Source organism: Acinetobacter sp. CFCC 10889 (assembly GCF_003268395.1).
Taxonomy (GTDB): Bacteria; Pseudomonadota; Gammaproteobacteria; order Pseudomonadales; family Moraxellaceae; genus Acinetobacter.
In genome coordinates, this window is sequence record NZ_LQXQ01000006.1 from 57,672 (window position 1) to 106,800 (window position 49,129).

Consider the following 49,129-nt stretch of genomic DNA (forward strand, 5'->3'; position numbering starts at 1 on the left):
CAGAAATCGGCAGTTTGATCCAGAGAAAAAAACCACTCGCATAAGAAAAAATTTGGCATTGTTCAGGTAAATTTTGTTCGAGATAATGAAAAATTTGTTTCTTATTGCGTTCTAAATTGCGTCTGAGTTGACGTAAGTGCTTTTCATAATGGTGATGTTGTAAAAACTCAACTAAGGCATTTTGTAAAAGCGCATTGGTTGAAATAGTGCTCATGAGTTGTAAATGTTGAATTTTATTTGAAAATTTTCCAGCATGTACCCAGCCAACTCGAAAGTTAGCACCTAAAGTTTTAGAAAAAGAAGAACAATGTAAAACCCAATTGTGTTGATCAAAGTGTTTGACAGATAGTGGCTTTTTTTGACCAAAATACAATTCTTCATAGACGTCATCTTCAATCAAATACACTTGATATTGATGTAAAAGTTCAGCAATTTTTTGTTTGGTATCATTGCTTGCAGTAAAGCCAATGGGATTGTGGCTATTGAGCATCAACCAACATACTTTGATGGGATAATTTTTTAAAATGTGCTCAAAGGCATCTAAATCAATACCTAAACGAGGATGTTCAGGCACAGTAATGACTTTCAGCCCCAATCTTTCAGCAGCCTGCCAAGCACCGTAAAAAATCGTTTCTTGTAAAACAATATAATCACCCGCTTGTGCGACTGAAGCCAAAGCAAGATTGAGTGCATCTAAACATCCTGACGTAATCACAAGATCATCGGCTTGAGTCGCAATGCCATGTAGACTGTAGCGCTGTGCAATGATATTTCGCAGTTCAATATTTCCGGGTGGAAAACTGTCCACATGCAAATAACTATTTTTAGAGCGAGAAAGTTGCCCCATGATTTGGGTCAGTTTTTGCGAATAGACCAATTCTGATGATGGAAATGCTGAACCTAAGCCCAAATTGCTTAAAGGTTGAATCGATTTGAGGTATTTAAAAATCAGCGAATTAATTTCAACTTGCGCATTGATTGATACGATAGTTTGAGAATTTTGTGATTTTTCATTTAAATAATCATTTACAAAATAACCTGATTTTTCTTTTGAATAAATTAAACCTTGTGCTTCTAGTGCTTGATAGGCATTCATCACTGTCATGAGGCTAAAACCCGAACGTTGCACCTGATCCCGCAAAGAGGGTAGTTTTTCGTTGGGTTTGAGCGTGCCATTTTCAATAAGCTGTCGAAGATGTTGTGCCAATTGGTCTGATTTATACATAAATACTCAAAATACTAATTTAGATATGCGTGGTCTGCACCTACGGCAAAAATAACGCCGATGCAAAACAACGCACAGTAAATAAAAAACCAAATAATCATACGTTTAAATGCTTTGTCTGAGATAGAGCTGTCAGCATATTGTGGTGCTTTTTTTGAATCTTGATCGTGGTTCATGGGAGTGATCTCATTTCAATCTGTATGTGTAGTATGAAAAAGATCAAAAAAAAGTGCTATACACAGAACTGTACTAAAAAAATATAACAGATCAACCAAATAAAACCTATCTGTTATATTTGAATATGGTTTATAGACTGAATTTGCATATTTTTAAAATTGAATCAAGAACAACTAAAACTGAATTTTCAAGCGTTGAATGCGTGGTTTGATATGTTCCCAACTGGTTGAAATCCAACAAATCAGTGAGCCTAATGTTACCAAGCATACACCATGCCAAAATTCGATCGACAATGTTGTTTGTAAAATCAACATGGAAAATAAGGTAGAAAAAATAGGGCTAAAATAAGAAAGTGTGACTAAAAACGTGATATTTCCTTTGATAATACCAATATTCCATGCGGCATAACCCAATGCTGTTGCAAAACCAACCGCAAGTAAATAGGGAAGAACTTCAAAATTGATTTTGGGGAGTGTCTCGAAAGAATGTGTCATCAGTAATTTTGTCCATAAAACTACTGTAATCATGATGAAATACAGAGCAATAGGATTATGTCCTTGACTATATTTTCGAGTAATCACACAATAAATCGCCCATAAAATTGCACCCATTAACGCCAAAATATAGCTGAATGGGTTGGACATAAAATGCGAGATCAGCGTAGATAAAGAAAGTTGATTATTGCCTGTTTGAATCCAAATGATACCACTCATACTGACCATTAAGCCAAAGACGACAAACAGGCTAAATTTTAGTTCTTTGAAAATAATCAGCATCACTACGGTTAGACTTGCCCATAAATAATTCACTAAACTAATTTCAATGGCTTGTTGAGGCGTTTGAGCAAGTGCAATCGCATAAGAAAAGCACAATTCATAAACTAAAAATAATAGAGATGCACCAATGAGATAAGCTTTTGGAATAATTTTTAAATTTGGAATTTTAAATATAATCAATAAGATAATCGCACTTAAACTATACATCAGTGTAACAGCATAATCAGCACCTAATAGACTACTCAGTTTTTTTAATAATCCAACCAAAGAAGACCAAAGCAAAATAGCACTAAAGCCAAGAAGCGTAGCGAGATTTTTTGACATGACGAAGCTGCTTTTGCCTAGAAAATAGGGCGTTTTAGGATGAAAAATTGATGTGCATAGTATAGTGTTTTTTTATTTTATTGAATGACGGATTTTAAGATTGAAAACAGCTTTTTAAGTGATTTATTTGAATGATTGGTAAAAGAGAAAAGTTTGAATACTAGGTGCAATAAATAAAAAAAGCTATTGCTGAATATCAAAAAATTAAAGTTTGAAAAATACGGAAATTTAATAGCAAAATCATATTTTTCAAGTTGAAAGGTGTATATTCAAGTCTGTTTTGAATTTTATGTTTAAGTCACAATTTATGACATCAATTTGGATTTTATTTACAGTTATGGCTGCATTTATGCAGGCATGGCGCAATGCTTTTCAAAAGCAATTAAGTCTCACGGTTGATGTGTATGGTGTGACTTTAGCACGTTTTATTTTCGGATTGCCTTTTGCGGTTTGCTATATCTATATTTTATATCAGCAGCAACCCTTGACCGTACAAGTTGAATTTACTGTTCGTTATTGGCTCTATATTGTTATTGCAGGACTCAGTCAGATTGCTGCAACGGCATTAATGGTGCAGCTCTTTAAACAAAAAAATTATGCAATTGGTGTGGGCTTAGCGAAAAGTGAAGCCATATTAGCTGCAATTATTGCAGTCGCAGTTTTACATGAAAAGTTAACAATATTAGGTTGGTTTGGGGTTGTACTTGGTGGCGTAGCAGTATTCTTACTGAGTAATGGCAAGAAAAAAGAACACATTTCATTGCAAACCTTGATGATCGGTATTGGCAGTGGCTTGTGCTTTGCGATTACTTCATTATTGGTTCGTGAAGCCAGTTTAGAGTTGAGTACATTGCCATATTTACATCGAGCAGCGTGGGTACTGCTCAGTATTATCGGTTTTCAATGTATTTCTATGTTGCTGTTTTTAAGTCTTTTTAGTCGAAAAACATTGTTAGCAATGTGGCAGAAAATCGGGCTTACTTTTAAAGTCAGCGTATGTAGTTTCTTGGCTTCTTTGGGTTGGTTTACGGCGATGAGTATGCAATCTGTGGCGATTGTAAAAACACTTGGTCAGATCGAAATATTATTTAGTTTATTGATTTCAGTGTATTTCTTTAAAGAAAAATTAGCTAAAACAGAGCATGTTGGGCTTGTTTTGGTGGTGATCGCTGCTATTTTGGTGATTTGGGCTTAGTTTGTCATAAGAAAGTGATTATATTTCATGAGGAAATTTAAACTGAAAATAAGCTTATCTGCATAGATATCCATAGAAATTGTGGATTTATTCATGGCTTAAATATTTGAAATATAAATTTAAATAGCATTATTGGTTATTTTTTGTTCGTTAATTCTAGAATATATCGTACTTACATAATGATACTGATCAATGGTGATATTTTAATGTTCAATCTGAGAAATGACCACTTTTAAGCCTTGTGGTTGATGATGCTGAAAGTTGATCATATAGGCATTTTTATTTAATAGAACATTCACCAAAGCTAAACCTAAGCCATGCCCTGTATTTTGTGCGGATTTTCGCCAAAAGCGTTTGGTTAATAATTGCAATTCCGCATCATTTAAACCAATACCATTATCTTGAACAATCAAATGATTATTCTGCATAAAAATTTCAATTTTTGTATAGGATTGAGCATGTAAATAAACATTTTCAATTAAGTTTTTTAAGACGATATGTAAGGTTGAAGCAGGCAGTTGTAAATTTGTCAGACTGTCCCATTGGATTTGTAAATGCGTATTTTCCAGTGCATATTTCAGGCTTAACTCTTGAATAACAAGTTGAAGTACTGCTGCGACAGGCGTATTTTCATGGGTTTGTTTACCATGTAATTCAGTTTTACTCAGTAACAGCAATTGTTCAAGTAGTTGTTGATAACGTTGAATACTTTGTTCTGCTTGTTGTAAATTTTGTGCCAATTTAGACTGTTGTTCACCAGATTGTTGCAGCATCAGCAAACTCAGTTGCACATTAGTTTTGATTGCAGTTAAGGGACTGCGTAGCTCATGAGCAGCAAAAGCACTAAAGCTTTTTTCATTTTCTAAGCTTTCGTTTAAGTTATGGATCAATTCAATTAGGCTGTCGACAAAAGGCTGTATTTCTGTAGGAATATTTTGAGTTTTTAATGCGGATAAATAGTGTGTAGCTTCGGATAAATTTTGCTTTTTTTGCGTGACATGTTGTGCAATTTGATCCAAAGGCTGAAATTCAATACGAATAATCCATAAAATCAAAAACACACATAAAGCTAAAGTAAAAATGAGTGGAATCAGTACCGATTTTAAAATTTGTGCAAGTAATGTTGCCCGTAATTGTAATTTTTCAGCAGAAACGACCTGAATTTGTCCCTTTTTTAAGGTGTAGCTGCGCCATTCAGTACCGTGGTGTGTCCATGTGCTAAAGCCTGAATTTTGACTACTGAGATTGTCAGGCGCATCTTGGGTGCGGGCAATGACTTTTTGCTCTGTCGAAATGTGTGAACTAAAAAATGAAACTTCACATGCAATTAAATTAGGGTTGGCATTTTCAGCATTTACAGATTCTAAAACACTCGGTAAATCATGCACGGGTAGATGACGAATCAAACGTGCGACCATATGGGCAGAGGCTGAAAGACGTTCATCTAAGGTCTGTTGTAATTGTTTTTGTAAATCATAGTATAACCAGCAAAAAACCATCGACCAGAGTAGGATAAAAACCATCAGTAAGGTCGAAACTAAACGCCATTTTAAGCTATAGCTTTTCATGGCTTTTCTTCTTGCTGTTCGGTCGAAGTTTTTAAAATATAGCCAACTCCACGCACAGTTTGAATTAAATCTGGATGAGTTTTTTGCCGTAAATGGTGGATATGTACATTTATTGCATTACTCTCAATACTGTCTTGGAAGCCATAGGTTTTGTCGATTAATTGTTCGGTGCGTAATACTTGATTTGGATACAGCATAAAGGTTTCGAGTAGGCTATATTCACGGCGGGACAGCGTTAAAGCTTGCTGTTGATAGTAAGCTTGTTGGGTATCTTGGTTAATTTTTAGATCAGCGATACTTAAAATATTAGATGAATAACCACGATGGCGCCGTGTTAAAGCATAAATACGTGCAATGAGTTCTGTTAAATCAAAAGGTTTACTGAGGTAGTCATCTGCACCTGCATTTAAGGCTTCAACACATTGTTGGGTTTGATTGCGAGCAGTGAGGACAAGAACAGGGACATGTAGTTGGTCTTTGCGCCATGCGGTAAGCAACTCTAAGCCATCTTGATCAGGTAAACCTAAATCGAGTAAACACAAATCTACTGCGCTTTTACGGATAAAATAATCTGCCGCTTGGGCAGTAGCAACATGCTCAATTGAAATATTTAAATAATCCAGTGCAGCTACGATACTTTGTGCAATATAGGGATCATCTTCCACCAAGACAACAAACATAAGTATTCCTCTGATCATGTGAGTATTTTACAAAGAAAAACAAGTCTTAATGTTCTCTTAACCCATTTTCGATGATAATGCTTTCAGTCACATTATTTAGATTGATTGATATGTTTATCAAAACCTTAACAGGTGTCGTACTGAGCTTGGCTTCGACAGCTATTTTTGCCAATGAGGATTTTTTACCCCCAGACCAAGCATTTAAATTTCAGGCACATTCTATTTCACAACAACAAGCCGAACTGAATTGGCAGGTTGCGCCACATTATTATCTATACCATGACCAATTTAAAGTCAGTGTAGGGCAAAAAGACCTGGTGCTAAAATTACCAAAAGGACATGAAAAAGATGATCCAACTTTTGGTAAGACCAATGTCCATTATAACCAAGTGACAAGTACCATTCAGGTTCAACCCAACCAACAATATAAGGTGCAATGGCAGGGTTGCTCTGAGGATGGACTGTGTTACCCATTACAGCATACAACCATTCAAACTGATGCTTCAGGTTTATTACCTCAACAAAAACTTGCTAAAGTTGGACTAAATACTTCAGAAAAATTATTGGAGAATAATCCAAATGAAAATAATCGGTTACTGAAAAATAAAGTTATAGAAGACACATTACCTGTTAAAGAACAAGCTACTGAATTAAATGCAGCAAAAAATGTAAATTCTGTAAGTACGCCTGTACAAGAGGAATTATCTGTAAGCCAAGTACAAGAAACTGATCAAATACAAGAAAATACGCCTTCAATTGTGCCTGTAGAGCAAAATCAATCTTTGCAAAATGAATGGAATAATGATCAATTTTTCTTGAAATTATTAGATCAACAAAACATATTTTTTAATATTTTTGTGTTTTTGGCTTTAGGAATTCTACTGGCATTTTTACCCTGTTCTTTGCCATTAATTCCTATTTTATCAGGCATTTTAGTACAACGTAGTAAGGGCTATAAAGCAGCAGCGATAGCATCCACTTTTGTGATCTGTATGGCTTTGGTTTATGGCTTAATGGGTGTCGTGGTGTCGCAACTCGGTTTTGGGATTCAACGTTGGTTTCAAAACCCGATATTTATCAGCATTTTTGCGATTTTATTTGTGGTATTTGCACTGAATTTATTTGGTTTATATCAAATCTCTTTGCCCCGTGGGTTGTTACAGCGTTTAGATAAATTACAACAACGTCAAAAAGGCGGAACTTTGGTGGGTGCAGGCATGATGGGTGCGATTTCTGCGCTGATCGTAGGTCCGTGTATGAGTGCACCGTTGGCGGGTGCTTTGCTGTATGTTTCACATCTTGAACAGCCTTTATTGGGTGGTTTTTATCTGTTTTTACTGGGCTTAGGCATCGGAATTCCATTATTTATTGCTAGCGTATTTGGGGCGAAATATTTACCAAAACCTGGGTTATGGATGGATCGTCTGAAGTTTAGCTTTGGTTTTGTCATGTTGTTGATGGCAGTCTATTTTGCACGTCCTTTATTGCCATCGGCTGTGTACTTTATTTTATTTGCAGTTTTACTGGGTGCAATGACGATTTATCTGTTCGCCATCATACGCCATGTTGCCAAACTACCTTATAAAATATTGGTTTTACTACTTGCTTTAGTCACAGCAAGTGCAGGGATTTGGCAAACCCGCCAAGCGCTTCAACAAATAAACTCAACGGAAAAATTAGCACAATTACATCCTTGGATCAAAGTCACCAATGCACAGCAACTTGAACAAGCACTGGCACAGAATACGCAAAAAGCCATTGTCATAGATGTTTATGCAGACTGGTGTGTAGCATGTCAACCGATTGAAAAAGAAGTTTTTCCTCGTGCAGATGTACAGGCTGCTGTGCAAGATGTGGTTCGGATTAAACTTGATCTAACTCATCCTGAGGCGTCACAAGATGAATTGTTAAAAAAATGGCAAATCTTAGGTCCACCAACGATGATTTTTCTGAATTCGCAGCAACAAGAAATGCGTGATTTACGCTTAACAGGTACTTTTACAGCGCCACAATTTTTGCAAAAACTCGCACAGTTAAAACAAGAGCATGGGCAATGATTTCTGCTGAAGCCATTCATTTGGGACCTTTTATGCTGCCATTTCCACTGCTTTTGGTGCTCTTGGCTTTAGTTATTGTCTACGTTGTTGGTAGGATTCTACAGAAAAAGCAGCAATGGTCAGTGCAAACTTGGCAGGTTTTCTCTGATTCTTTATGGACAACATTGTGGGTGGGATTGATCGCAGCACGACTGGCTTTTGTGCTGTTAAATTTGGATGTGTATGTGGCATCACCCATCGATATGATTAAGATTCAAGACAAAGGCTTTCATTTTTATGGTGGTGTAATTGCGGGTGTGGCATGGTTTTTATGGAAAAATCGTGCATTTAAACTGGAAAACAAAGTCATTTTTGTGACCATTTTCACTTTAATTTGTGCATTTAGTTTGGGGTTAAAACAGTGGCAAAAACCACAAAGTTTCTATCCCAATATGCAGTTTAGTAGCCTTGAACAACAGCAAACTCCTTTAAAACAATTTATCGGAAAACCTACGGTTATTAACCTGTGGGCAAGTTGGTGTCCGCCGTGTCATCGAGAAATGCCTGTTTTAGCACAAGCGCACAAGGATTTTAAACAAATTAATTTCGTCATGCTAAATCAAGGTGAAAGTGCTGAAAAAGTTCAAGCTTATTTAACTAAAAATCAATTTTCATTTCAGCATATTTTGCTAGATCCGCAGGGTGAACTTGCCAAAGAAATGAAAATGTTTGGTTTGCCAAGTACCTTATTTTTTAATGCACAAGGACAATTGGTTGACAGACATATGGGGGAATTGTCTCCTGCCATGTTGCAACAATATTTAAAGAAAATTTCGAATTCTGATCATTTAAAATAGGTGAAATTATGCAAAATATTCGTTATTTATCACGAAAAATCGCTTTAACTTTATGTATGTTTGGGAGTGTAAGTTCAAGCTTTGCACTCACACCATTACAGCAACAGATTGCGAATGAGGGTTTTGAATTTGTGAAAGAAATTCCTGCACCTGCCAATATGACAGGTTGGGCGGGGCACAGAGAGCAATATCCTGCAACAGTATTTATTTCCAATGATCAAAAATATTACATCGTAGGTGATTTATATAATGCCAAAGGTGAAAATTTATCGGTTGATGCTTTAAATACCCATGTCAGAGATGCAGTTCTGGACGATGTGTGGAAATCATTGGAAAAATCAACTTATATCCAAGATGGCAAAAAGGATGCGCCTCGTATCGTCTATGTTTTTTCTGATCCAAACTGTCCATATTGTCATCAGTTTTGGCAAAAAGCCCGTCCTTGGGTTAAGTCAGGTAAAGTCCAATTACGTCATATTCAAGTTGCTGTAATCCGTAAAGAAAGTCGTGGTCAAGTGGCAACATTATTGACCTCGAAAAACCCTGAGCAAGTTTTTAGCCAACTGAATTTAAAATCGGGGGATAAATCTTTAAAACCGATGCAAAATATTCCGGCTGAGATTGCGGCAAAAATTGATGCTAACCAAGAGCTGATGGATAAATATGGCTTCTTTGCAACACCTGCGGTGATTTGGAAAAGTCAGCAAGGTGAGTTTAAATCAGCACAAGGTATGCCAAAAGATTTAAAAGAAGTGTTTGAAAAGTAATTTTGAAATTGTAAAATTTTTAATGTGAATAAGATCTTAAATCTAGGATCTTATTCAAGTCATTTAGAAAAACAAGAACTCAATCCATCAGTAAATGTTGATATTCATCTGCCTGTTTGCGTAAAAAATCCCACACCAATTTGATGCGTGGTTCGTGTTGTAAATCGACCAAAGTCAGCATCCAAAAGGTATGTACAAAACGTACTTCAGCACTGAGAACTTGCTCAAGCTCAGGTTTTTCTTCAGCTAAGAATTTGGGCAATATTGCCAATCCTGCATCGGCACTCACAGCAATCTGCTGTGCCAAAATACTACTACTACGAAAGCTTGCATTGAGTTGTAAGGGAATCCGTTCTAGACAATACAATTCAGGGCTATAGACCAAGTCATCAATATAATTAACAAAACGATGTGATTTTAAATCATCAAGTTTATGAATGGGTTGGGTGTTATTTAAGTAGTTTTTGCTGCCATAAATTTTTAAACAATAATCTGTTAATCGAGTAATGATATATGGACCAGACTTTGGTCGATCAATCGAAATCACAATGTCAGCTTCACGATGTGATAGCTTAATCATTTTCGGAACAGGAATTAAATCAATGGTCAAAAGTGGATATTGTTTGGACAATTCTGCCAATAGCTTGGCTAAAAATGCGGTGCCAAATCCTTCAGGTGTGCCAATTCGCACACGTCCTTGCAAAGGTTGATGTGGTTTTTCAATTTGTAAAAAAGCTTGTTCCATTTGTTCAACTCGAGGAACGAGTGCCAAACCCTCCATTGTTAATTCATAGCCTGTGGCTTCTCGTTTAAATAACGGCGTACCTAAAGCTAGCTCTAAGGCTTGTATTCTGCGAGAAACCGTACTGTGCTCAACGCCGATCATACGGGCAGCATTGGTCAATGTTTTCGCACGTGCCAAAACTAAAAAGTATTGTAAATGATCCCAATCCACTTTCATTGTGGTGATGTTCCTTGTGCATATTTGCACAGCAATCGTGCGTTATTTTCTATTGGTCGTCAAATTTTTCTTTGTTAGTCTCAATTGAAACAGGAATTCTGAAATTAAGTTTTCGATTTTTAAAAGCTGCAACAACAAAAAATACAACCTATGGAGAGGTTATGAACACAATGTCAAATATTCAGTCAACGACAGCACAGTTGCTTATTAACGGTCAGTTTGTAGAGTCTAAAACCCAAGAGTGGCAAGACATCGTTAACCCTGCGACACAAGAAGTTTTGGGTCGTGTGCCAATGGCGACTTTGGATGAAGTTGATGCGGCAATTGCAGCTGCACAAGAAGCATTTAAGACTTGGCGTTTAACCCCAATCCAAGCACGTATGCGCATCATGTTGAAATTACAAGACTTGATTCGTGACAACATGAAAGACATTGCAAAAGTTCTTACAGCAGAACAAGGCAAAACTTTAGCAGATGCTGAAGGCGATATTCAACGTGGTTTAGAAGTGGTTGAGCATGCGTGTTCAATTGGTACTTTGCAAATGGGCGAGTATGTTGAAGGCGTGGCACGTGGTGTCGATACTTATACTTTGCAACAACCACTTGGCGTTTGTGCTGGTATTACACCATTTAACTTCCCTGCAATGATTCCTCTGTGGATGTTCCCAATGGCAATCGTTTGCGGCAATACTTTTGTGTTAAAACCTTCTGAGCAAGATCCATTATCAACCATGATGTTGGTTGAACTTGCAGTACAAGCAGGCATTCCAGCAGGCGTGTTAAATGTTGTACATGGTGGCAAAGAAGTTGTTGATCGTTTATGTACACATCAAGATATTAAAGCAATTTCATTTGTGGGTTCTACGGCTGTGGGTACGCATGTATATAATCTTGCAGGTCAACACGGCAAGCGTGTTCAGTCAATGATGGGTGCAAAAAACCATGTGGTCGTAATGCCAGATGCCAATAAAGATCAAACCTTAAATGCTTTGGTTGGTGCAGCTTTCGGTGCAGCAGGTCAGCGTTGTATGGCACTTTCAGTTGCAGTCATGGTTGGCGAAAGCAAAAATTGGGTCGATGAACTTGTCGAAAAAGCCAAAACTTTAAAAGTCAATGCTGGACATGAGCCAAATACCGATATTGGTCCTGTAATTTCTCCACGTGCTAAAGCTCGTGTAATGGATTTGATCAATAGCGGTGTTGAGCAAGGTGCTGAGCTGTTGCTTGACGGTCGTGATGTGCAAGTGGTGGGCTATGAAAATGGTAACTTTGTAGGTGCAACAGTATTTAATAATGTCAAAACTGACATGCGCATTTATAAAGAAGAAATCTTTGGTCCTGTCTTAGCGATTATCAATGTCGATACTTTAGATGAAGCGATTGAACTGATTAATGCCAATCCGTTTGGAAATGGTGTGGGTCTATTTACTCAAAGTGGTGCAGTGGCACGTACATTCCAAAACACCATTGATATTGGTCAAGTGGGTATTAACATTCCAATTCCTGTGCCTGTTCCATTCTTTAGTTTCACAGGTTCACGAGGTTCAAAACTCGGTGACTTAGGTCCTTATGGTAAGCAAGCGGTACAGTTTTATACGCAAACCAAAACCATTACCAGCCGTTGGTTTGAAGACACTCAAGAAAAAGGCGAAGTCAATACCACGATTAACCTTCGTTAATATCAATACATAAATATAAAAATACAGGAGTTCAAGGATGAATATTGCTTTTATCGGTTTGGGTAATATGGGCGGCAAAATGGCGCAAAATTTACTCAAAGCAGGCTTGAAAGTTACAGGTTTTGATCTGAGTGAAGTGGCAATTCAGCATTTTACTGAGGCAGGTGGGATTTTTTGTGAAAGCCCACAAGCTGCTGCCAAAGATGCAGATATTGTGATCAGTATGTTGCCTGCTGCCAAGCATGTCAAAGATGTTTATTTGGGTGAAAATGGTGTTTTGTCAGTCCTTAAAGCAGGTAGCTTATGTATTGATAGTAGTACCATCGACCCACAAAGCATCAAAGACATTGCCGCAGTTGGCGCTGAAAAAGGCATTAAAATCTGTGATGCTCCTGTATCTGGCGGTACAATTGGTGCGCAAGCAGGCACATTAACCTTTATGGTGGGTAGTGATGATGCTGTATTTGCACAAGCAAAAAATGTCTTACAACACATGGGTAAAAACATTGTACATTGTGGTGATGTGGGTGCGGGTCAAATCGCTAAAATTTGTAATAACTTGATTTTAGGTATTTCAATGGCTGCCGTTGCTGAGGGTATGGCGCTTGGTGCAAAACTTGGTATTGATCCGCAAGCCCTTGCAGGTGTGGTCAATAGTTCAAGTGGTCGTTGTTGGAGTTCGGATGTTTGTAATCCGTGGCCGGGTATTTCAGCCAATGCACCTGCAGGTCGTGGTTATACTGATGGTTTTGCCACACAATTGATGCTGAAAGATTTGGGTCTTGCGATTGAAGCAGCAGGACAAGCTAAACAACCGATTCTTTTGGGTGGTTTAGTGCAGCAAATGTACCAACAACTTTGCTTACAGGGTAATGCACAATTGGATTTTTCAAGTATTATTCAACAATATTTACCCCAAGAAAGCTAAGCTTTTAGCTTTCTTAAATCGCCTATGGATGGCAGAACACATTCCCCGTGTCATGAATAACAAAAAATCTAGACGGAGTTAGAAAATGTTGAACTATCAGGATGTAGCAACAGCATTTGATTTAAAACATGCTGCAAAAGAAATGTTATCAGGCAGTTTAGAGCAGCTTAATGCCAGCTATGAATGCTGTGATCGTCATGCAGAAGCAGATGAAAATAAAGTTGCTTTGTATTGGCAAGGCAAAGATGGACGTAAAGAACAATATACATTTAGCCAACTGAAACAATGGTCTAGTCAGTTTGCTAATTTCCTTAAATCGCAAGGTGTGGAAAAAGGTGATCGTGTTTCAGGTTTATTGCCAAGAACAGCAGAATTACTGGTCGTGATTTTAGGTGCTTGGCGCATTGGCGCAGTCTATCAACCCTTGTTTACTGCATTTGGTCCAAAAGCCATCGAACATCGTGTGCAAATGGCAAAAAGTAAATTGGTCATTTCTGATGTTGGTAATCGTAGCAAACTTGATGAGGTAGCAGATTGCCCTCAAATCGTGACAGTGGCGGATCGAGATGGGAATGGCGTACAACAAGGTGATTTAAACTTTTGGGATGTGGTAAATGCCCAGTCCGACCAATGTGAATTGGTGATGCAAGATATTCAAGCACCATTTTTATTGATGTTTACCTCAGGTACAACAGGTCCTGCAAAACCACTAGAAGTACCGTTAAAAGCTTTGATTGCTTATGGTAACTATATGCAAGATGCGATTGGTCTTAAAGAAGAAGATTCTTTTTGGAATATTGCTGATCCAGGTTGGGCATATGGTTTGTACTATGGCATCACAGGTCCGTTGTTATTGGGTCATGCAACTTTATTTTATGAAGGTGGTTTTAGCATCGACAGTCTTTGTCAGATTGTAAATGACTATAAAGTGACTAATCTTGCAGGTGCGCCAACCGCATATCGTATGATGATGGCAGCGGATCAAACACAAATGGCACAACTGAAAGGCAAATTCCGTGTGGTGAGTAGTGCAGGTGAGCCATTAAATCCTGAAGTATTCCGTTGGTTTAAGCAAGTCTTAGATGCCCCGATTTTTGACCATTATGGGCAAACTGAAGTCGGTATGGTGGTATGTAACCATCATGGTTTAAGTCATGATGTCAAAGCCGGTTCAGCTGGTTTTGCAAGTCCTGGCTATCGTGTTGCAGTTGTAGATGATGAAGGTAATGAACTTCCAGCAGATACCCCAGGAATCTTAGCAGTTGATATCGAACAATCACCGATGATGTGGTTTGGTGGTTATAAAGAAAGTCGTAAGTCACCATTTTTAAAGCATTATTATTTAACAGGTGATACAGCAGAATTACATGCAGATGGGAGTATGAGTTTTGTTGGTCGTAGTGACGATGTCATTACAACGTCAGGCTATCGTATTGGTCCATTTGATGTGGAAAGTGCTTTACTTGAACATGATGCGGTGATTGAAGCTGCTGTGGTGGGTGTGCCTGATCCTGAGCGTACTGAAATCGTCAAAGCTTTTGTTATTTTGGCTGAAGGTATGACTGCATCGGATGAGCTTGCGGAGCAATTGGGGCAATTTGTTAAAAAACGTCTTTCGGCACATGCTTATCCACGTCAAGTGGAGTTTGTGACTGAATTGCCGAAAACACCAAGTGGAAAAATTCAACGTTTCTTATTGAGAAATCAGGAAATTGCCAAACAGGCTGAAAGTAAAGCAAGTTAATTTTTATTGATCATTTAACTGTAAAAGTATTGCAATATCAGACTTTCATCGTGTATTCAGCATAAAAAATAATGTGTTAAAAATGCGATGAAAGCAAAAAATTATGTAAGGGAAAACGAGATGCAATTTACCGAAGAACAATTGTTAATTCAAGATATGGCGAGAAGTTTCGCACAAGAGCAAATTAAGCCAAATGCAGCTGAATGGGATCAACAGGGTACATTTCCCAAAGATGCATTGTCACAAATGGGACAGTTGGGTTTTTTAGGTATGTTGATCTCAGACCAATGGGGTGGTTCTGATACAGGAAATCTCGCATATGTCTTAGCACTTGAAGAAGTTGCAGCCGCAGATGGTGCAACTTCAACCATTATGAGTGTGCATAACTCAGTCGGCTGTGTGCCGATTGCGAAATTTGGTACAGATGAACAAAAAGAGAAATATTTAAAACCTTTGGCACAGGGTGAAATGATTGGTGCATTTGCTTTGACTGAACCACATACAGGTTCGGATGCTGCTGCGATTAAAACCCGTGCGGTCAAAGATGGAGATCATTGGGTGATTAATGGTGCAAAGCAATTTATACTTCAGGGCATAATGCAGGGGTAATTATTGTTTTCGCTGTGACTGATCCAAGTGCAGGTAAAAAAGGTATTAGTGCATTTATCGTACCACGCCACACGCAAGGTTATGAAGTGATTCGCACTGAAGAAAAGCTGGGTTTACATGCATCAGATACTTGTCAAATTGCCCTTACTGATGTGCGTGTGCATGAAAGTTTAATGCTTGGCAAAGAAGGTGAAGGTCTGAAAATTGCTTTAGCCAATCTGGAAGGTGGTCGTATCGGGATTGCAGCACAAGCAGTAGGTTTGGCACGTGCAGCACTTGAAGAAGCGACTAAATATGCCAAAGAGCGGATTACTTTTGGTAAGCCTATTTTTGAACATCAAGCTGTGGCATTTCGTTTAGCCAGTATGGCAACTGAAATCGAAGCAGCACGTCAACTTGTGCATCATGCAGCACGTTTAAAAGAAGCAGGACAGCCTTGTTTAAATGAAGCTTCAATGGCGAAATTATTTTCTTCTGAAATGGTTGAGCGTGTTTGTTCAGCAGCTTTACAGATTCATGGTGGTTATGGTTATCTAAAAGATTTCCCTATCGAACGTATTTATCGTGATGCACGAATTTGTCAGATTTATGAAGGGACGAGTGACATTCAACGTTTGGTGATTGCTCGTAGTTTATAAGCTCATTTATATATGTTATAGGCGTAGCTACATTTTACAGTAAGATTTAGATTAATTTGCGTAAGTAATGCCATACTTTTGAGGGATGAAGAATATATTCTGTAAGAGTATCAAAAATCCTTTGTTGGGACAGAGGTTCATCCTTGAACCTTGCCCCAACAGTGGCGACATCCATGTCGCCTTACACGATAGTAAATACATTGTAATTTAATCTTTTAAATACGGGTAATTTCTTTCGCAGATTAGTTTTTATGTAAACTATAAGAGATTGGATGAAAAACAAAGGAATTAAAAAATGCAATTTGAAACGATTTTATTAGAAAAGAAAAATGGCGTGGGTCTAATCACACTCAATCGACCGAAAGCTTTGAATGCTTTAAATTCACAACTGATTAGTGAAGTAAATGCGGCACTCGATGATTTAGAAAAAGATCAAAGCATTGGCTGTATGGTACTTGCGGGTTCAGAAAAAGCTTTTGCTGCGGGTGCTGACATCAAAGAAATGGCGAATTTAACCTTCCCAAATATTTATTTTGATGATTTTTTCAATTTGGCAGATCGTATTGCACAACGTCGTAAACCATTAATTGCTGCGGTGAGTGGTTATGCGCTGGGTGGTGGCTGTGAGTTGGCACTGATGTGTGATTTTATTTACTGTGCAGACAATGCCAAATTTGGTTTGCCTGAAGTGACTTTGGGTGTAATCCCGGGGATTGGGGGTACACAACGTCTGACCCTTGCAATTGGTAAAGCCAAAGCGATGGAAATGTGTTTAACCGCACGTCAAATGGGTGCAGCAGAAGCAGAACAAAGTGGCTTGGTAGCACAGGTATTTAACAAAGAAGAATTACTTTCACATACGGTACAAGCTGCTGAAAAAATTGCTGAAAGATCACTTGCTGCAACGATGATGATCAAGGAATCAATTAATCGTGCTTTTGAAGTCAGCCTTGCTGAAGGTTTACGTTTTGAACGCCGTACATTCCACTCGATTTTTGCAACTTTAGATCAAAAAGAAGGCATGCAAGCTTTTGTAGAAAAGCGTCAAGCCCACTTTAAAAATCAATAATAAGGATGCGATGATGAGCACAGCAAATACCATTCAAAATACTTCGCAAAATAATTTACATATTGAACAACAAGGTGCTTTAGGTGTGATCAGCCTAGACCGTGTTGCCAATCTCAATGCACTGTCTTTAGAGATGATTCAAGGCATTCAACTACAACTTGAAGCTTGGCAAAATGATCATTCGATTCAAGCAGTTTTGATCAAATCGAATAGCCCTAAAGCATTCTGTGCAGGTGGTGATATTCGCTATCTCTATGATAGTTATAAAAATGGTAATGAAGATTATAAAGCATATTTTCAGTCTGAGTATGACATGCTGAATGTCATTCGTGCCTATGCTAAACCTGTGATTGTATTTTTAGATGGTTATGTTTTAGGTGGTGGTTTTGGCTTAGCACAGGCATGTCACATCATTGTCAGCAGTGAAAAATCACGTTTTGCCATGCCTGAAACAGCGATTGGTTTTTTCCCAGATGTTGCAGCAACACATTTCCTATCACGTTTAGATGATATAGGGGTGTATATGGCGACTACAGGCGATCAGATCAGTAGTAGTGACGCACTGCATTTAGATTTGATTGATTATCATGTGCCAAGTGAAAAATTAGCTGAATTGCAAACGGCATTAAGCCAAGCAAAAACGTTGAATAAAGAACAAGTTCAGCAGGTGATTGCTCAATTCATTACTCGTCCTGAACAAAGCCAACTGAGTTTGGTATCTGAAAATATTCGTAAACATTTTGGTTTTGAACATTTACATGAAATTGAACAAAGCCTTGAAAATGAACAAGATGAGCAGCATCAAGAATGGGCAAGTAAAACGCTCAACACCTTACAACAGCGTTCACTCACTGCAAAACAAGCCAGTTTAAAATTGCAACAGATTGGGCGAGGTTTGTCTTTACAACAATGTATGCAAATTGAACGTGATTTGCAGGATGTATGGTTTGAGCATGGTGATATTGTCGAAGGTGTGCGTGCGCTCATTGTGGATAAGGACAAACAACCGAAGTGGCAACAATCAAGTCCTGTTTTAGAGAAAATTTTGGCTGAGTTGGGTTAATGATCTAAAATAAAAACGAGTTTATACAACTCGGTTTTTTATTGACCTTAAATATTACAATTTTTCTTGAAAAATCGAGCAATAATCAGAATCTTGTGGACAGGCAATATGGGCTTTTCCACCTAAAATAAATGGTTTATTGACTTTTCCATGCCCAAAATAAGGATAATAATAAACTGGAATATTACTTTGTTCAGCAAAAGTGCGGATGACTTCTTTATAAATTAAACGTTCGCCATCATTGGTTTTACTAGGATAAAACTGTCCAAAGACAATCGCTTTGGGATGAAAATCTTTCTTAAATAAAATTTGATGTAACAAACGATCAAGCTGTTTATAGGTCACACTAATATCTTCAAGTAATAAAATTTTATTGTCCCAAGAGCGTTCATATTGAGTTGAAAATAAAGTTTGTACCAAAGTTAAATTGCCACCCGTTAAAGTACCTTCATAGAAATGCTGTTTGGCTGTGCGATTTAAGGGTAAAAGACCTTGATAATGCACTCCATTTTGCATGATTGAAAAGATTTCATTGACCACATCACTTTGATTTTCATCTGGATTGAGTATATTTTTTTCTGTAGATGATGGCAGCTCGATATCCATGGAATTTGCAATAGGTGCATTCATGATTTTGCCCGTGGCAGCAGTTGTGCCATGAATACTTTTCCAACCGATTTCATTATTGACGAAGTAATGAATCGCCGTGACATCACTAAAACCGATTAAAACTTTCGGGGTGCTGTGTTTGATCTGCCTAATTTCAGCATGTAATTTTGGTAATAAATTCAATGCACCTGAACCACCACGGACAAACCATAGATATTTTACTTGATCATTTTTTAAAGCATGAATCAGATTTTTGGCTCGCTCATGGTCAGTATTAACATAACCAAAGTCAGAAAGTTGTTGATTTAAATATTGGGTGCTGACATCAAAGCCTTTATTTTGAAAGGCTTTGGTTATTTTTGGAATATAACTTTCATCATAGGCAGATGAACTGGAAATGAGATAAATGGTGTCTTTAGCATGTGAAAAAGAAATCGAAAAGTAGAGTGAAATTGCCAATGAGGAGATAATTTTCAAACTTTTCATCATGTCTAGGTCGACTTTATTGTAAAAACAGAATTGTATGCAAATTATCTGCATCACAGTTAGATAAATTGCATAAATTAAACAATTTCATTTACTTAAAATACTAATTGACCCGTAGCCAAGTTTGCGAGCGACCAAGTGCTGATACACCAATAAAGCCTCGTCCTTTTAAAATTTGCCCATTTTCAGATAAACTTGCATTAAATTTATACGTTTTACCTGTTTGTGGATCTGTAATATTGCCACCTGTGTATTTGAAATGACCCGAACTTTTTAGATTGGAAATAATATTGATCCCAATTAAAGGTTTATTTTGATATTTACCGACACATTTTGTACATTTTTGTGCCTGACTGGGTTCAAAAACTTTTTGAATGCTTGCAGATAATGTGCCATTACTATTTTCTTTAAATTGCACAAGTGACATTGGTTTTTGTGTTTTATCATCAATCGTTTTCCAGAGCGTACCATGTAATGGATCAGCTGCATAACTCTGTGTAGAGATTATAAATACAGTCAGTAAACCTAAATGAATTTTCATTGTTAATCTCTTATAAAGTGATAGGAATATTGTATGAAATATTTTGTGCTATTTGATTTGATCGTTGTTACTTTTTGAAAGTGAATATATAAAAATTGTATTTGCTGTGTTTTTATACGATTTTAAGATGTAAGTAAATTAAAAAGAAATGTTCTTAAAAGTTAATTCACGATATAAAATAAAAATATAATTTTCAAATAGTTAATGATTTCAAGTTTTATTTAAATTTCTGTACTGATGATCCACTTTAACTAAATAAAATTTTCTTCATATTTAAAATAAGTTATTCTTCTGTGCAACTTAAATAAATTTAAGATGGTTTATTTTTGGATTTTATACAGGGAATATTGGTATGGAGCTTAGACATTTAAAATATTTTGTGGCAGTGGTTGAAGAACAAAGTTTTACTAAAGCTGCTGAAAAATTATTTATTGCACAGCCACCTTTAAGTCGCCAAATCCAAAATCTAGAAAGTGAACTTGGTATTCAGTTATTTGAAAGAGGCAGCCGCCCTTTAGTAACAACTGAAGCGGGTCATTTTTTTTTATAATCATGCTTTACAATTATTAAATCAAGCCGATGAATTAAAAAGTATGACCAAAAAATCGGGATTATTGATCGGACAATTACTTTAAGTTTTGTGGGTTCATTATTATTTAGTTATTTACCTAAAATTATTTTTTTATTTAAACAACGCAATACACATTTAAAAATCGAGCTGGTCGAATTATCCTCCATTGAACAAGTGGCGGCATTAAAAAACAGGCAGATTGATATTGGTTTTGGTCGGGTTGATTTTGATGATCCAGATATTATTCGTACCAAACTACGTGATGAAGCTTTGGTATTGGCAATTCATGCAGGACATCCTTTAGCACGTAAAGAAGGTATTTTTTTTAAAGAATTGGTCGATCAAGATTTGATCTTTTATCCTAAAAATGATCAACCAAATTTTCACACCAGATACAGGCTTTATTTGCAGAACAAAATTTAAGACCAACACAGGTACGGTATGTGCGAGAAATGGCACTCGCATGTGGTTTTGCCGCAGCAGGTGATGGCATGGTGATTGTGCCTGCAAGTGCGAAAAATATTTATTTAACTAATTTAAAATTTATTCCGATTTTAGATCAAAATGCCATGAGCCATGTAGTAATGGCAATCCGCAAAGAACAGTGCACAGAAGATCTTAAGGCATTTTTTGATTGTGTATATCAAGTCTATGATTTAGAAGGCATTCAATATAATAGAATGCAATATTTTTGATCTGTACTTTATGATGATGTGTTGTTTTGATCCAAAGTCATGTACATCCCTCAATATATTATATACTTTTAAAGTATGAAATTATGTCATTCTATCTATTAACTTTTTTTATTTTTTCAGCTTTAATAAAGTAGACTATTTTTATCAGGAATTATATCTAAAAATACGAATTATTCAGCAAAGCCAAAATGATATTTAAGTTGTTTAAATTGAAAATATTTTGAATTAGACAACAAAGGATTAAAAAACCTCAGCGAGGTGCAAGGAAAATGCAATCATTTAGCCAACATTCAGATTTAAAACATGATACAAAACAAGCAGATTTTGCGCAATTTAATGTCCCAAATTTGTGGTGCACATCATTTAGAAACGACCTATCGAGATACTTTGGACTTTCAGTATGATGGACTGCGTTTGCCGAAAAAGCAGATGACCATTGGCTGTATTCAGTATGGGGCAAATGTTGCGATTAATATTTCACAGCTCAAATCCTATAGTATTAGTTTGCCACTACATGGATCACAATCACTCAATATTCGTGGTGAACTGCACCAATCCAATGAAAAACAAGGCTTAATTGTTTCTAATAATGATTCTCAAGATTTATTTATTGATAAAAATTGCAAGAAATTACAAGTGGTCATTCCTGAAAAAAGTATGCAATTGGTGTTATCAGATTTACTTAATCGTCCTATCCATGAACATATTGTTTTTAATCCGATGATGAATTTGGGTATGGATCAGATGGTTGCTGCATGGTGGTCAAATATTCAAAATTTTATGGTGGTTAAAGCACAATATAAAGGGTTTTATGGTTTACATTTATTTTCTGAGGATTATGAAAGTTTTTTGATTAAAGCATTATTGTTGTCTCAGGAAAATAATTTTTCTGATGCTTTACGCAGTTTGGCAGATTCTGCTGAGCCAATTTATATTCAAAAAGTAAAACAATTTTTAATTGAACATGCACAAGAAAATATTACAGCTGAAATGATTTTGAATATTGCAGGTGTATCAAAAACCAAGTTGTATGAACAGTTTCAGCATTATTATGGTACTAGTCCGATTGCATTTTTAAAAAAATATCGGTTGCAAAAAATTTATCAAATTTTAAGTGCCTGCCAACAGCAAGAGCTTTCGATTTCAAAATTGGCTTATGATTGGGGCTTTAGTCATTTAAGCCGTTTTTCGCAAGAATATCGTGAAGAGTTTGGTGAAAATCCAAGTGAAACCAAAGCAAAATCAGCATTCAATTAATACCAATCTGTTAAATTAACTTTATATAAATTAGCCTCTTTTGCTTTTCTACACCATTTACTTTAAACGTGGTGTTGCTATCGTGAGGCGACATGGATGTCGCCGTTGGACAAGGGCGATATGGATATCCCCTTTGTCCAACAAAGGATTTTTGTCACTTTTGATCCTTCAAAAGTGAGGCATTGACTACGCAAAGAAATTTAAACTTGTCAATATAAGTTGAGTCTGTGCAAACCTTTAATTTATATTATCCAACGTTGATAGAATCGTATAAGATTATTTTTCTTGTAATTTTTTGATTATAAAAAAACCTGTTATTTGAAAAGAACAGGTTTTTGCTATGCTGATTATGCGAGTTCACGTGAATTCATTGCTTGTTTATTCTTTGATTTTTCACCCATTACTTTTAAGCTAAGCGCAATGAATGAAATCAATGTCGGGATCGCCAAGACATAGAAAATCCCACTCAGACTGAGTTCAAAGGTGAAGATGAGTGAACCGAAGAATGCACCTAAAATCGCACCAACACGACCAATACCATGCATCCATGATACACCGACTGCACGACAAGTCGATGGATAGAAGATCGCAGATAATGGTAATAATGATGACTGTGCACCTGCAAGTAGAGCACCAATAAGGAAAATGCTAATACCAAACAGGAGAATATTTGAGCTGACGAATCCTGTTAAAAGGAATAGTAAAAATGCAAGGAAATACGAGTATTTAATCACATTGGTTGGGTTGGTTTTGTCCATGTAGTAGCCCATAATCGTTGCACCGATCACGCCACCAAATGGGAAAATTGCCGCAATTAAACTAAATTGTTGTGTGCTGAAACCTGCTGTTTTTAAGATGGTTGGCATCCAACTGGTCAACAGATAAAACACCAATAAACTCATGAAACAGCAGAGCCATAACATGCTTGATCCCCATAAGTATTTTCCTAATACTTGCTTAACTGGGCTTTCATCTGTGTTGTTGGTTTCGGTAGCAGCAAGTTTAAATTGGACATCGGATGCAAAAGGCTGACCTTGAATTTTCTCTAAAATACTTTTTGCTTGAGCAGTCTGATTTTTCTTGACGAGATATTGAGTAGATTCTGGCAATTTTAACATTAAAAATACAACCAGAATTACAGGAATAATCCCACCAATAATAATGACTTTCGCCCAACCTAAACTTTCTAATAAAAAGGCAGACAATACGCCACCGCAAGAAATCCCAAGCATAAAACCACAACCCGCAATACCTGTCAGAAAGGCTTTGCGTTTGCTTGGCATATATTCAGAAACAATGGTACTGATATTGGGCATGGCTGCACCTAAACCAATCCCTGTAATAAAACGATAGATCATCAGATCATTGGTCGAGGTTGCAAAACCACACAAAATGGTAAAAAGGGCAAAAAGTAGCGTGGTGCTGACAATGACTTTTTTACGACCGAACTTGTCAGCAAGAGGTCCTGAAATGATTGCACCAATGGACATGCCCACTAAGGCAGCACTGAGTACAGGCGCGAGTTGTGGTTTGGTGATGCCCCAAGCATCGAGTAAAGACGGCGCAACAAAGCCGATAATACCGGTGTCTAATCCATCGCAGAAGAACACCAAAAAGCCGAGGAAAAACACCAACCATTGTAATGGCGAGAGTTTGTCACGGTCGATGACCGTATTAACATCGATTGTTTGCATAATTATTCCCTTAATAATTGAAAATCGATTGTGTTGATTCACGATAATGTTTATTCAATATCGATGACTATTGACTTAAAACCACTTGATTCAATTAAAATTATTTATCTATTTTTAGCATTGGGTGCTTATTGAAAATATTTTTAGTGAACTTTTCCATTGATTTCACTCAAAATATATTCCAGATATTTCCAAATATTTAACGTGAAGCACTCTCCCTCGAAAAGGAGAGTAGTTCATCAGAATTTATAAATTAAGCTTTAACAGTATTGCTGGATAAAAACTTTTCACTATAAATCTTAAAGTTACTTAACGCAGCAGCGTCTAACCATGTTTTTACAGCTTCGATCATCGGTGGTGGACCACATAAATACATATCAAAAGCCTGTTCAGCCAGTTGATCTTTATTTAAATGTTCATGGATAAATCCAGTTTTTCCAGACCATGTTTCTGTGGCTTGGGTGACAATCGGATGATAATTAAAGTTGGCAATTTTAGTGGCATAGTCTTGTAAACGTTGCTGTTCACATAAGTCAACTTCTTTATTTACCCCATAAAACAGCTCGATTTTTGGTGGGTTTTGCTGTTCAGCAAGGTTGTCTAACATGCCTAAAAATGCTGAAAGCCCTGTACCACCTGCGATAAATACCAGCGGTTTTTCAACTTCTCGTAAATAGAAACTGCCCAAAGGTGCTTCCATCACAATGGTTTGTCCGACTTGACAGCGATCACGTAAGTAATTACTCATCACGCCATCAGGCAATAATCGAATTAAAAATTGCAATTGGTTGTTTGCATTTGGGCGATTGGCAAATGAATATGAGCGCCATTCATCTGTATCTGGAATTTGCAAACGTGCATATTGTCCAGCCAAATACTGCAATTGCTGTGTATGACTGCTTGCATCGACATGTAAAATTGCTGTGGTTTCAGACACTAACTCAACTTTTGTGACTGTTGCAGCAATTTTTAAAGTATCACCTGCATTACAAATATTTGAATCATGATCAAAGAAAAAAGCGGCATCCGACTGTACGCGGGTTTGACATGCCAACATTTTTCGTTCAGCCAAATCACGTGCGCTGAGCGCTTCTTCATCGACATATTCTTGTTCATAAATGCCAGTTTCACATTGTCCCTGACAGGTACCACAGACGCCTTCACGGCAGTCGAGTGGTAGGTTAATGCCTTGACGAATCGCAGCATCGAGTAATAATTCTTCATTATTGACAGAGATAAAAAATGTTTTACCATCTGCAAAATTCAGTGCGACAGAATGTCCCATTTTAAAACTCCTTAAACGTGGTAGAAGTCTAAAACAGAATCAATTTTGTCATTCAGCAACACTGTATGTTGTTTGCGAATGCGGAAACTGTCTTCAGTTTGACGTAAAGTATAAGTGGCATGACCGTAGAAACAACCTTCTAAACCTTGACGATTGTATAGCGTTTGCCAAACGACTTTGGCTTCAATCAAACCATCTGCCAATTCTTTCACACGAACATTGCTAATAAAATGTGCAGTACGTGGCAAGGGGGTTGCAGATGCCGCTTTGCCTGTTTCGATACGGAAGACTCGATCTTCTAGACCTGTACGATCTTCATAGTAAATATAAGACATACCTTGGTTTGGATCAGTCACATAAGTATGGTCATCGATCCATTGTGGAATGTGATAAAGGCTGTCTTCATCATACAGTTCTAAATACTCATTCCATTGAAAATTATCACAATATTCAGATTTTTGGTTTAAAAACTGAGTCACAGCAAAGGTTAATTCCATGTTCATGCTTAGATCTCCTCAGTTTCTGCGTGTTGGAACGTAATGTCATGCATTTTCAAAGCACTTTTATTTAAACCATCAAGGAGTAGTTTTCTCCAATGCCCATGCTGGTTGACATATAAGCCTTCATGGGTAATTTCACGCCCTGTAATTACAGGCTTAATCCCAAGAATCTCAGCATTTTTACTTGTGCCGTAGTTCCAATTGTGATGACCACGTGAAATATCACTCCAACGCTCTAAACGGGCTTGGAAACCTTTTTGTTGTTCTCTAAATTCAACCAAATCGTCTGGTGTACCTAAGCCTGATACATTAAAGAAATCTTCAAATTGACGAATACGGTTACGGCGGGCTTCAGCAGATTCACCTTTTACCCCGATACATTGGCTAATCACTTCCGTTTTGTTCCATGCCACAGGACGAACAATACGCAATTGCGAACTGATCTGATCCATAAAGAATAGGCTAGGGTATAAGTTCAAATTACGTAAGCGATGCATTGCCCATTTAGCACGATCTTCACCATATTTTTCAACCAAATACGGCATGACTGTTTCATAACCCGGACGTACTGTTGGGTTTGGCATGTCACTAAATAAAACGCTGTGACCATTTTTAAAGCTAAAGAAACCATCATCTGTGTCGCCATCACCTGCGCCTAATTTACTATAATCAAGCGTGTCCATATCTTGACCATTTTCAGCATTCACTTGTTGACGATGCTGTACGGTAGACACATAGTTATAATGAACTGTACTGACATGGTAGCCATCTAAACCATTTTCATCTTGTAGTTTCCAGTTGCCTGCAAAAGTATAAGCAGATTTACCTTGTAAAACTTCAAGTTCGCCTGTTGGTGATTGTTCTACCATCAAGTCCAAAAATACTTTAGCATCACCTAAGAATTCTTCTAGGCTATCTGTTGCTTGAGTATCAAGGCTCACAAATACAAAGCCACGATAGCTTTCAATACGACCTTGTTTTAGACCACGTGCTGATTTATCAAAATCATCACAATATTCGCTTGGACCTTTAACTTTGATCAAACGACCATCTGATTTATAACACCAAGCATGGAACGGACAGGTAAAAGTTGATTTATTGCCTTTTGCCACACGGGTCAAGGTTGCGCCACGATGCTCGCAGGCATTGACAAGGGCATGCAGTTGACCTGAACCATCACGGCTGATGATCATCGGTTGGCGACCGATTTGTACCGTTACAAAGTCATTATTATTTGGAATTTCACTTTCGTGACAGGCATAGATCCATACTTTTTCGAAAATATGCTCCATTTCTAAGTCAAATAATTCTGCTTCTGTGAACATTTCACGAGCAATGCGATACACGCCATCTTCAGGACGGAAATCCAAACAATTATTAACAAATTCTTGCCATTGGGCAGTATTGCGAGCTTCCATTCGTTATTCTCCATTTCAATACATCTTTGAGATGATTGAAACCCGAATCAGACCTTGGGCTCTATCCACTTTTTCCGTTTCTCTATCCTATAAGTGCATTTATTGAAAATTTAAGCAAAATCATCAGGAATTACAGACAAACATTATCAACTGTCCAAAATCCCTTTATAATAGTGTCCATTCTTTTCGAGTGAGATCAATTGAAATATTCAATCTTCATTGGTCAGCTCGTTTTTCTGTTTTTAGTCAATTGCTACAATTCGACTGATTTAAATATTTTGCAATTTATGTGTTTGTAAATACACATAAAAGCTTTAGGTGCTCACATGGAAATCAAAGTCAATTATCTCGACAATCTTCGACAAGAGGCGAAGTTTGATGACTTCACGGTGATTGCTGATCAGCCGATTCGCTATAAAGGTGATGGTTCTGCACCCGGTCCATTTGACTATTTTTTAGCATCATCCGCTTTATGCGCTGCGTATTTTGTTAAAGTCTATTGTGCTGCACGTGATATTCCTACCGATAATATTCGCCTATCACAAAACAATATTGTTGATCCTGAAAACCGCTATAAACAAATTTTTAAAATTCAAGTTGAATTGCCTGCGGACATTTCAGACAAAGACCGTCAAGGCATTTTGCGTTCAATTGACCGTTGTACGGTTAAGAAAGTCATTCAAACAGGACCTGAGTTTGTTATTGAAGAAGTCGAAAGCATTGATGCAGATGCACAAGCCTTGCTCATGCCTGATTTAGCCAAAGAAAGTACGACATTTATTGCAGGAAAAGATCTGCCTTTAGAAGAAACCATTGCCAATATGTCTGCGATTTTGGCTGGTTTGGGCATGAAAATTGAAATTTCTTCATGGCGTAATATTGTACCGAATGTGTGGTCGTTACATATTCGTGATGCGCAGTCGCCAATGTGTTTTACCAATGGTAAAGGCTCAACCAAAGAAAGTGCGCTTGCATCGGCTTTGGGTGAATTCATTGAGCGTTTAAACTGTAATTTTTTCTATAACGATCAGTTTTGGGGTGAAGACATTGCCAATGCTGAATTTGTACATTACCCAGATGAAAAATGGTTTCAAGTGGGAGCAAATGGCGAATTACCAACTGAAATTTTAGATGATTATACCCGTGAAATTTATGATCCTGAAAATGAACTTTTAGGCACACATTTATACGACACGAACTCAGGCAATAAAGCTCGTGGTATTTGCTCATTACCATTTGTACGCCAGTCGGATGGTGAAACAGTCTATTTCCCATCTAACTTGATTGAAAATTTATATCTTTCCAATGGGATGAGTGCAGGCAATACTTTAGCGGAAGCACAAGTACAATGTTTGTCTGAAATTTTTGAACGTGCAGTTAAACGGGATATTATTGCAGGTGAAATTGCATTACCCGATGTACCTGAAGCGGTTTTGGCAAAATATCCACGTATTGTGGAAGGGATCAAAGGCTTAGAAGAACAAGGTTTTCCTGTTTTAGTGAAAGATGCATCACTTGGTGGAAAATATCCAGTGATGTGTGTAACACTCATGAATCCACGTACAGGTGGTGTTTTTGCCTCTTTTGGTGCACATCCAAAACTTGAAGTTGCCTTAGAACGTAGTTTAACGGAGCTACTACAAGGACGTAGTTTTGAAGGTTTGAATGACTTACCAAAGCCAACTTTTAGCAGCAATGCGGTCACTGAGCCGAATAATTTTGTAGAACATTTTATTGATTCAAGTGGTGTGGTGTCATGGAAATTCTTTAGTTCGCAGTCAGATTATGACTTTGTGGAATGGGATTTTACGGGCAATGGTGACAATGAAGCCGAAGCTGCAACCTTGTTTGGCATTTTAGAAGATATGGGTAAAGATGCTTATATGGCGGTGTATCAGCATTTGGGTGCAACTGCTTGCCGTATCTTAGTGCCTGATTATTCTGAAATTTATTTGGTTGAAGATTTGATTTGGGACAATACCAATAAAGCTTTGGACTTCCGTGAGGATATTTTAAATATTCACCGTTTGGATGAAGAACAGCTTGAAGCTTTGGTTGAGCGTTTAGAAGAAGTCGAAGTCGATGATTATACAGATATCGTGACCTTGATCGGGATTGAATTTGATGACAATACAGTATGGGGACAATTGACTGTTCTTGAACTTAAATTATTAATTTACATCGCCCTGCAAGAGTTTGAACAAGCCAAAGAATTGGTCGAACAATTCTTACAATACAATACCAATACAGTTGAACGTGGTTTGTTCTATCAATGTTTAAATGTGGTATTGGAAGTTGAACTGGATGAAGATGAAGGCTTAGATTTAAATGATTATGAGCACAATTTCCGCCGTATGTTTGGTGATGAACGTATGGATGCGGTGATTGGCTCCATGGATGGTAGCATTCGTTTCTATGGTTTAACTGAAACCAATATGCAACTTGAGGGTTTAGATCGTCATTTACGTTTGATCGACAGCTATAAAAAATTGCATGCAGCACGTGCAAAATTTGTTGCAGCTTCTTAAAAAGTTATTTTAGATGGATCTATCAATAAAACGTCCAATCGGGCGTTTATTTTTTTGTAATGAGCGCATTAAAGATTTAATTTAAATCAGGAATTGTCCAATCTTCATGATCTAATTCATCATTATAAAAAATAAAACTACTCGGTGCTAAGCCTTGTTCGAGACAATACTGCTCCACCCAATCATAATAATTGTCGGGTAAATCAGAAGAAATGCCGCGTTCCCAATAATGATTCCCATAGGCAAGAAACATTGCCCAATGGTATTCATAATCATGGGAAATCATTGCAGCGCTTAAAGCACTCTTAACAGGATACTGACAAACACCTGATTCAGCGACAAGTTGCTGCGCTTCTTGTAGGGTTTTATGTGCATATTTCACGATGCTTGCTTCTACAATTCTGACCCAAGTATAAAAATTGAAAATGATTTTTTCATGTGGATTGTCTTCATCATGAAAAATTAAGCCGTCTTTAATTTGTTGTTGCATTTTTCTTTTTCATCCTTGTTTTAATTGAATATTCTGATGATATGAGGAATAGATTTTCATTTAAATTGATTTGTTATTATAAAGAAAAATTATTGAGCTTACGATCATAAAAATGTCGCAAATAGGTGTAGATGAGGTTGTGATAAGCGATGGTTCTATTCTGTTGTAAAGGTCGATGAAGATCTATTCTTGGTTGGCATAGTCACATTTGCATTGAAATATTGAGCTTAAAATGTGATAGAAACGCTGAAATTGTAATCAGGATTCTAAACATATTTTTATGAAGATAAGTGCACAGATCGTTATTGAATTGTTTTATGAGCAACTGATTTACAACATCATGTTGATGCAGTTGCTCATATTTTACATCGGCTTAAAACTTACGTTGATAATTGATAAAGAAACGATTTTCCACAAAGTCATTGCCATGATCTTGATCATATTTGGCAAATAAATGTTGTATCGAAAAACCTTTGAGCATCGGTTGTTGGAAGGTATAACTTGTAAATAAGTTAAACTCAGATTCCTTATTTTCCTGTCCATTTGCCATTTTAATATCATCGCCCATGGCATATTTGGCAGTACTCGTCAGACCAGGTACATAGTCTTTAAAATCATAACCATAGATGAAGTGCCAAGATTTTTCATTTTTCTTGAAAAAGCCGGTGACATTCCAATTGATAAAATACAACTCAGGTAAAAAACCATCGGGTAAAGGGTAGGCATCGCCCACGATCTGCTGATAGCCTACGCCAATACTATGATTTTTTACTTTTACCGTTTCCAACAGGCCGATGTTTTGACTGTCGATGTCTAATGCACTGCTATTGTCCTGTGAATTAAAATAGCGCAATTTGGAATGGAGTGCGATATTTTCAGCAATCGGATATTTATGTTCGACACCTAAATAATGTTTGTCATATAAATTATCCAAATGCCCATAGTAGTAATTCACATTCAAATCTTTATTTACATCATAGACAAAGTTGATGTAGTCCAAGCCATCTGAATAGTGTTTTACCCCATTTTGCGTATAAGAAAATTTATAGAAATCTTCCTTATTTCGTGGTGAATTACGAGTGACATGTCCAAGTTCAACTTTTAATTTTTCCATCACAGGAAATTTTAAATTTACCCCTTGATAGGTGGTGAGTAGCTGACGACTTGTGTCGACGGTGGTCATCGGTAAATTCAGCCACAATTCCCCAACACGCAGTTCTGCCTGATCATATTTCAGTTTCAGCGTTCCACCGTATTTTAAATAATCATCGGCTTGTTCTTTTTTGATCGGATCAAAAGGCAGCACCGTATCATCTACATGCTTATCGTTGCTGAGGCGGACTGCATATTGCACCGAACCATCGACACCGATTTGGATCGGCTGATCTAAAATCTGTAGTGGTGTGTCATAAAATTTTGAAGTGTAAAATAATGACGCACCTTGCGACCAACTGCCTGTATCTTTGACATTTGACTGATCAAAATTACGGTCGATATAGGCATTTTTCAGGGTGAATTTCCATTCATCTTCTGCATGGAGTTGTTGCATCATGGCACAGCCATTGATCAGCATCAGTGCGGAAAAAAGTGTTGAAAATGAGCGTTTTTTTAACATAAGGCATCCTTGACTTAAGTTTATTTCCAAATGAAAGGCGATTGTTTTTGAACGTCTTCTGCATCAGGTTCGAGTGCGATGCCTGTACGATCTTTGAAAATACAAATCGCAAGGAATGCAATCACTGACATTACAGTCAAATAAGCACTGACCAAATAAATTCCATTTACTTTACCAATAAGTGCTGCTGCGATGAGCGGGGCAAATGCACCACCGATGATCGAGCCAATCGCATAGGTAATTGAAATACCGGAGAAACGAATCGAAGCAGGGAACAGTTCTGAGTAGAAAACTGCTTGTACGCCGTAGGTGATACCGATACCCATAGATAAAAGTGCCAAGCCCAACATGATCAAGCCGTAGTTACCTGTACTGATCAATGAAAATAGTGCAAGCGCAGTAATGACTTGGATGATTGAACCCACGATATAAATCGGTTTACGTCCAAATTTGTCAGAAAGAACGGCTGACAACCAAGTGAAGAATGTCCAAATTACCGCTGAAATACTGACTAAACCAAGAATGGTCGGGCGGTCGAGGTTTAAACCTTTTGGATTGGTGGTAAAGCTTTGGATGAAACCACCCGCAGTCATGTAGCCTAGTGCAGTTGTTCCTGCGATCAACAGTGCTGAACTGAAAATGACTTTTTTGTATTGACCAAACAATTCACGGATTGGTTTTTGAGTCGTGCCTTTTTGCTTTAATTCTTCAAAAATCGGGCTTTCTTCAACTGAACGGCGAATCCAATAACCCAAAGCGAACAGTAAAATACTCAATAGAAATGGAATGCGCCAACCCCACGCCATAAATTCTTCACCCGGTGATACATAGCCTGTCATGACCACGAGGACCAAAGATGCAAGCAATAAACCAAGTGGAACGCCAAGTTGTGGGAACGAGCTGAACAGTCCACGTTTTTCAGTCGGTGCATGTTCAACTGCCATCAACACTGCGCCACCCCATTCACCACCTGCGGAGATGCCTTGTAAGATTCGCAGTAAAATCAAAATGATCGGTGCAGCAATGCCGATGCTGTCATAGGTCGGTAATAGACCAATCAATGTTGTGGTACCGCCCATCATGATCAAGGTGATGGCAAGTACAGTTTTACGTCCAAATTTATCGCCGAAATAGCCTGCGATGAATGCACCAAAAGGACGGAAAATGAAGCTGATTCCCACCGATGCAAAAACCAATAGGGTTGCAAAGACAGGTCCTGCAGGTTTAAAGAACAGTTGATTGAAGACTAAGCCTGCAACTGCGGCATAGATAAAGTAGTCGTACCATTCGATGGTGGTACCGACGATGGTTGCCATTGCGATTTTACGGGTACGTGACGCATGGGGTAATGCAAGCGTCGGGCTGTGCAGTTCTACTTGAGAATTTTCCATAGCATTTCCTTTTTTGTCTTGTGCGAGCGGCTTCAATCTATTTTTTAGTTTTTGATTGGAACCATATCCTTGTCGCCATGATTCGTCATGAATCAATTTATTTAATTATGCTTAATAATTTTCAAAAAGATACACCTAAAATAATATTTATTTAAAATTGTATCTTTTAAATAAATTTATGAACTTTGTTTTATTGGGTTTTATTTTTAAATAAAATTTATATATCAATAATTTACTGTTTTTAATTTATTGAAAAGTGTTGTTTATTTAAAATAATATGATGTAAGAATAATTTTTAATATTTAAAAATGTATCATATTTTATTGTTTTAATCGCAAAAAAGCCTAGATAAAAGGTCTTTTATCTAGGGGAGGAAATGGATGTGTTTTTAATACATCGCATTGGTGTTAGTGTGTATGCCAATCATAGTTCTATAATGAGTAATGAAGTTCCTACGAGACTGATGTGCCGTACTTCAAAATAATTAGACCTCTTGCGAAAGTTAGTTTCGGCAAGATCTGAACCAATATTGAAGGTTCCCTCTCCTTTCAGGATGAGAAACATAGTTTCGCAAGAGGGAGAGGTTTTTATTTAAAAGCCCTCATCCTCTTGCGGAGTTACCTCCTCATCCCAAAGGGAGAAGGGACTTCCATTATTAAGAGTTCTATCTCCTGAGCAAGTTTTAAAGCACTGCTTTAAAATGAGGCGTAAGTGAGGGGTAGGGAGAGGTTGTATTTTGAATACCCTTATTCCACCTTTTATTTTTAATTTTAGCGATAATTAGTAACATCAAGAAACTAAGCAGCATCTAACGTAGTTTCGTCATAAATTAAAGTCGTACCTGTAGCTTGAATGACTTCTTCAAGACTGATGTCAGGCGCAAGTTCAACAATACGTACTGTATTGTCAATAATATCAAATACACCATAATTACTGATGATTCGGCTGACCACGCCTTGTCCTGTTAAGGGGAGTGTGCATTGATCTAAAATTTTGGCTTCACCATTTTTATTGTAATGTTGCATCATCACCACAATTTTTTTAGCGCCTGCGACCAAGTCCATTGCGCCACCCATGCCTTTGACTTTATGTCCCGGAATCATCCAATTCGCAATATCACCTGTTTTAGACACTTGCATTGCACCCAAAATTGCCACATCGACATGACCACCTCGGATCATGGCAAATGAGTCAGAGCTTGAGAAAAATGATGCGCCTGATTTGGTGGTGACGGTTTGTTTGCCTGCATTGATCAAATCTGCATCAACGTCTTCCTCAAGCGGAAACTCGCCAATACCCAATAAACCATTTTCAGATTGCAACCAAATGTGCAGTTCAGGGTCGATATAATTCGCCACCAATGTCGGTAAACCGATACCTAAATTGACATAATCGCCATCGTGTAACTCTTGTGCAGCACGTTGTGCCATTTGTTCTTGTGTCCAAGCCATGAGCGTATTCCTTATGCAGCACTTTTGACGGTTCGAATTTCAATGTGTTTGTTTGGATTTGGATTAACCACGATACGATCGACATAAATACCGGGGAGGTGAATATCATCCGGATCTAATTCTCCAATTTCCACCAATTCTTCTACTTCTACGATGGTGAGTTTGGCTGCCATCGCACAGTCAGGGTTGATATTGCGGGCAGTTTTGCGGAACACTAAGTTGCCTGCTTTATCCGCTTTATAGGCTTTAACCAAAGCAAGATCAGCATTTAGTGCTTCTTCGAGTAGATAATTTTGTCCGTTAAAATTACGGACTTCTTTGCCTTCTTGTACCGCTGTTCCTACACCTGTTTTGGTATAAAAAGCAGGGATTCCTGCGCCTGCGGCACGTAATTTTTCAGCCAATGTACCTTGTGGTGTGAGTTCGACTTCGAGTTCACCTGCGAGGTATTGGCGTTCAAATTCTTTATTGCCACCAATATAAGAGGAAATCATTTTTTTCACTTGGCGTGATTCAAGTAATAAACTTAAACCGATGCCGTCGATGCCTGCATTATTACTAATGCAAGTCAGTTGTTGGGCATTGGAGTCACGTAAGGTTTGAATAAGTAACTCAGGAATGCCACATAAACCGAAACCACCGACAGCAATCAGCATATTGTCCTGAACAATATCAAACAGTGCTGCCTGACTATTTGGATAGACTTTATTCATTTTGAAATCCTTCAATGATGCTCCAAAATCCATATTTGGAAAGGTGCCTTTTATCAATGGTGCTGTGAATTGAAATTTCTTTACCTTTAAAAGGATGGAAAATTTAATTAAATATTTTGATCAATTTTTAAAATCTTCCCATTTGCACTAATGCTGATCAGTTAAGCAAAATTATTGGATAGATTCTTAAAATCTCCCCTAACCCCTCTTTGAAAAAGAGGGGAACAGACCGCAACTGAAATAAATTCAGTAATGGAACTCCCTCCTTTTTAAAGGAGGGTTGGGGAGGATTTAAAAACCTTAACTGACTTGCATTACCCACTTACACAGCTTGACTGCTCATCTTTGATAAAGAGGGGAACAGACCACGACTGAAATCAATTCTAGTAATCTTGCGTAGCAGTGCTACTCATCCCTCCTTTTTTAAAGGTGAGGAACATGTTCCGCAAGGGGAGGATTAAAAAACATTAAATCACACAACTTTAGTCGCGATTTACAAGAGTTAAAATGTCGTAAGTTGCGACCAATTCATTGCGTTGGTTTTTGACTTTAATGTCCCAAACCACCACGCCATGCGGTTTTTGTTCAGGATCACGCAATGGTTTTGGTGTTTTTTGCTTACAAGTCAGTTCCACTTGAATGGTGTCACCAATTTTCACAGGTTCGACAAAGCGTAAGTTGTCCATACCATAGTTGGCAATCACAGGACCCGGTGCAGCATCGACAAATAAACCTGCCGCTGCTGAAACGATAAAGTAACCATGCGCAACACGATCACCGAACAGTGAATCTGCCGCAGCGATTTTGTCCATGTGCGCATAGAAGTGATCACCACTCAAACAGGCAAAATTCACAATATCTGCTTCAGTCACCGTACGACGAGCTGTTAATAAACGTTCACCAACACGCAGTTCATCAAATGATTTTTTGAATGGATGAACACGATCTTCAAACACTTGCGAACCAATCGTCCAACTGTGTCCGATTTGGGTCATCGCATTTGGTGAACCTTGAATCGCAGTGCGTTGCATATAATGTTTTACTGCACGTAAACCGCCCAATTCTTCACCGCCACCTGCACGTCCCGGACCACCATGCACAAGCAATGGAAGTGGTGAACCATGACCTGTACTTTCTTTGGCATTTTCAGCATCAAGGACATGTACGCGACCATGCCACGGTGCAATTTTGGCAATGATTTGTTCAACATTTTCATCCGCATTGCGAACTACAGATGCAACTAAACTACCTTCACCTTTTGCCACTAACTGTGCCAATTCGGCAAGATTGTGATAAGGCATTAAAGTGACCACAGGACCAAATGCTTCAACTTGGTGAATGGCTTGGGCTTCGTTTGGTGATTTACACACTAAAACTGTAGGTGGATAGAACGCACCATTTTCAGGGTGTTCTGCAATAATATTAAAGTCTTGACGTAAATGGCTACCCAAAACAATTTCAGCATCTTGGCTGAGTTGTTCAACTCTTTCAGCCACATCATGTTTTTGTTTAACACTCGCCAACGCACCCATGGTGACATTTTCAAGTTCAGGATTACCGACCACGACTTTTTGTAGCTTCGCAACCAAACGGCTTTGTACAGTATCCAACAAATTTGCAGGAACAAAAGCACGACGAATCGCAGTACATTTTTGACCTGCTTTGGTGGTCATTTCACGGAAAACTTCACGTACAAATAGGTCGATGGTTTCGTCATTGGCTTGTTCAGTCAAGATCGCACTATTCACCGAATCCGCTTCCATGCTGAAAGGAATTGAATATTGATTTAAATGTGGATGTGCACGTAATTTTTGACCTGTAGAGGCTGAACCTGTAAAGGTTACGGTATCTTGTGCATTTAAATGTTCAAATAAATCATAAGTCTGACCACAGATCAGCTGTAAAGCACCTTCAGGTAAGAAGCCACTTGCCAAAATATCAGCAACTACAGCATGGGTCATTTCTGCGCCTTCTGTCGCAGGTTTGACGATACATGGCACACCTGCCAAAAGGGTTGGTGCGATTTTTTCCAACATTCCCCAAATCGGGAAGTTAAAAGCGTCAATGTGTACCGCAACACCTGCTTTCGGGCTGAGGATATGTTTTGCGCCAAAGGTGCCATTTTTAGACAATGGAATCCATGCATCTTCAACGAGAGCAGTTTCATCGCTCAGTTCACGGCGGACTAAACTTGAGTAGGCAAATAAAGTACCGATTCCGCCTTCGACATCAATCCAAGCATCTTTACGGGTACAGCCTGTGGCTTTTGCAAGTTCATAATAATTTTCTTTGCGTTCAAGTAGGTACTGCGCCACTTGTTTTAAAGCATTGGCACGTTCATGGAACGTCAGATTGGCAATCGCTGAACCTTTGCTTTTTGCAAACTCAACAATAGCTTTGGTGTCGATGCCTTGGCTGCTGACTTGATAAATCGCATCACCTGTAATGGCATGGTAAACAGTACGGAACTCATTTTGTGCAATAAAGTTCTGTCCATAAACCAAAGAACTTAATTTTTTCACGTCAGATGCTTGTGTGGAAGCATCGTGATCTGCATTGTGCTCGGTTGGATTTGATCCTGCATCTAGCTCAAGCATGGCTAACTCCTTTTATGATACGTTTTACATAAATTTTTAATTTTGATGATTCATAATTTGTTCCTTTATTTTTAAATTGTCAAATATTTTTCCATTAAAATGCTGTAACAACAAATATTTAAAAATTAATATTATTGAAATACAGTAAGTTAATTAATTTTGCTGAAAATTTTAATATGATACATATAAAATAGTATTGATTTTTTATTCGTATCGTTTTACTTTAAATCTCATAAACACTTGGGATAAGTGAGGACACAATGAAAAATCATCAACAAGATTTTGATCAAGCGCTTGAAAAGGACATTTCAATCGAACCAAAAGATTGGATGCCTGATGCATACCGTAAAACTTTAATTCGCCAAATCGGACAACATGCACACTCAGAAGTAGTTGGCATGTTACCTGAGGGCAATTGGATTACACGTGCGCCAAGTTTGAAACGTAAAGCAGTATTGTTGGCAAAAGTGCAAGATGAAGCAGGGCATGCTTTGTATTTATATAGTGCGGCTGAAACTTTGGGTGCAGATCGTGACGACATGATGGATAAACTCATCGCAGGTCGTATGAAATATTCTTCAATTTTCAACTATCCAACGCTGTCTTGGGCAGATGTTGCTGCAATCGGTTGGTTGGTGGATGGTGCTGCGATTGTAAATCAGGTGGCATTGTGTCGTACCTCTTATGGTCCTTATGCACGTGCCATGGTTCGTGTCTGTAAAGAAGAAAGTTTCCATCAACGTCAGGGTTTTGAGGCGATGATGCAACTTGCAAACGGCACACCTGAGCAAAAACAAATGGCGCAAGATGCGGTCAATCGTTTTTGGTGGCCTGTGCAAATGATGTTTGGTCCAAGTGATGACAATTCTCCAAACAGTGCGCAAAGCATGCAGTGGAAAATCAAATTATTCAGTAATGATGCATTACGCCAAAAATTTGTTGATAACACTGTGCCACAAGTACACATGTTGGGTTTGACTGTACCTGATCCTGATCTACGTTTTAATGAAGAAACAGGGCATTACGAGTCAGGTCCAATCAATTGGGATGAGTTCAATGACATCCTTGCAGGTAAAGGTCCTTGCAACCATGAGCGTATCGAAGCACGTCGCAAAGCGTGGGAAGGCGGAAAATGGGTGCGTGATTCAGCAGCGGTGTATGCACAAAAGCAGCAAGCTGATGAAACTGCAAAAGTCGCTTAATCCACAGCACATTGGTTCATTATCGTTTTAAATTTCAGGAAGGATTCTCTCATGAACAATAAAAACAATTGGTCGTTATTCGAAGTATTTGTACGTAGTAAACAAGGTTTAAGTCATCGTCATGTGGGTAGCTTACGTGCGCCTGATGCTGAAATTGCCTTGCAAAATGCCCGTGATGTCTATACCCGTCGTAATGAAGGGATCAGCATTTGGGTGGTGAAATCTGAGCTGATCACTTGCTCACAACCTGAGGAAAAAGAAGAATTTTTCGATCCTGCTTTGGATAAGGTTTATCGTCATCCGACTTTTTACCATATCCCTGATGGCATTGAGCACATGTAAGGAGTAGGCAAATGAATCATTCAGTATTTTCTCAATATCTTTTGCATTTGGCAGACAGCCAACTGATTTTATCGCACCGTTTGGCAGAGTGGTGTGGTCATGCGCCTGAATTGGAACTTGATATTGCACTTGCCAATATTGGTTTGGATTTACTTGGTCAAGCCCGTACTGTGCTCAGCCTTGCAGGTGAAGTCGAAGGTTTAGGGCGTGATGAAGATCAATTGGCTTTTTTCCGCACTGAACGTGAATATCGCAATTTATTGCTTTGCGAACAACCGAATGGCGACTTTGCGCAAACCATCGTGCGTCAATGGTTAATGGATCATTATCACCATTTACTCTTCGCCGCTTTAAGCAATAGCAACCATGCGGAACTACGTGCTTTTGCTATCAAGTCTTTGCGTGAAGTGAAATATCACTTACGTTTTTCAACCGCTTGGATGGAGCGTTTAAGCCTCGGTACAGCAGAAGCGCATGAAAGAACCCAAAATGGTTTAAATGAATTGTGGCGTTTTACCGAAGAGCTTTTTGATCTCAGCGCAGATGAACAGCAATTGGTACAAGATGGTGTGATTCCAAATATCACTTTGTTAAAAGCACAGTGGCAAGACATTGTAAATGCAGAAGCTGCACATTATGGCTTGAACATTCCTGAATTGGGTGCGTATCGCCGTGGTGCAAAACAAGGTTTGCATACTGAACATTTGGGCTATGTTTTGGCTGAAATGCAATCTATGCAACGCAGTTATCCAAATATGAATTGGTAATTCTGTCAGAACAAGGAGCAAGTTCCATGAATTTAATTCGACAATGTACTGATCAATGTTGGGATGTTTTGGCACAAATTTCTGATCCTGAAATCCCTGTTTTGTCTGTGGTGGATTTGGGCATGATTCGTGGTGTGGAATTCAATCAGGACAATGAACTTGTGGTTCGACTGACACCAACTTATAGCGGATGCCCTGCAACAGATGTATTAAAAGCTGAAATTGAACAAGCATTTACACAGCATCAACTTACCCCTGTCAATGTGGTGGTGGATTTATCCGAAGCGTGGACAACCGATTGGATGAGCCAAAACGGCAAAGACAAATTGAAAAAATACGGCATCGCACCGCCAAAAGGTGAAGCGCATAGCTGTGGTACTCATGTGGCATTGACCGATGGCATTGAATGCCCGCATTGCCACAGCGTACACACCAAATTATTAAGTGAATTTAGTTCGACTGCATGTAAAGCCTTATATCAATGCAAAGACTGCTTAGAACCATTTGACTATTTTAAATGTATTTAACAGCGCATTTTCATAGTCAAACAGAAAGAGGGATTTTCAAATGAGTCAATTTATACCATTAACCATAAAATCAATTACGCCTCAAACTGAGCAGGCAATTTGTATTGCGTTTGAGGTTAGCCCTGAATTACAAGCTGATTTTCAATATCAAGCAGGGCAACATCTCACCATTCGTCATTTAACCGATGCAGGTGAAATTCGCCGTTGTTACTCGATTTGCAGTGATCACAATGAAGACATGAGCATTGCCATTAAAAAAATTGATCAAGGTCAATTTTCAAATTGGGCAAATGACAATTTAAAAGCAGGCGATCAGCTTGAAGTCATGCCACCACAAGGCGTGTTCTTCCAAAAAGCTGCCAAAGTCGGTGGTAAAAATTATCTTGGCTTTGCCGCAGGCAGTGGTATTACTCCGATTTTATCCATTGTCAAAACCGTGTTATTGCAACAGGAAGATGCCAATTTTACTTTGATTTATGGCAACCGTACTTGGAAACAAACCATGTTTGCTGAGCAAATTATGGATTTGAAAGATCGCTTTAAAAATCGTTTTCAGTTGGTGAATGTTTTTTCTCGTGAAATGAATGACAGTGCTTTATTTAATGGTCGTATTGATGCTGAAAAATTACAGTCATTATTTAAAGCGGATTTGATCAATGCAGATTTTGATCACTGTTTTGCCTGTGGTCCTGATGAAATGATGGATGCGATTGAAACCGTATTGCCTGAACTTGGTATTGAACGCAGCAAAATTCACACTGAACGCTTTAATACAGGTACAGCGAAAAAAGCCACTGCGGAACAGATCGAAAGCCGTAATGAAGAAAAAGTGAATATCGTACTTGATGGTCGTGAGTTGATCATTGAAGTATCGAAAGAAGATGACAGCATTTTAGATGCAGCGCTTCGTGCAGGTGCAGATTTACCATACGCATGTAAAGGCGGTGTGTGCGCAACCTGTAAATGTAAAGTTTTGGAAGGTCAGGTCGACATGGCGATCAACTACAGCTTAGAGCCTGAAGAAGTTGAACGTGGTTATGTTTTAAGTTGTCAGGCACGTCCTGTAACGCCAAATGTGCGAATCAGTTTTGATGACTAAAAAATAGGTTCCAAGATTCAATCACGAGATTGAAATTGAGAATTTAAAACAGCGTGTAAAAACAGAACATTGATGAATACAGTTTTGATGAATCAGGATTTGATATTTTAGAAATTGAAAAACTCTAATAAAAATCAAATCAAAACATCAAGTGGAGCAATGAGATGGAATTCTTAAAAAGCCAACAGGTGAAATCAGGCGTGATGCTGATCGAACTGAATCGCCCTGAAAAGCGCAACGCTTTGAATAATGCCACATTACAAGAACTTGTGACTTTACTGAAAAGTGTGGATGCAGATTCAAACATTAAAACCGTAGTGATTACAGGCAATGAAAGCTGTTTCGCTGCGGGTGCAGATTTAAATGAACTTGCAGCTTTGGATGTGGTGTCGATTCAACAAGATCAACGCCCATTATTATGGAAACAGATTGATGAGTTTTCCAAACCGATCATTGTTGCAGTCAATGGCTTTGCCTTTGGCGCAGGCTTTGAGTTGGCTTTACATGGTGACATCGTACTGACAGGTGAAAATGCACAATTTGCTTTACCTGAAATTGGTTTGGGGATGTTGCCGGGAGCAGGTGGCACACAGCGTTTAGCACGTTTAGTGGGACAACAACTGACCATGCGTTGGGCGATGACAGGTGAGCGAATTTCAGCGCAAACCGCTTTGCAACATGGCATCACAAGTCAAATTTGCCCGACTCAATTAACCGTGCAATATGCGATTGAACTTGCAGAAAAAATTGCTAAGCAAGCACCACTTGCGATCCGTGTCATTAAACAATCTTTGAAATCTATTCATGAAGTGACTTTAAGCCAAGGCTTGAAGCAAGAACGTCAGCATTTTGTTTGGCTTGCAGCGACCCAAGATCGCCAAGAAGGCATCAATGCATTTTTAGAAAAAAGACAACCAAATTTTAGAGGTGTGTGATGGATTACCAAACAATTATTGCAGAAGAAAAGAATGCAGTCGGTTATTTAACGTTTAACCGTCCAAAACAGTTAAACAGCTTTAATGAAACCATGCATCAGGAAGTGTCACAAACTTTGAAAGCATGGGCTAAAGATTCGAATATCCGTGCGGTGGTGATCTCTGCGGAAGGTCGTGGTTTTTGTGCAGGGCAAGATTTGGGTGACCGTGTGGTTGATCCAAATGCGGATGCACCTGACTTGGGTCTTTCGATTGAAAAATATTATAACCCATTGATTAAATTGATTACGGAAATGCCAAAACCTGTGATTTGTGCAGTAAATGGTGTGGCAGCGGGCGCAGGGGCAAATATTGCTTTAGCGTGTGATGTGGTGATTGCAGCGCAATCAGCTTCATTTATCCAAGCATTTTGTCGCTTAGGTTTAGTGCCTGATTCAGGTGGTACATGGTTCTTGCCACGTTTGGTCGGTCGTGCACAAGCGATGGGACTTGCGATGTTGGGCGATAAAATCCCTGCTGAAAAAGCGGTGCAATTGGGCATGATTTGGCAATGTGTTGCAGATGAAGAATTAAAAATTGAAGCTGCAAAAATGGCGGAACATTTGGCAACCCAACCGACTTATGGTTTGTCATTGATCAAAAAAGCCATCAATGCCGCAGCAGACAATAATTTGGATGAACAACTGATTTTAGAACGTGATTTACAGCGTTTGGCAGGGCGTTCAAGTGACTATAAAGAAGGCGTACAAGCATTTATGCAAAAACGTACTCCTGAATTTAGAGGATGCTGATCATGCAAAATCTCAATTTACAGCAAGCAAAAGTCGCTGTGATTGGTGCAGGGACAATGGGAATGGGCATTGCCCAACTCGCAGCCATGCATGGTCATGCAACTTATGTATTTGATTTGGATATTGAAAAAGCCAATGCTGCATTTGCACAATTAAAAGTACAACTTGAAAAACGTGTACAATTGGGAAAAATGACCCAAGCCGTGGTTGATTCTACACTTGGCAATATTCAAATCGTTGCAGAGCTTCAACAGCTTTCGGTTGCAGATTTGATCGTTGAAGCTGTAGTGGAAAAGAAAGAAGTTAAACAAAGTTTATTCAAACAGCTTGCAGAGATATGTTCAGAACAGACTATTTTTGCTTCAAATACTTCTTCGATTTCAATCACCGCAATTGCTTCAGTGATTCCACATCCTGAGCGTGTAGTAGGTTTGCACTTCTTTAACCCTGCACCTGTGATGAAATTGGTGGAAATTATCCGTGGTTTAAAAACTTCGGAACAAATTGCACAGTCATTATTTAGCTTGATGCAAGTATGGAAAAAAGTCCCTGTGACAGCAAAATCAACACCGGGTTTTATCGTGAACCGTGTTGCACGTCCATATTATGCGGAAGCGTTTCGTGCATTGCAGGAAAATGTCACCTCGCCTGAACAGCTTGATTTTATCTTGCGTGAATGTGGTCATTTTGCCATGGGTCCATGTGAACTGACGGATTTAATTGGGCAAGATGTCAATTTTTCTGTGACACAAAGCGTCTATCAAGAATTTTTCTATGAGCCACGCTATCGTCCATCATTGATCCAAAAAGAATTGGTCGATGCAGGTTGTTATGGTCGCAAAAGCCAACAAGGTTTTTATGATTATCATCAGGCAGAACGCACACCAAGCTATCATTTAGCGGACCTTTCTGCTGTTCAGTCTGCAACATTCAATCTACAGGTTGTTGGTGAATGGGCGCATGACACAGGTCTGATTCAACGTCTTAAAAATGCGGATAATATCCATATTTCCAATGCAATTGCAGATCATGAACAGCTTCGTTTGGATGATATTACCATTCAACTCAGTCAAGGGCAGTCTGTAGACATTGACCATACCCATGAAAAAGTGGTGTTAATGGATTGGCATGCCGATTGGACAACAGCTAAGGCTGTGGTTTTAACCGCTTCGCCATTATGTAGCACCGCTGATCGTGAAAAAGTCAGCCAACTTTTTGCAGCGTTGGGCGTGACAAGTATTTGGGTCAAAGATCATCCTGCTTTATTTGTGATGCGTAGCATTGCCATGTTGGTGAATGAAGGTTGTGAAGCGGTTTTACATGACATTGCCACTGAACAAGATATTGATTCAGCGATGAAATATGGTGTGAATTATCCGAAAGGTCCATTCCAATGGGCGACTCAAATCGGTTATATACAGATTTTAACCACGCTTGAAAATTTATACCGTATCTATGGCGAGGAACGTTATCGTCCAAGCTTATATTTACGTAAAAAAGTCGCACTGCAATCTATTCATCACACAGATGAAGAAGCAGAAGCTCAAACACTGAAACAAGCAGGCTAAGGGAGAAGAATAATGGAACAGGTATTTATTTGTGATGCAATTCGTACCCCGATTGGTCGCTATGCAGGTGCGTTGAGCAGCATTCGTGCTGATGATTTGGCAGCGTTGCCAATTGAATATTTAAAACAGCAACACCCTGATTTGCCTTGGGAACAGTTGGATGAAGTGATTTTAGGCTGTGCCAATCAAGCAGGTGAAGATAACCGTAATGTGGCACGTATGGCTGCATTATTGGCGGGCTTACCTGATGCTGTTCCTGCAATTACCGTAAATCGTCTATGTGCTTCGGGCTTGGATGCTGTTGGTTTGGCAGCCCGTGCGATCAAATCAGGTGAAGCGCAATTTGTCTTGGCAGGTGGTGTGGAGTCGATGAGCCGTGCGCCATTTGTGCAGTCGAAACCTGAAGCTGCATTTAGCCGTACCCCAAGTATTTATGACACCACGATTGGTTGGCGTTTTATCAATCCAAAATTCAAAACCAATTTTGGTGTGGATAGCATGCCTGAAACGGCTGAAAATGTGGCTGAAAAATATCAAATCAGTCGTGCAGATCAAGATTTATTTGCATTTAACAGCCAACAAAAAACCGCAAAAGCGCAGCAAAGTGGTATTTTTAAAGCAGAAATCTTGCCTGTAAATATTACGGATCGTAAGAAAAATACGGTTCAAGTGACTGAGGATGAACATCCCCGTGCAGATACCACACTTGAAGCATTGGCAAAGTTAAAAGCGCCATTTCGTAAAGAAGGCGGTTCGGTGACTGCGGGCAATGCATCGGGTGTCAATGATGGCGCAGCATGCGTACTACTAACGAGTGAAAATTTTGCCAAAGACAATGGCTTAGAACCACTTGCCAAAGTGATTGCGATAGCAAGTGCGGGTGTGGAAGCTAAATATATGGGCATCGGTCCTGTGCCTGCGGTGCAAAAAGTCTTGAAACTTGCAGGTTTAAGTTTGGATCAAATGGATGTGATTGAGTTGAATGAAGCTTTTGCAGCACAGTCTTTGGCGGTGATGCGTGAGTTGGGTTTAAAAGATGATGATGCACGGGTCAATCCAAACGGTGGTGCAATTGCACTTGGACATCCGCTTGGTATGAGTGGAACACGTTTGGTCATCACTGCCATGCATGAACTCAAACGTCGTCAAGGGAAATACGCACTTTGCACCATGTGTGTTGGTGTTGGGCAAGGTGTAGCGCTGATTTTGGAAAATGTCGCTTAAGCTTTTTTATGGATTAAAAGTTAAGACACAACAGGATTGTAAATGACAGCCAAAGGATGGCTGTTCAAGGAGAAATAAGATGAATAATAATGCTTTGGAACAAATCGAAACTGCATCTATTGATGAATTACGCAGTGTGCAATTACAACGTCTGAAAAAGACTTTGCAACATGCTTATGACAACAGTAGCGTGTATAAAAAGAAGTTTGATGATGCAGGTGTGCATCCTGATGATTTGAAAAGCTTGGAAGATTTAGCCAAATTTCCATTTACCACCAAAAAAGATTTACGTGATAACTATCCTTTTGGCATGTTTGCTGTGCCACAGGAACAGATTGTCCGTGTCCATGCTTCCTCGGGTACGACAGGTCAGCCAACGGTGGTGGGTTATACGCAAAATGATATTAACATTTGGGCGGATGTGGTCGCACGTTCACTCCGTGCCGCAGGCTTGAGCAATAAAGATACCATTCAAGTGTCTTATGGTTATGGCTTATTTACAGGTGGTTTGGGTGCGCATTATGGTGTTGAGCGTTTAGGCGCAACCGTGATTCCAATGTCAGGTGGGCAAACTGACAAACAAGCGCAATTAATCAATGATTTTAAACCGACTGCGTTGATGGTCACGCCATCCTACTGTCTAAATATCATTGAAGCTTTAGAGAAAAAATTTGGTACGGCAAAATGCTCAATCAAAACGGGTGTATTTGGTGCTGAACCGTGGACCAATGAAATGCGTAAAGAGATTGAAGATCGCTTCGGTATCAATGCATTGGACATTTACGGTTTGTCGGAAGTGATGGGACCGGGGGTGGCGATGGAATGTCTTGAAAGTAAAGATGGTCCAACCATTTGGGAAGATCATTTTTATCCTGAAATCATCAACCCTGAAACAGGTGAAGTATTGGCAGATGGTGAATTAGGCGAATTAGTCTTTACCACCATTACCAAAGAAGGGATGCCTGTGATTCGTTATCGTACCCGTGACCTGACTCGACTGTTGGCAGGAACTGCTCGTCCAATGCGCCGTATGGATAAAATTGTCGGTCGCAGTGATGATATGATGATTATCCGTGGGGTAAATGTGTTCCCAACGCAGATCGAAGAACAAATTTTACATATTCCGCAACTTTTGCCGAATTATGAAATTCAAATTTGTAAGCAAGGTCATTTAGATACATTGCATATTCGTACTGAAATGCGTCAAGATATTCATCCTGATTTAACCCAACAATTGGCGACACAACTGAAAAGTCAGATCAAGACTATGGTGGGAATTTCAGTCAGTGTTGAAATTCTACAGGAAGGCACATTGCCACGTTCAGAAGGCAAAGCACAACGTGTATTTGACATTCGACATGTTGTTCAGGAACACTGTAAGTCTGCTTAGTGGTTACGCTGATGCTGCATAGAATGGGTTGAAAAATATAAGGTAATAGTGAAACGATATGAATCCAAAACTCAAACAGGCAATTGATGATTTTATTGGCAAAGAAGCGCTGAGTGGTACGTCTTTGATCATGACGGTATTTGGTGATTGCGTTTATCATCATGGTGGCATTATCAGTCTTGCAAGTCTGATTCAATTGATGGATGTGTTTGGATTCAATGAACGTTCGGTGCGGACTGCGGTGTTTCGTTTGGTGCAAAATGGTTGGTTGGTGTCCGAGAAAATCGGGCGCACCAGCTACTATCGAGTGACTGAAACGAGTCGACAGCGCTTTGTACAAGCGGATGCTAAAATTTATAATTTCAACCATATCGAATGGGATCAAAAATGGGACTTGGTACTGCTCAGTTCGGTTGATCTTGAAAATAAATTGGTATTAAAGAAAGAGTTGGAATGGTTAGGTTTTGCCAATATCGCAAGTAATGTGATGGCATATCCGGGCTGTGATCACTTAAAACTGCAAAATTTATTGCTCAATCTGAAAATGACCGATCAAGTGGTGATTTTCAAAGCTGAAACACTACAACTTTGGCAAGAATCTTATCCAACAGTTAAACGCATGGTGGAAACCAATTGGTCAGTGGCAGAGTTACATGCCCGTTATGACAAATTTATCAAAGACTTCCGTGAGTTTATGAATATTGTTGAAAATGCCGATGATTTAGATGCAGTTCAGGCGTTCCAAATTCGGATTTTATTGATTCATCAATATCGCCGTATTTTGCTCAAAGATCCTGATTTGCCATCGGAATTATTACCATCCAATTGGTTGTCGTTAAATGCCCGTAATTTGAGCAGTAATTTATATCAATTGGTGGTGTCGAGCGGTGAAGAATTCTTTATGGAATTTGCCCGTACTTCTGAAGGGGCAATGCCACCACTGCATCCGCAATTTTATAAACGTTTTGGTGGTTTAAAGCAGGAAGAGTTAGCTGTTTGATTTTATAAAATGGCTTATCACAAATATATAGTTTTATATTGGCTTCTTGCGTTATTCAAAAAAATATCGGGAGTCCCTTCTCCCTTTGGGAGAAGGTTAGGATGAGGGTTCATAAATAAAAACCTCTCCCTAACTCTCTTCGTTAGT

39 protein-coding genes and 3 pseudogenes (1 of these 42 running past the window's edge) are annotated in these 49,129 nt (G+C 38.6%); 24 read left to right on the forward strand and 18 right to left on the reverse strand.

Features of this window, described 5'->3' with window-relative positions; genetic code table 11:
- The 3 genes from AVJ19_RS03495 to yddG all read right to left on the reverse strand — a co-directional run.
- Positions 1-1,225: the 5' portion of a PLP-dependent aminotransferase family protein gene (locus AVJ19_RS03495; protein ID WP_111858419.1), read on the reverse strand. Its footprint begins 215 nt before the window's first position; only the first 1,225 of its 1,440 coding nucleotides appear in the window; the start codon lies at positions 1,223-1,225; its stop codon lies off the left edge, out of view.
- A gap of 14 nt (positions 1,226-1,239) precedes the next feature.
- A complete protein-coding gene (locus AVJ19_RS22175) occupies positions 1,240-1,401 on the reverse strand; it encodes a hypothetical protein (RefSeq protein ID WP_171334153.1) in 162 nt (53 codons plus the stop codon).
- 174 nt (positions 1,402-1,575) lie between these two features.
- A complete protein-coding gene (yddG, locus tag AVJ19_RS03500) occupies positions 1,576-2,502 on the reverse strand; it encodes an aromatic amino acid DMT transporter YddG (protein ID WP_111858420.1) in 927 nt (308 codons plus the stop codon).
- 307 nt (positions 2,503-2,809) lie between these two features.
- Between yddG and AVJ19_RS03505 the strand changes: the two genes are divergently transcribed.
- Entirely contained in the window at positions 2,810-3,697 is an 888-nt protein-coding gene (locus AVJ19_RS03505) for an EamA family transporter (protein ID WP_111858450.1), read from the forward strand.
- A 203-nt stretch (positions 3,698-3,900) separates the two neighbouring features.
- Here AVJ19_RS03505 and AVJ19_RS03510 read toward each other — a convergent pair whose 3' ends face one another.
- On the reverse strand, positions 3,901-5,265 hold the full coding sequence (locus AVJ19_RS03510) for an ATP-binding protein (protein WP_111858421.1): 1,365 nt from the start codon (positions 5,263-5,265) through the stop codon (positions 3,901-3,903).
- A complete protein-coding gene (locus AVJ19_RS03515; RefSeq protein WP_111858422.1) occupies positions 5,262-5,945 on the reverse strand; it encodes a response regulator transcription factor in 684 nt (227 codons plus the stop codon). Before AVJ19_RS03515 ends, AVJ19_RS03510 begins: the two co-directional genes overlap by 4 nt.
- A 110-nt stretch (positions 5,946-6,055) precedes the next feature.
- Here AVJ19_RS03515 and dsbD point away from each other — a divergent pair, with 110 nt between their 5' ends.
- The 3 genes from dsbD to dsbG are packed head-to-tail and all read left to right on the forward strand — an operon-like array spanning position 6,056 to position 9,605.
- Positions 6,056-8,002 carry a protein-disulfide reductase DsbD gene (dsbD, locus tag AVJ19_RS03520; protein WP_111858423.1) on the forward strand — a complete coding sequence of 649 codons (1,947 nt, stop codon included), beginning with the start codon at positions 6,056-6,058 and terminating at the stop codon, positions 8,000-8,002.
- On the forward strand, positions 7,999-8,838 hold the full coding sequence (locus AVJ19_RS03525; RefSeq protein ID WP_111858424.1) for a TlpA disulfide reductase family protein: 840 nt from the start codon (positions 7,999-8,001) through the stop codon (positions 8,836-8,838). Before dsbD ends, AVJ19_RS03525 begins: the two co-directional genes overlap by 4 nt.
- 8 nt (positions 8,839-8,846) lie before the next feature.
- Entirely contained in the window at positions 8,847-9,605 is a 759-nt protein-coding gene (gene dsbG / locus AVJ19_RS03530) for a thiol:disulfide interchange protein DsbG (protein ID WP_416240566.1), read from the forward strand.
- Between the two features lie 79 nt (positions 9,606-9,684).
- Here dsbG and AVJ19_RS03535 read toward each other — a convergent pair whose 3' ends face one another.
- A complete protein-coding gene (locus AVJ19_RS03535) occupies positions 9,685-10,566 on the reverse strand; it encodes a LysR family transcriptional regulator (protein WP_111858425.1) in 882 nt (293 codons plus the stop codon).
- A gap of 161 nt (positions 10,567-10,727) precedes the next feature.
- On the opposite strand from AVJ19_RS03535, the gene AVJ19_RS03540 reads away from it, so the two are divergent.
- From AVJ19_RS03540 to AVJ19_RS03565, 6 genes and pseudogenes are all read left to right on the forward strand, one after another.
- Complete coding sequence (locus AVJ19_RS03540) at positions 10,728-12,245, forward strand: CoA-acylating methylmalonate-semialdehyde dehydrogenase (protein WP_111858426.1); 1,518 nt, start codon at positions 10,728-10,730, stop codon at positions 12,243-12,245.
- Between the two features lie 37 nt (positions 12,246-12,282).
- Positions 12,283-13,173: a 3-hydroxyisobutyrate dehydrogenase gene (mmsB, locus tag AVJ19_RS03545; protein WP_111858427.1), complete on the forward strand. Its 891-nt coding sequence runs from the start codon at positions 12,283-12,285 to the stop codon at positions 13,171-13,173.
- Between the two features lie 85 nt (positions 13,174-13,258).
- Positions 13,259-14,917: an AMP-binding protein gene (locus AVJ19_RS03550; protein WP_111858428.1), complete on the forward strand. Its 1,659-nt coding sequence runs from the start codon at positions 13,259-13,261 to the stop codon at positions 14,915-14,917.
- A gap of 120 nt (positions 14,918-15,037) precedes the next feature.
- A pseudogene (locus AVJ19_RS03555) lies at positions 15,038-16,164 on the forward strand (acyl-CoA dehydrogenase family protein).
- A gap of 295 nt (positions 16,165-16,459) precedes the next feature.
- Complete coding sequence (locus tag AVJ19_RS03560) at positions 16,460-17,233, forward strand: enoyl-CoA hydratase (RefSeq protein WP_111858429.1); 774 nt, start codon at positions 16,460-16,462, stop codon at positions 17,231-17,233.
- 13 nt (positions 17,234-17,246) lie between these two features.
- Positions 17,247-18,296: an enoyl-CoA hydratase/isomerase family protein gene (locus tag AVJ19_RS03565; RefSeq protein WP_111858430.1), complete on the forward strand. Its 1,050-nt coding sequence runs from the start codon at positions 17,247-17,249 to the stop codon at positions 18,294-18,296.
- A gap of 54 nt (positions 18,297-18,350) precedes the next feature.
- On the opposite strand, the gene AVJ19_RS03570 is transcribed toward AVJ19_RS03565, so the two are convergent.
- Together AVJ19_RS03570 and AVJ19_RS03575 are read right to left on the reverse strand one after the other, a co-directional pair.
- Complete coding sequence (locus tag AVJ19_RS03570; RefSeq protein WP_111858431.1) at positions 18,351-19,391, reverse strand: LD-carboxypeptidase; 1,041 nt, start codon at positions 19,389-19,391, stop codon at positions 18,351-18,353.
- A 103-nt stretch (positions 19,392-19,494) separates the two neighbouring features.
- A complete protein-coding gene (locus AVJ19_RS03575) occupies positions 19,495-19,932 on the reverse strand; it encodes a DUF2147 domain-containing protein (protein ID WP_111858432.1) in 438 nt (145 codons plus the stop codon).
- 352 nt (positions 19,933-20,284) lie between these two features.
- On the opposite strand from AVJ19_RS03575, the pseudogene AVJ19_RS22435 reads away from it, so the two are divergent.
- A pseudogene (locus AVJ19_RS22435) lies at positions 20,285-21,198 on the forward strand (LysR substrate-binding domain-containing protein).
- A 269-nt stretch (positions 21,199-21,467) separates the two neighbouring features.
- Positions 21,468-22,455: pseudogene (locus AVJ19_RS03585) on the forward strand (AraC family transcriptional regulator).
- Positions 22,456-22,802: 347 nt separating this feature from the next.
- Here AVJ19_RS03585 and AVJ19_RS03590 read toward each other — a convergent pair.
- The 4 genes from AVJ19_RS03590 to antA all read right to left on the reverse strand — a co-directional run bounded on the left by AVJ19_RS03590 (position 22,803) and on the right by antA (position 27,352).
- Positions 22,803-24,149, reverse strand: a complete 1,347-nt coding sequence (locus AVJ19_RS03590; protein WP_111858433.1) for an MFS transporter — start codon at positions 24,147-24,149, stop codon at positions 22,803-22,805.
- Positions 24,150-24,402: 253 nt separating this feature from the next.
- Positions 24,403-25,434, reverse strand: a complete 1,032-nt coding sequence (antC, locus tag AVJ19_RS03595) for an anthranilate 1,2-dioxygenase electron transfer component AntC (RefSeq protein WP_111858434.1) — start codon at positions 25,432-25,434, stop codon at positions 24,403-24,405.
- Between the two features lie 11 nt (positions 25,435-25,445).
- Positions 25,446-25,937, reverse strand: a complete 492-nt coding sequence (gene antB, locus AVJ19_RS03600) for an anthranilate 1,2-dioxygenase small subunit (RefSeq protein WP_111858435.1) — start codon at positions 25,935-25,937, stop codon at positions 25,446-25,448.
- Between the two features lie 2 nt (positions 25,938-25,939).
- The gene (antA, locus tag AVJ19_RS03605; RefSeq protein ID WP_111858436.1) at positions 25,940-27,352 is read right to left on the reverse strand and encodes an anthranilate 1,2-dioxygenase large subunit; all 1,413 of its coding nucleotides are present in this window, start codon (positions 27,350-27,352) and stop codon (positions 25,940-25,942) included.
- 326 nt (positions 27,353-27,678) lie between these two features.
- Here antA and AVJ19_RS03610 point away from each other — a divergent pair, with 326 nt between their 5' ends.
- Complete coding sequence (locus AVJ19_RS03610; protein ID WP_111858437.1) at positions 27,679-29,880, forward strand: OsmC domain/YcaO domain-containing protein; 2,202 nt, start codon at positions 27,679-27,681, stop codon at positions 29,878-29,880.
- Between the two features lie 76 nt (positions 29,881-29,956).
- Here the strand turns inward: AVJ19_RS03610 and AVJ19_RS03615 are convergent, their stop codons facing one another.
- From AVJ19_RS03615 to paaZ, 6 genes are all read right to left on the reverse strand, one after another.
- On the reverse strand, positions 29,957-30,370 hold the full coding sequence (locus AVJ19_RS03615; RefSeq protein ID WP_111858438.1) for a hypothetical protein: 414 nt from the start codon (positions 30,368-30,370) through the stop codon (positions 29,957-29,959).
- 373 nt (positions 30,371-30,743) lie between these two features.
- Positions 30,744-31,985, reverse strand: coding sequence for an OprD family outer membrane porin (locus AVJ19_RS03620; protein ID WP_111858439.1), 1,242 nt, complete (start codon positions 31,983-31,985; stop codon positions 30,744-30,746).
- 20 nt (positions 31,986-32,005) lie between these two features.
- The gene (locus tag AVJ19_RS03625; RefSeq protein ID WP_111858440.1) at positions 32,006-33,376 is read right to left on the reverse strand and encodes an MFS transporter; all 1,371 of its coding nucleotides are present in this window, start codon (positions 33,374-33,376) and stop codon (positions 32,006-32,008) included.
- 797 nt (positions 33,377-34,173) lie between these two features.
- On the reverse strand, positions 34,174-34,827 hold the full coding sequence (locus tag AVJ19_RS03630; RefSeq protein WP_111858441.1) for a 3-oxoacid CoA-transferase subunit B: 654 nt from the start codon (positions 34,825-34,827) through the stop codon (positions 34,174-34,176).
- Positions 34,828-34,838: 11 nt separating this feature from the next.
- A complete protein-coding gene (locus tag AVJ19_RS03635) occupies positions 34,839-35,540 on the reverse strand; it encodes a CoA transferase subunit A (RefSeq protein ID WP_087552539.1) in 702 nt (233 codons plus the stop codon).
- Positions 35,541-36,022: 482 nt separating this feature from the next.
- On the reverse strand, positions 36,023-38,137 hold the full coding sequence (gene paaZ / locus AVJ19_RS03640) for a phenylacetic acid degradation bifunctional protein PaaZ (protein WP_111858442.1): 2,115 nt from the start codon (positions 38,135-38,137) through the stop codon (positions 36,023-36,025).
- A gap of 260 nt (positions 38,138-38,397) precedes the next feature.
- Between paaZ and paaA the strand changes: the two genes are divergently transcribed.
- From paaA to AVJ19_RS03695, 11 genes are all read left to right on the forward strand, one after another.
- Positions 38,398-39,339 (forward strand): 1,2-phenylacetyl-CoA epoxidase subunit PaaA, encoded by a 942-nt coding sequence (paaA, locus tag AVJ19_RS03645; RefSeq protein WP_068975399.1) that lies wholly within the window; start codon positions 38,398-38,400, stop codon positions 39,337-39,339.
- A 51-nt stretch (positions 39,340-39,390) separates the two neighbouring features.
- Entirely contained in the window at positions 39,391-39,681 is a 291-nt protein-coding gene (gene paaB, locus AVJ19_RS03650; protein ID WP_068975398.1) for a 1,2-phenylacetyl-CoA epoxidase subunit PaaB, read from the forward strand.
- A gap of 11 nt (positions 39,682-39,692) precedes the next feature.
- Complete coding sequence (gene paaC / locus AVJ19_RS03655; protein WP_068975397.1) at positions 39,693-40,448, forward strand: 1,2-phenylacetyl-CoA epoxidase subunit PaaC; 756 nt, start codon at positions 39,693-39,695, stop codon at positions 40,446-40,448.
- Positions 40,449-40,474: 26 nt separating this feature from the next.
- Entirely contained in the window at positions 40,475-40,975 is a 501-nt protein-coding gene (paaD, locus tag AVJ19_RS03660) for a 1,2-phenylacetyl-CoA epoxidase subunit PaaD (protein WP_087552542.1), read from the forward strand.
- 40 nt (positions 40,976-41,015) lie between these two features.
- A complete protein-coding gene (paaE, locus tag AVJ19_RS03665) occupies positions 41,016-42,074 on the forward strand; it encodes a 1,2-phenylacetyl-CoA epoxidase subunit PaaE (RefSeq protein ID WP_068975395.1) in 1,059 nt (352 codons plus the stop codon).
- 164 nt (positions 42,075-42,238) lie between these two features.
- Complete coding sequence (locus AVJ19_RS03670) at positions 42,239-43,009, forward strand: enoyl-CoA hydratase-related protein (RefSeq protein ID WP_111858443.1); 771 nt, start codon at positions 42,239-42,241, stop codon at positions 43,007-43,009.
- Positions 43,009-43,800, forward strand: a complete 792-nt coding sequence (gene paaG, locus AVJ19_RS03675) for a 2-(1,2-epoxy-1,2-dihydrophenyl)acetyl-CoA isomerase PaaG (RefSeq protein ID WP_068975393.1) — start codon at positions 43,009-43,011, stop codon at positions 43,798-43,800. The genes AVJ19_RS03670 and paaG overlap by 1 nt, the downstream gene beginning before the upstream one ends.
- A gap of 2 nt (positions 43,801-43,802) precedes the next feature.
- Positions 43,803-45,368, forward strand: a complete 1,566-nt coding sequence (locus tag AVJ19_RS03680) for a 3-hydroxyacyl-CoA dehydrogenase (protein ID WP_111858444.1) — start codon at positions 43,803-43,805, stop codon at positions 45,366-45,368.
- Between the two features lie 12 nt (positions 45,369-45,380).
- A complete protein-coding gene (gene pcaF, locus AVJ19_RS03685) occupies positions 45,381-46,592 on the forward strand; it encodes a 3-oxoadipyl-CoA thiolase (RefSeq protein WP_068975391.1) in 1,212 nt (403 codons plus the stop codon).
- 79 nt (positions 46,593-46,671) lie between these two features.
- On the forward strand, positions 46,672-47,982 hold the full coding sequence (gene paaK / locus AVJ19_RS03690) for a phenylacetate--CoA ligase PaaK (RefSeq protein ID WP_087552547.1): 1,311 nt from the start codon (positions 46,672-46,674) through the stop codon (positions 47,980-47,982).
- Positions 47,983-48,040: 58 nt separating this feature from the next.
- Positions 48,041-48,982, forward strand: a complete 942-nt coding sequence (locus AVJ19_RS03695; protein ID WP_087552548.1) for a PaaX family transcriptional regulator C-terminal domain-containing protein — start codon at positions 48,041-48,043, stop codon at positions 48,980-48,982.
- Positions 48,983-49,129: the final 147 nt, after the last annotated feature.

What these genes read in the sequence shown, in the direction of transcription:
- AVJ19_RS22175 (WP_171334153.1), bottom strand. Translation starts at nt 1,401, where the DNA reads ATGAACCACGATCAAGATTCAAAAAAAGCACCACAATATGCTGACAGC.
- yddG (WP_111858420.1), bottom strand. Translation starts at nt 2,502, where the DNA reads ATGTCAAAAAATCTCGCTACGCTTCTTGGCTTTAGTGCTATTTTGCTT.
- AVJ19_RS03505 (WP_111858450.1), top strand. Translation starts at nt 2,810, where the DNA reads ATGACATCAATTTGGATTTTATTTACAGTTATGGCTGCATTTATGCAG.
- AVJ19_RS03510 (WP_111858421.1), bottom strand. Translation starts at nt 5,265, where the DNA reads ATGAAAAGCTATAGCTTAAAATGGCGTTTAGTTTCGACCTTACTGATG.
- AVJ19_RS03515 (WP_111858422.1), bottom strand. Translation starts at nt 5,945, where the DNA reads ATGTTTGTTGTCTTGGTGGAAGATGATCCCTATATTGCACAAAGTATC.
- dsbD (WP_111858423.1), top strand. Translation starts at nt 6,056, where the DNA reads ATGTTTATCAAAACCTTAACAGGTGTCGTACTGAGCTTGGCTTCGACA.
- AVJ19_RS03525 (WP_111858424.1), top strand. Translation starts at nt 7,999, where the DNA reads ATGATTTCTGCTGAAGCCATTCATTTGGGACCTTTTATGCTGCCATTT.
- dsbG (WP_416240566.1), top strand. Translation starts at nt 8,847, where the DNA reads ATGCAAAATATTCGTTATTTATCACGAAAAATCGCTTTAACTTTATGT.
- AVJ19_RS03535 (WP_111858425.1), bottom strand. Translation starts at nt 10,566, where the DNA reads ATGAAAGTGGATTGGGATCATTTACAATACTTTTTAGTTTTGGCACGT.
- AVJ19_RS03540 (WP_111858426.1), top strand. Translation starts at nt 10,728, where the DNA reads ATGAACACAATGTCAAATATTCAGTCAACGACAGCACAGTTGCTTATT.
- mmsB (WP_111858427.1), top strand. Translation starts at nt 12,283, where the DNA reads ATGAATATTGCTTTTATCGGTTTGGGTAATATGGGCGGCAAAATGGCG.
- AVJ19_RS03550 (WP_111858428.1), top strand. Translation starts at nt 13,259, where the DNA reads ATGTTGAACTATCAGGATGTAGCAACAGCATTTGATTTAAAACATGCT.
- AVJ19_RS03560 (WP_111858429.1), top strand. Translation starts at nt 16,460, where the DNA reads ATGCAATTTGAAACGATTTTATTAGAAAAGAAAAATGGCGTGGGTCTA.
- AVJ19_RS03565 (WP_111858430.1), top strand. Translation starts at nt 17,247, where the DNA reads ATGAGCACAGCAAATACCATTCAAAATACTTCGCAAAATAATTTACAT.
- AVJ19_RS03570 (WP_111858431.1), bottom strand. Translation starts at nt 19,391, where the DNA reads ATGAAAAGTTTGAAAATTATCTCCTCATTGGCAATTTCACTCTACTTT.
- AVJ19_RS03575 (WP_111858432.1), bottom strand. Translation starts at nt 19,932, where the DNA reads ATGAAAATTCATTTAGGTTTACTGACTGTATTTATAATCTCTACACAG.
- AVJ19_RS03590 (WP_111858433.1), bottom strand. Translation starts at nt 24,149, where the DNA reads ATGCAAACAATCGATGTTAATACGGTCATCGACCGTGACAAACTCTCG.
- antC (WP_111858434.1), bottom strand. Translation starts at nt 25,434, where the DNA reads ATGGGACATTCTGTCGCACTGAATTTTGCAGATGGTAAAACATTTTTT.
- antB (WP_111858435.1), bottom strand. Translation starts at nt 25,937, where the DNA reads ATGAACATGGAATTAACCTTTGCTGTGACTCAGTTTTTAAACCAAAAA.
- antA (WP_111858436.1), bottom strand. Translation starts at nt 27,352, where the DNA reads ATGGAAGCTCGCAATACTGCCCAATGGCAAGAATTTGTTAATAATTGT.
- AVJ19_RS03610 (WP_111858437.1), top strand. Translation starts at nt 27,679, where the DNA reads ATGGAAATCAAAGTCAATTATCTCGACAATCTTCGACAAGAGGCGAAG.
- AVJ19_RS03615 (WP_111858438.1), bottom strand. Translation starts at nt 30,370, where the DNA reads ATGCAACAACAAATTAAAGACGGCTTAATTTTTCATGATGAAGACAAT.
- AVJ19_RS03620 (WP_111858439.1), bottom strand. Translation starts at nt 31,985, where the DNA reads ATGTTAAAAAAACGCTCATTTTCAACACTTTTTTCCGCACTGATGCTG.
- AVJ19_RS03625 (WP_111858440.1), bottom strand. Translation starts at nt 33,376, where the DNA reads ATGGAAAATTCTCAAGTAGAACTGCACAGCCCGACGCTTGCATTACCC.
- AVJ19_RS03630 (WP_111858441.1), bottom strand. Translation starts at nt 34,827, where the DNA reads ATGGCTTGGACACAAGAACAAATGGCACAACGTGCTGCACAAGAGTTA.
- AVJ19_RS03635 (WP_087552539.1), bottom strand. Translation starts at nt 35,540, where the DNA reads ATGAATAAAGTCTATCCAAATAGTCAGGCAGCACTGTTTGATATTGTT.
- paaZ (WP_111858442.1), bottom strand. Translation starts at nt 38,137, where the DNA reads ATGCTTGAGCTAGATGCAGGATCAAATCCAACCGAGCACAATGCAGAT.
- paaA (WP_068975399.1), top strand. Translation starts at nt 38,398, where the DNA reads ATGAAAAATCATCAACAAGATTTTGATCAAGCGCTTGAAAAGGACATT.
- paaB (WP_068975398.1), top strand. Translation starts at nt 39,391, where the DNA reads ATGAACAATAAAAACAATTGGTCGTTATTCGAAGTATTTGTACGTAGT.
- paaC (WP_068975397.1), top strand. Translation starts at nt 39,693, where the DNA reads ATGAATCATTCAGTATTTTCTCAATATCTTTTGCATTTGGCAGACAGC.
- paaD (WP_087552542.1), top strand. Translation starts at nt 40,475, where the DNA reads ATGAATTTAATTCGACAATGTACTGATCAATGTTGGGATGTTTTGGCA.
- paaE (WP_068975395.1), top strand. Translation starts at nt 41,016, where the DNA reads ATGAGTCAATTTATACCATTAACCATAAAATCAATTACGCCTCAAACT.
- AVJ19_RS03670 (WP_111858443.1), top strand. Translation starts at nt 42,239, where the DNA reads ATGGAATTCTTAAAAAGCCAACAGGTGAAATCAGGCGTGATGCTGATC.
- paaG (WP_068975393.1), top strand. Translation starts at nt 43,009, where the DNA reads ATGGATTACCAAACAATTATTGCAGAAGAAAAGAATGCAGTCGGTTAT.
- AVJ19_RS03680 (WP_111858444.1), top strand. Translation starts at nt 43,803, where the DNA reads ATGCAAAATCTCAATTTACAGCAAGCAAAAGTCGCTGTGATTGGTGCA.
- pcaF (WP_068975391.1), top strand. Translation starts at nt 45,381, where the DNA reads ATGGAACAGGTATTTATTTGTGATGCAATTCGTACCCCGATTGGTCGC.
- paaK (WP_087552547.1), top strand. Translation starts at nt 46,672, where the DNA reads ATGAATAATAATGCTTTGGAACAAATCGAAACTGCATCTATTGATGAA.
- AVJ19_RS03695 (WP_087552548.1), top strand. Translation starts at nt 48,041, where the DNA reads ATGAATCCAAAACTCAAACAGGCAATTGATGATTTTATTGGCAAAGAA.